Here is a 56824-nt window from a genome sequence, read left to right as displayed (position 1 = left end):
CACGTACCCTGAGCAGAGGAATTCGTCCCCGCCTGGGGTAAATGCGGTCCAGGAGCCGATCCAGCGCAGATCTCCGGAGCGGGCAACCCCAGCCCGGATAGCGAAAGGACCGGAGGTGACCGACCGCCCTGTCGACAGCGCCGCGTCGGGCGCCGAGCTGCCACGACCGGTTGCCGACGACTTCCAGCCCGACATCCCCGCCGACCGCGAATCCCCGCCGCCGACGCCCCGCAAGGCCGACCAGCGCAACGGTGACGTCGCGCCCGAATCGCGGCGCGGGCCCGCCCCGTTCGAACCGCCCCGGGAGCGCGGCGGTGACCCGCCAGCGGACGACGTCCACCTGGTTCCCGGCGCCCGCATCGCCGGCGGGCGGTATCGCCTGCTGGTGTTCCACGGCGGCGCCCCGCCGCTGCAGTTCTGGCAGGCGCTGGACACCGCGCTGGACCGGCAGGTGGCGCTGACCTTCGTCGACCCCGACGGGGCGCTGCCCGAGGAGGTGCTGCAGGAAATCCTGTCCCGCACCCTGCGGCTCAGCCGCATCGACAAGCCGGGCATCGCCCGGGTGCTCGACGTGGTCCACAGCGGCCACGGCGGCCTGGTGGTGTCCGAGTGGGTGCGGGGCGGCTCGTTGCAGGAGGTGGCGGACACCGCGCCGTCGCCCGTCGGCGCCGTCCGGGCCATGCAGTCGTTGGCGGCGGCCGCCGACGCGGCCCACCGGGCCGGCGTCGCGTTGTCGATCGATCACCCGAGCCGGGTGCGCGTCAGCATCGAGGGCGACGTCGTCCTCGCGTACCCCGCGACCATGCCCGACGCCAACCCCCAGGGCGACATCCGCGGCATCGGTGCCGCGCTCTACGCGCTGCTGGTCAACCGGTGGCCGCTGACGGAGTCCAGCGTGCGAAGCGGGCTCGCCCCGGCCGAACGCGATTCGACCGGTCAACCGGTGGAACCGATGGTCATCGACCGCGAAATCCCCTTCCAGATTTCGGCCGTCGCGGTCCGGGCGGTTCAAGAGGACGGCGGGATACGCAGCGCCTCAACGCTTTTGAACTTGCTGCAGCAAGCGACCGCGGTGGCCGACCGGACCGAGGTGCTGGGCCCGATCGACGATTCGCCCGTGCCGGCCACCGCCCGCGAGTCCGCGGGGCACGACGAGGCGGCGTTCGCGCGCCGGCGTCGCAACCTGCTGATCGGCATGGGCGCCGGCCTCGCCGTCATCATCGTGGCGCTACTGGTGTTGGCATCCGTGGTCAGCAAGATCTTCGGCAACGTCGGCGGCGGCCTCAACAAGGACGAGCTCGGGCTGAACGGCCCGTCGTCGTCCGTCTCGTCGTCGACCGGTAGTTCCGCGGCCGCCGGTAGCGTCGTCAAGCCGACCAAGGCGACGGTCTACTCCCCCGACGGTGACGCCGACAACGCGGACACGGCCGGGCAGGCGATCGACGGTGATCCCTCGACCGCCTGGGCTACCGAGGTCTACACCGACGCGGTTCCGTTCCCCAGCTTCAAGCAGGGCGAAGGCCTCATGCTGCAGCTGCCGAACCCCACGGTGGTCGGGCAGGTCAGCATCGACACGCCCAGCAGCGGGACGAAGGTCGAGATCCGCTCGTCGGCCACGGCGTCGCCGTCGTCGCTGAAAGACACCACCGTGTTGGCGCCGGCCTTCACGCTCAAGCCGGGTCACAACGTCATCCCGGTCCGGGCCGGCGCACCGACGTCGAACCTGCTGGTGTGGATCTCGACGCTGGGCACGACCAACGGCAAGAGCCAGGCCGGATTCTCGGAGATCACGGTCCAGGCCGCCTCCTGACGGCGCTTCAACATATCCGCGCGGTGGTGAAGTGCCCGCCCGCAGGCGATTGGTTACTGTCCGGCCGTGGGCTCCCGGCGAGACATCCAGCGCGAACGCAGTGACGCCGAGCTGCTGGCAGCACACGTCGCCGGCGACCGCCACGCCTTCGGCGAGCTGTTCCTTCGCCATCGACGACAGCTGCACCGGCTGGCCCGGCTCACCACGCGCACGGCCGAGGACGCCGAGGACGCGCTGCAGGACGCGATGCTCTCGGCGCACCGCGGCGCCGGCGCGTTCCGGCATGACGCCGCGGTGGGCAGCTGGCTGCATCGCATCGTCGTCAACGCCTGCCTGGACCGGCTGCGCCGCATCAAGGCGCACCCGACCGCCCCGCTGGAGGACGTCTACGCGGTGGCGGATCGGACGGCCCAGGTCGAGACCGCGATGGTGGTGCAACGCGCCCTGATGCGGCTTCCGGTCGAGCAGCGGGCGGCGGTGGTGGCCGTCGACATGCAGGGCTACTCCGTGGCCGACACCGCCGCGCTGCTGGGCGTCGCCGAGGGCACCGTCAAGAGTCGCTGCGCGCGGGCCCGGGTGCGCCTCGCGGAACTCCTCGGCTATCTGAACGCCGCGCCCGACCCGCCGATGGCCGTCAAGCGGCGCATGACGGACACTGGGGCGGATGAGTGAAGCCGACGACCAGGCCGACGAGCCGCCCCTGACGGTCGAGCTTCTCGCCGATCTGCAGGCCGGCCTGCTCGATGACGAGTCCGCGGCGCGCGTGCGGCAGCGGGTCCGCGATGACCCGGAGGCGGAGCAGATCCTGCGCGCCCTGAACCGCGTGCGCTGTGACGTCGCCACGCTGGGGGCGGACCCGGCGCCCGACGTCCCGCCGGAGGTCACCGCCCGGATCGCGGCGGCGCTGGATTCGGCAGACGCCGGCCCGGCCGGCCACTCGGCCCGGCCGCGGATCGGTCCCGCGCGGGTGGCCGCCGGGGTGGTCGGCGTCGGCGCGATGCTCGCCGCGGTCGGTGTGGGCACCGCGGCTCTGATCAACGCGCCCGAGCCGGCCCCCAGCACGCCGGTCACCGCCGAGCACATCACGGTGTCGACGCCGCCGATGACGATCCCGCTGTCGCAGGACGAAATCCTCGGCCTGCTCGGGCAGAGCCCCGATTACGGCCCGCTCGCGGACCCGGCGCGGCGCGCCTCCTGCCTCACCGGCCTGGGCTACCCGGCGTCCACCCAGGTGCTGGGCGCGCGGCGGGTCGACATCAACGCCCGCCCCGGGATCGTGCTGGTGGTGCCGGGCGACACACCCCACAGCCTCGCGGTCTACGCGGTCGCGTTGAACTGCAGCGCCGCCGATACCGGCTTGTTGGCCAGCACCCAGGTCCCCCGCCCCTAGTGTGGTCCCATGGGTTGTCCGACTCGCCCGGGAACAGCCATGCCTACGCTGGCGTTTGTACGAATCCAGGGACGATCGTTTGAAAGGGATCTATGACCGCCGACACTGTGCACGACGTGATCATCATTGGTTCGGGTCCTGCCGGATACACCGCGGCGTTGTACGCGGCGCGGGCGCAGCTGGCGCCGGTGGTCTTCGAGGGCACGTCGTTCGGTGGCGCGTTGATGACGACCACCGAGGTGGAGAACTTCCCGGGTTTTCGTGACGGCATCACCGGTCCGGAGCTGATGGATCAGATGCGCGAGCAGGCGCTGCGCTTCGGCGCCGACCTGCGGATGGAAGACGTCGAATCGGTCTCGTTGGACGGGCCGGTCAAATCGGTCACCACCGCCGAGGGCGAAACCGTCCGGGCGCGGGCGGTCATCCTGGCCATGGGCGCGGCGGCGCGGTATCTGGGGGTGCCCGGTGAGCAGGAGCTGCTGGGGCGCGGGGTGAGTTCGTGCGCGACCTGCGACGGGTTCTTCTTCAAAGATCAAGACATTGCCGTGATCGGCGGTGGGGACTCGGCGATGGAGGAAGCCACTTTCTTGACCCGCTTCGCGCGCAGCGTCACCCTGGTGCACCGCCGCGACGAGTTCCGCGCGTCGCGCATCATGCTCGAACGCGCCCGGGCCAACGAGAAGATCACCATCGTGACCAATAAGGCCGTGCTGGGCGTCGAAGGGGACCAGACGGTGACGGGTTTGCGGATGCGCGACACGGTCACCGGCGAGGAATCCACCCTGCCCGTCACGGGAGTGTTCGTGGCCATCGGCCACGACCCGCGCTCGGAACTGGTGCGCGACGTCCTTGACACCGACCCCGAGGGCTACGTGCTGGTGCAGGGCCGCACCACGGCCACGTCGATCGAGGGGGTGTTCGCCGCCGGGGATCTGGTGGATCGCACCTACCGCCAAGCCATCACGGCCGCCGGCAGCGGCTGCGCGGCGGCCATCGACGCCGAACGCTGGCTGGCCGACCACGTGGATTCCAGCTCGGCCGCGCAAAACGACGCCACCGAATTTCCGGGCAGTACCGAGATGATTGGAGCACCTCAATGACCGACGCCGAAAAGGCCGGAGCCACAATCGAAGTCTCTGACGCATCCTTTTCCACGGAGGTGCTGTCCAGCAATAAGCCTGTGCTGGTTGACTTTTGGGCGACGTGGTGCGGGCCGTGCAAGATGGTCGCGCCGGTGCTCGAAGAGATTGCCAGTGAGCGCGGCGAGCAACTCACCGTCGCCAAGCTCGACGTGGACGCCAACCCGGTAACCGCGCGGGACTTCCAGGTCGTCTCGATCCCCACCATGATCCTGTTCAAAGACGGCCAACCGGTGAAACGGATCGTGGGCGCCAAGGGCAAGGCGGCCCTGCTGCGCGAGCTCTCCGACGCAGTCCCCAACCTCAGCTGATTTCGTTCCAAATTCGCCACACCACGCCCCGCGTTCAGCCTGGGGTTTTCCCGAATGGGCGAAGCGTCTGCGACAATATCCGGTAGCTGTCGCCCAGATGCGAGCCTGTCAGTGTGTCCCGGAGGGCCTTTGGTATGTCGAGTCCGCGCCGTGAATACGGCGATGCGCTGCGCTGTGGTGACCGCAGCGCGGCTGTGACCGAAATCCGGGCTACGCTGGCGGCGTTAGGGCTGCTGGACAGCCCCGAGGAAGACCTCACCACCGGCCGCCACGTTTCCCTCGAGGTCTTCGACGCCGAACTCGACCAGGCGGTGCGGGCCTTCCAGCAGCACCGCGGCCTGTTGGTCGACGGCATTGTTGGCGAGGCCACCTACCGCGCCCTGAAGGAGGCGTCCTACCGGCTGGGCGCGCGCACGCTGTATCACCAGTTCGGCGCCCCGCTGTATGGGGACGACGTGGCCACCCTGCAGGCGCGCCTGCAGGACCTCGGGTTCTACACCGGCCTGGTCGACGGGCACTTCGGCCTGCAGACGCACAACGCGCTGATGTCCTACCAGCGTGAGTACGGGTTGGCCGCGGACGGTATCTGCGGTCCAGAAACGTTGCGCTCCTTGTACTTTCTCAGCTCCCGCGTCACCGGTGGCTCACCGCACGCGATCCGCGAGGAGGAGCTGGTCCGCCGGTCGGGACCCAAGTTGTCGGGCAAGCGGATCATCATCGATCCGGGCCGCGGCGGCACCGACCGCGGCGAGCTGATGCAGGGCCCATCGGGTCCGGTCAGCGAAGCGGATGTGTTGTGGGACTTGGCAAGCCGGCTCGAGGGGCGGATGACCGCCATCGGCATGGAGACCTTCCTGTCGCGGCCGGCGAACCGCAGCCCGTCGGATGCCGAACGCGCCGCCACGGCCAACAACGTCGGGGCGGATCTGATGATCAGCTTGCGCTGCGAGAACCAGCCCAGCCCGTCGGCCAACGGCGTGGCGTCCTTTCATTTCGGAAACTCGCACGGCTCGGTATCCACGATCGGACGCAATCTCGCGGACTTCATCCAGCGAGAAGTGGTGGCCCGCACCGGGTTACGGGATTGCCGGACGCATGGCCGGACGTGGGATCTGTTGCGTCTGACCCGGATGCCGACAGTGCAGGTCGACGTCGGCTACATCACCAATCCCCAGGACCGCGCGATGCTGGTCTCCACCCAAACGCGCGACGCGATTGCCGAAGGCATCCTCGCCGCGGTGAAGCGGCTCTACCTGCTGGGCAAGAACGACCGGCCCACGGGCACGTTCACCTTCGCCGAACTGCTGGCCCACGAACTCTCCGTGGACCGGGCCAGCCGGCTCGGCGGCTCCTAACCGATCTCGCCGCCCCGCAACGCATTTCCTGCCGCAGACCCCGCCCCGACCGGCTCCTGCAGTTGCGCGTTTTCCAGCAGGCGCTCCAGGGCCGCCTCGACCTCGGCCTTCCACCCCAGGCCTTTGTCCAATTCGAGCCGCAGTCGCGGAAAGTACGGATGGGGCGCCACCACAACGAATCCCGCGTCCTGTAGGAATTCGGCGTCGAGCACGCAGTGGTCCACCGAGCAGTCACCGACGGCCTCCAGCACCGGCCGCACATCCGGGCTCGCCTTCGACGGGTCCTGCAATTCCGAAGCCGCCGGCGTGCGACCGAAGGCCTCCAGGGCCCGGACTCCACGCCGGACCAGCTCGTCGATCACCCGGGCGAGCAGTCCGTGCGGCAGGTCGTCGGTGGCCTGCCCGGGCTCGATGCCCATCGACGTGAGCAGCACCGCGTCCGCGGACACCGGCGCGGTGGGAAACCGCTGCGCGCGCGGCACCGCGCGCGGCGGTGCGTAAAACACGTAGCCCAGGCACGGCGGCTCGCTCTGGCTTCTCTCGTCCGCGACCGCGGTCGCGACCTGGCCGCAGGACCCCCACTCCAGCATGACCATCGACAACCAGGCTTCCTTTTCGAACTCCGGGTCCGCGAGGTGGTCCTGGTTACCGAGGGTCGCCGGGTCGACTTCCCAATAGACGCAGCGGCGCGCGTGCTTGGGAAGCTGCTCGAAGGCCTCGAGGCGCAACGGTGTGATTCGAGCGGACACTAGCCTCCTGGCTCCTGTGCGGTACTGCAGCCTTTTGCACCGGCAACCCCTCCAGGATAGGAGAGTATGTCGTTATCGGGCCAGATTTGTCGTCGAGGCGCCGATCACGGTGGCGGACCGCCGCACCCGTTACGCCCGCGGCCGGTTCGTTACCGAAAATCGTTGAAACGCATGCGCTTTCGTAATCAGGCTCGGTTGTTGCGCGTTCGTGACCGCCCCGGTGTCACAGTGACGTAATTACAGGGTATGGCGGGTCAGGCCTTGGCGGCGGTCATCATGTCGATGATCCGCTGCAAATCGTCCACCGAGCCGAATTCGACCACGATCTTCCCCTTGCGCTTGCCCAGGCTGACCGTCACCCGGGTATCGAAGGCGTTCGACAGCCGGTCGGCGACCTCCTGCAGGCCGGGCATCTGGATCGGCTTGCGCCGCTGGGGGGCCGGGGCGGTGGCGCCGGCCCGATTGGCCAGTGTCACCGCCTCTTCGGTGGCCCGCACCGACAGGCCCTCGGCGACGATCCGGCTGGCGAGTTCCTCTTGGGCCTCGGGCCCGGCTTCCAGGGACAGCAGGGCGCGCGCATGACCGGCGGACAGCACCCCCGCGGCCACCCGCCGCTGGACCGGGATCGGCAGCTTGAGCAAGCGGATCATGTTGGTGATCAGCGGGCGAGACCGCCCGATGCGCGAGGCGAGTTCATCGTGGGTGACGCCGAACTCGTCGAGCAGCTGCTGGTATGCCGCCGCCTCTTCCAACGGGTTCAGCTGCACCCGGTGGATGTTCTCCAGGAGGGCGTCGCGCAGCAGGTTGTCGTCGCCGGTCTCGCGGACGATGGTGGGGATCGTGGCCAGTCCCGCCTCCTGGGCGGCCCGCCAGCGCCGCTCCCCCATGACGATCTGATACCGCGGGCCCGTCTTGGCGCCTGGGACGGCTCGCACCACGATCGGCTGCAGCAGCCCGAACTCGCGGATGGAGTGCACCAGTTCGGACAGCGCCTCGTCGTCGAACACCTGGCGCGGCTGGCGGGGGTTGGGCTCGATGTCGGCCGGGGCGATCTCGCGATACACCGCGCCCGCCGGGGCGAGGTCCGGTCCCGGTCCGCCGATCAAGACGTCCGCGGCCGCATCCCCCATCCGCGGGCCGAGCGTCGCGGGACCCGAGTCACCCTCGGCGGGACCGGTCGGGATCAGCGAAGCCAGGCCCCGGCCGAGGCCGCCCTTCTTGCGTAGTGGCTGCGTCATGGTCGTCCCTTCACGAATGGTGGTCAGTCACGCTCAGCGAGTTCACGACTCGCGTCGAGATAGCTCATCGCCCCGCGCGAGCCGGGGTCGTAATCGATGATGGTCATGCTGTAGCCGGGCGCCTCGGATACTTTCACGCTGCGCGGGATCACCGTCCGCAGCACCTTCGCCCCGAAGTACCGGCGCACCTCTTCGGCCACCTGGTCGGCGAGCTTGGTCCGGCCGTCGTACATCGTGAGCACCACGGTGGACACATCGAGCCGCGGGTTGAGGTGCGCCTTCACCATCTCGATGTTGCGCATCAGCTGTGACACACCCTCGAGCGCGTAGTACTCGCACTGGATCGGGATCATCACTTCCGGCGCGGCGACGAGCGCGTTGATGGTCAACAATCCCAGCGACGGCGGGCAGTCCACGAAGACGTAGTCGAAGTCCAGGTCGTCCAGGTCGGCCAGGGCGGTCCGCAACCGGTTCTCGCGCGCAACCATGCTCACCAATTCGATCTCCGCGCCCGCCAGATCGATCGTGGCCGGGACGCAGAACAGGCGCTCGTTGTGCGGGCTGCGCCGCAGCGCGTCCTTGACCTTGACCTCGCCGATGAGCACCTCGTACGACGACGGCGTGCCGGACTGCCGGTCGGTGATGCCGAGCGCCGTGCTGGCGTTGCCCTGCGGGTCGAGGTCGATGACCAACGTCTTGAGGCCCTGCAGCGCGAGGGCGGCGGCGAGATTCACCGCGGTGGTGGTCTTGCCCACCCCGCCCTTCTGATTGGCGACGGTGAGCACTCGACGGTGGCTCGGCCGGCGCAGCGGTGGATACGTGGTGTGCAGGACCCGCATCGCCCGTTCGGCGGCGGCGCCGATCGGGGTGTCGTATTCGTCCGCTGTTTCACGTGAAACATTTGCGGTGGGATCGCCCATGGGGGCAGGCGCTGGGGGCGCCGGGGTGTGGGTGACGCTCGGCGGCGCTCCGGCGACCGTCGGCGATTCTCCCGGATTGCTCATCGGTTTCCGGCCTTCCCGATCCGTGTCGGCTGATGGCGCGGCGGCCTTCCGCGCCGGGCTATAACTACGGTTGCGGGGGGACGCAAATAGGTCGCGCCACATGTCACCACCCTGGCATCAACGGCGCCCGATGCAGCCATCACACGCCGATACTGTTCAACTTCGTCGCGGCCGCGCTCCCCCTTGATCGCGAGCATCCGGCCGCCCGGCCGCAGCAGCGGCATGCTCCACTTCGCCAACCTGTCCAACGCCGCAACCGCTCGTGACACCGCCGCATCCCTTTCCCCGAACTGATGACGAACCCACAGTTCCTCGGCACGGCCGCGGACCACCTCGACGGCCAACCCTAGTTGGTCGACGACCTCGCTGAGAAATTCGCTGCGGCGCAGCAGCGGCTCGAGCAGCACCACGTCGAGGTCCGGCCGCGCGAGCGCCAGCGGGATGCCGGGCAGGCCGGCGCCGCTGCCGATGTCGATGACCCGTTCGCCGGGCTCGAGGAGCTCGGCCGCGGCGGCGCTGTTGAGGATATGCCGCTCCCAGATCCGCTCCACCTCGCGCGGGCCGAGCAGGCCCCGTTCGACTCCGGGGCCGGCCAGCATTTCCGCGTAGCGCCGCGCGAGGTCAATGCGCGGACCGAAAATCGCTGCGGCGGCCTCTGGGGCGGCGCCGGGCCCGTGCGGGGCAGAGCTGTCCGCCGCGGGTTCGACCGGGCCGACATGTTTCACGTGAAACATCCTCTGCTTTGCCTGACGCGCGACGGGCCTTGGCGTCGGAACTACACGCCTGTAACTCGCTAGTCGTAGAGGACGACGACGCGGCGCGCGGGCTCCACGCCCTCGCTCTCGCTGTGCACCCCGGGCACCGCGGCGACGGCGTCGTGCACGATCTTGCGCTCGAACGGCGTCATCGGGGATAGCTCCTCGCGCTCGCCGGACTCCAACACCCGCCGCGCCACCTTGTCGCCCAGGGCCGCCAGCTCCTCGCGGCGGCGGCGGCGCCAACTGGCGATGTCGAGCATCAACCGGCTACGCACTCCGGTCTTCTGATGCACCGCGAGCCGGGTGAGCTCTTGCAGCGCGTCGAGCACCTCGCCGCCACGACCCACCAACTTGTTCAGGTCGTCGCTGCCGTCGATGCTCACCACGGCGCGGTTGCCCTCGACGTCCAGGTCGATGTCGCCGTCGAAGTCCAACAGGTCGAGCAGCTCCTCCAGGTAGTCGCCGGCGATCTCACCCTCGGCGACCAATCGCTCTTCCTGGTCGTCGACTTCGTCCGCGCCCGCCTCCGCGCCATTCTCGGATGACGGCTGCTCGTCGAGTTCGGTGTCCACGTCGTGCTCGGTCGTGGTGTCTGCGTCGGTCATGTCTTTCTCTCCCTCATCCGCGGGTCCCTGCCATCGGGTGGTCCTCCCGGCCCGCCCGGTATGGCTCTGTCAGCGTTTGCGTTTCTTGGGTCGCGCGCCCGGCCGCGGCGTGCGGTTGGGCGTGCCACCGTTTTGTCCACTGGGATTCGGCTTGGTCGCCTCGGGCTTCGCCGCGGCGTCCGCGCCGTCGGCGGCATCGGGGCCGGACTCCCCCACCCCGGCGGTTGGCGACCCATCGCCGCTTGGCTGGCCCGCCTTCGCATTGCGCTTGGGTTTGGCCCCCGGTGCCGGCGCGTTGGCCGCTCGGCGCTGCAGCGCTTCCTGTTTCTTGGCCTCGTCCTCTTTTTCGATCATGCCGAACACGTAGTGCTGCTGACCGAACGTCCAGATGTTGTTGGCGAACCAGTACAGGATGATCGCGAGTGGCAGGAAGGGTCCGCCGACGACCACGCCGAGCGGAAACACATACAGCGCAAGCTTGTTCATCATCGCGGTCTGCGGATTGGCCGCGGCCTCCGGGCTCTGGCGGGCCACCGATGCGCGGCTGTTGAAGTAGGTCGCGATGCCGGCCAGGATCATTACCGGCGCGCCGACGGCGATGACGGCCGGCCGGCTGAAGTGGGTGAAGGCGTCCAACCCGGTCCGCTGCGTCATGAACGCGCCGATCGGTGCGCCGAACAGATTGGCGTCCAAGAAGTGTCCGACGTCCGTCGGGGTGAAGACGTAGTTACCGGTCATGCGGTTCTGGATCACCGACAGGTGCGGCTGACCGAAGCCGCCCGTGGTGCGGTTGAACGACCGCAACACGTGATACAGGCCGATGAACACCGGGATCTGCGCCAGCATCGGCAGGCAGCCGAGGATGGGGTTGAACCCGTGCTCGCGTTGCAGCTTCTGCATCTCGAGCGCCATCCGCTGGCGGTCCTTGCCGTACTTCTTTTGCAGCGCCTTGATTTGCGGTTGCAGTTCCTGCATCTGACGGGTGGTGCGGATCTGCCGCACGAACGGCTTGTACAGCAGGGCGCGCAGGGTGAAGACCAGGAACATCACCGATAGCGCCCAAGCGAAAAAGTTCGACGGCCCCAGCATCGCGGCGAACAACTTGTACCAAGCCCACATGATCCACGACACCGGGTAGTAGACGAAGTCGAGGCTAAAGAAATCAAACAAGAGTTCCACTCTCCCCTCGCGCCGCCGGGCGGGCCCACGCGTCGCTGGCTTCTTCGAAGTTCATCTGGCAACCCGGACGTTCCGGTATCGGATCCCATCCGCCCCGATGCCAGGGTCCGCACTTGGCAAGCCTGACCGCGGCCAACCAACTCCCCCGCATCAATCCGTACTCGGTCAACGCGTCGACCGCATACTGGCTGCAGGTCGGGACGAACCGGCACGTCGCCGGCCGCAGCGGCGAGACCATGTGCCGGTACAGCTGGATGAGCGAGATCAAACCCCGCGCGGCCGCGGTGCCCACGGTGCGCAGGACGGCCCGCGGGGTCACCGGTGCGCTCCCGCGGTCTCGAGGGCCCGCCGCACCCCGCGGCGCAGCTCCTGTTCCAGCCGCGCCGAGGATGCGGTCCGGCTGCCCGGCAGCGCCCGGATGACCAAGTGCTCGGAGTCGTGCAGTTCGCTCAGGACGGAACGCGCGACGTGCCGCAGCCGGCGGGCAACCCGGTGGCGCTCCACCGCCGAGCCCACGGACTTGCCCACGATCAATCCCACGCGGGGAGCCGTCGCCGCGTCACGATCGGCCGCGCGCCGGAGATGCACCACCACGTCGGGCTGCGCCGCGCGGATTCCGTGCTTCACCGTCGCGTCGAACTCCGTTGACCGCCTCATGCGGTTGCGTGCGGGAAGCACCGCCGAAGAACCCGACGTTACGATCAGGCAGATAGCGCGCGGCGCCCCTTACGGCGCCGGCTCGACACAATCGAGCGTCCGGCGCGGGTACGCATCCGCAACCGGAAGCCATGCACGCGGGCTCGGCGCCGGTTGTTCGGCTGGAATGTCCGCTTGCCCTTGGCCACGACGGTCTCCTCGTTGTGTCTCGCATTTCCATCCGGCCGGCCAGACGTCTCGCTCGTCTGCGGGTCGGTCGGAGGTAATCTTGCTGCTGGCCGGCGCGGTCCCCAGGCAGACCTGGGTCGCAGCCGCATCGCCGACTTTCGGGCGACTGTTTGAGGGTACTGACCGCGCTTCGCCTGGTCAAACCTGGCCTGCCACAACGCAGCCGCTCGATCCCGGCGCAAAACCTCGGCCTCACCGACCGGCCCGCACGGGGTTGCGCGCCGGCGTCGAGCCGAACGAGGCCCACCGAACCCTAAACAACCCGATTGGAATGCAGCAGAACGGTTGGCAGCCGCACGGAAAACTGTTAGCTTCTGCCAGTGTCGTTTTAGACTGCAACGGCGCTCGACAAACAAGCGAGGATGGTGGGTCGACTAGCTGCCTAGACAGCCTTTGAAAAGGTTCTCTTCCAGCACGGAGATCGCGAGCCGTCGCCGGTAGGTTGTGGCTCGCATACGCTCATCCTGTCCACACCTGTGTATAACTATGTGGACAGTTGCTTTGTCGGCAGGCGTGGTTGTACTTCGACCCGGGATGCTCGAGAACCAGGGGGATGCGTCGTTGACCGATGACCCCGGTTCAGGTTTCACGACCGTGTGGAACGCGGTCGTCTCGGAACTCAACGGAGAATCCACCCCGGACGGCGTCGCCGCCAACCGCACCACGCTGATCACCCCCCTCACCCCGCAGCAGCGGGCCTGGCTGAATTTGGTCCAGCCCCTGACCATCGTGGAGGGCTTCGCCCTGCTGTCGGTGCCGAGCAGTTTCGTCCAGAACGAGATCGAACGTCATCTGCGCGCCCCGATCACCGACGCACTCAGCCGCCGCCTCGGCCAACAGATTCAGCTCGGGGTGCGCATCGCGCCGCCCGACGATGACGACGAGGCCGTGATCGCGCAGGCCGAACCGTTTGCCCAACCCGAGGCACCGGACGACGAGGCCGTCGACATCGAGGAAGCCGACGAAAACGGCGAAGCCCCCGACGGTGCGCCGCAGAGCTGGCCCAACTACTTCACCGAGCGCCCGCATCCGGCCGACCCCGCCGTCGCCGGCGGGACGAGCCTGAACCGCCGCTACACCTTCGACACATTCGTCATCGGGGCGTCCAATCGCTTCGCACACGCGGCGGCCCTGGCGATCGCGGAAGCGCCGGCGCGCGCCTACAACCCGTTGTTCATCTGGGGCGAGTCCGGTCTGGGCAAGACCCACCTGTTGCACGCCGCCGGCAATTACGCGCAGCGACTGTTCCCCGGGATGCGGGTCAAGTACGTGTCCACCGAGGAATTCACCAACGACTTCATCAACTCACTGCGCGACGACCGCAAGGTCGCCTTCAAGCGCAGCTACCGCGACGTCGACGTGCTGCTGGTCGACGACATCCAGTTCATCGAGGGCAAGGAAGGTATCCAGGAGGAGTTCTTCCACACCTTCAACACGCTGCACAACGCGAACAAGCAGATCGTGATCTCCTCGGACCGGCCGCCCAAGCAGCTCGCCACCCTCGAAGACCGCTTGCGCACCCGATTCGAGTGGGGCCTGATCACCGACGTCCAGCCCCCGGAGTTGGAGACCCGCATCGCGATTCTGCGCAAGAAGGCGCAAATGGAGCGCCTTGCGGTGCCCGACGACGTACTGGAACTCATCGCCAGCAGCATCGAGCGCAACATCCGCGAACTCGAGGGCGCCCTCATCCGGGTCACCGCGTTCGCCTCGTTGAACAAGACGCCGATCGACAAGGCCCTGGCCGAGATCGTGCTGCGCGACCTCATCGCCGACGCCAGCACCATGCAGATCAGCGCGGCGACCATCATGGCCGCTACCGCCGAATACTTCGACACCACCGTGGAAGAACTGCGCGGCCCAGGCAAGACGCGCGCGCTGGCACAGTCACGGCAGATCGCGATGTATCTCTGCCGCGAGCTCACCGACCTGTCGTTGCCCAAAATCGGGCAGGCGTTCGGCCGCGACCACACCACCGTGATGTACGCCCAGCGCAAGATTTTGTCCGAGATGGCCGAGCGGCGTGAGGTCTTCGATCACGTCAAGGAGCTCACCACTCGCATCCGCCAGCGCTCCAAGCGCTGATTCGGCGCCCCGCCGCGCAACTTTTTTCAAAAAACTTCCCGCACGCCTGTCACACCCGCCACACCCGCCGGTTGTGCGCAGGACTGTGCAAAACGCAATCAAACACCGGTGTACTAAGCCGGGCGCCGTGCACAGCCGCCCTTGCTCCCCAACGGCCCCACACGAGCCACACACTTATGCACCTCATGCTCCACAGGCCGATCCCCGCCCTAGCTGCGGCGCGCTGTCGCTATCCCCAGAATGCACAGGCCTTATTACTAGTACTGAGATCTATTCGTCGTTTCTTCTTTGAAATACAGCGCTGGGGACGCCCCGTTGAACACGCGCCGCGGGGCCGTCGGGAACCCGGCTTGTCGGCCTTGGCGATTAGCTTTCAAGATGGCCTCCGACGATCTACGGTTGTTCTTCGACTGCCGTTGCGGTCGTCGTTGGCATCACATGTCAGTGACGTTCGTGGCGGAGCCCCAAGCTAGCGGGGGGAGGCTAGCCACTGGACTTGAAACGCTGGGTAGTTGAAGGGACGCTATGGACGCGGCGACGACAAGAGCTGGCCTCAGCGACTTGAAATTTCGTTTGGTACGGGAGTCTTTCGCCGACGCGGTGTCGTGGGTGGCGAAGAATCTGCCGGCCCGGCCGGCGGTGCCGGTGCTGTCGGGGGTGTTGTTGTCCGGTTCGGACGAGGGCCTGACGATCTCCGGATTCGACTACGAGGTGTCGGCCGAAGCGCAAGTCGCAGCCGAAATCGCTTCTCCGGGAAGCGTTCTCGTGTCAGGGCGGTTGTTGTCGGACATCACCCGGGCGCTGCCCAACAAACCCGTCGACTTCTACGTCGACGGGAATCGGGTCGCGCTGAACTGCGGGAGTGCGAGGTTCTCGCTGCCGACGATGGCGGTGGAGGATTACCCGACGCTGCCGGCCCTGCCGGAAGAGACCGGCACCCTGCCGGCCGAGGTGTTCGCCGAGGCCATCAGCCAGGTGGCCATCGCCGCGGGCCGGGACGACACCTTGCCGATGTTGACCGGGATCCGGGTCGAGATCTCGGGCGACAAGGTGGTTTTGGCCGCCACCGACCGGTTCCGGTTGGCGGTGCGTGAACTGACCTGGTCGCCATCGTCGCCCGACATCGAGGCCGCCGTGCTGGTGCCGGCGAAGACGTTGGCCGAGGCGGCGCGCGCCGGCGCCGATGGTTCCGAGGTTCGGCTGTCGCTGGGCGCGGGCAGCGGGGTCGGCAAGGACGGCCTGCTCGGCATCAGCGGGAACGGCAAGCGCAGTACGACGCGGCTGCTCGATGCGGAGTTCCCGAAGTTCCGCCAGTTGCTGCCCGCCGAGCACACGGCGGTGGCGACCATCAACGTGGCCGAGCTGACCGAGGCGATCAAGCTGGTGGCGTTGGTGGCCGACCGGGGCGCGCAGGTGCGGATGGAATTCTCCGAGGGTTCGCTGCGGCTGTCCGCGGGCGCCGACGATGTTGGCCGCGCCGAAGAGGACCTGGCCGTGGACTTCGTCGGCGAACCGTTGACGATCGCGTTCAACCCGACCTACCTGACCGACGGACTGGCCGCGGTCCACTCGGAGCGGGTGTCCTTCGGATTCACCACCCCGGGCAAGCCGGCATTGCTGCGGCCGGCCTCGGCCGATGACAGCTCCCCCACCGGCAACGGGCCCTTCGCGGCCCTGCCGACGGATTACGTCTACCTGTTGATGCCAGTTCGGTTGCCCGGATAGGTGTACGTCCGGCATTTGGGACTACGCGATTTCCGGTCCTGGGCGCACGCCGACCTTGAACTGGAGCCGGGCCGGACGGTGTTCGTCGGTCAGAACGGTTTCGGGAAAACGAATCTCGTTGAGGCACTTTGGTTTTCGACGACGTTGGGATCGCACCGGGTAGGCACTGACGCCCCGTTGATCCGGGCCGGCGCGGATCGTGCGGTGGTGTCGACGATCGTGGTCAACGAGGGCAGGGAGCTCGCGCTCGACCTGGAAATCGCGGCGGGACGGGCGAACAAGGCGCGGCTGAACCGGTCACCGGTGCGCAGCACGCGCGAGGTAATCGGGGTCTTGCGCGCCGTGCTCTTTGCTCCGGAGGACCTGGCCCTGGTGCGCGGGGATCCGGCGGATCGTCGCCGCTACCTCGATGATTTGGCGACGGTGCGGCGGCCGGCGGTGGCCGCGGTGCGCGCGGATTACGAGAAGGTGCTACGCCAGCGCACCGCATTGTTGAAGTCCGCCGCCGGCGTCCGCTACCGCGGCGACCGCAGCGCGCTCGACACCCTCGACGTCTGGGACAGCCGGCTGGCCGAACACGGCGCGCAGCTGATGGCGGCGCGCATCGACCTGGTCAACCAACTGGCCCCGGAGGTGGAGAAGGCGTACCAACTGCTGGCCCCGGCGTCACGGCCGGCCTCGATCGCCTACCGCAGCAGCCTCGGGGCGCAGGGGGCGGCCGATGGCGGCGGGAGCGACCGGGAGTTCCTCGAGGCGGCGCTGTTGGCCGCGTTGGCGCAGCGTCGCGATGCCGAACTGGACCGCGGCATGTGTCTGGTGGGGCCGCATCGCGACGATCTCGAATTATGGCTGGGCGATCAGCCCGCGAAAGGCTTTGCCAGCCACGGGGAATCGTGGTCGTTCGCGGTGGCGCTGCGCCTGGCCTCGTACGAGTTGTTGCGGGCCGACGGCACCGAACCCGTGTTGTTGCTCGACGACGTGTTCGCCGAACTGGACACGGCCCGGCGCCGGGCGCTGGCGACGGTGGCGGAATCGGCGGAGCAGGTCTTGGTCACCGCCGCCGTGCTGGAAGACATCCCGGCGGGCTGGGACGCCAGGCAGATCCATGTCGAATTGCGCGACGACGACCAGGGCCGGGTATCGGCGGTGCGGCCGTGACCGACGCCGACGACAACGAACAAGGGTCCGCCGCTAACGATCCGGGCCTGCTGCGCGGCATCGACTTGGTCCGGCGCACGCTCGAGGAAGCGCGCGCGGCGGCCCGCGCCCAAGGGAAGGACGCCGGCCGGGGGCGTGCGATGCCGCCGTCCACCCGGCGGGTCGCCGGGCAGCGGCGCAGCTGGTCGGGGCCGGGACCCGACGCCCGCGATCCGCAACCGCTGGGCCGGTTGGCGCGGGACCTGGCCAAGAAGCGCGGGTGGTCGGCGCAAGTCGCCGAGGGCACCGTGATCGGAAACTGGCCGGCGGTGGTGGGCCAGCAGATCGCCGACCACGCGACGCCAACCGCGTTGAGTGACGGGGTGCTCAGCGTGACGGCCGAATCCACCGCCTGGGCCACCCAGCTGCGGATGATCCAGTCGCAATTGTTGGCCAAGATCGCCGCGGCCGTCGGCAACGGGGTGGTGACGTCGCTGAAAATCGCCGGGCCGGCTGCCCCGTCGTGGCGCAAGGGGCCACGCCACATCGCCGGCCGGGGTCCGCGCGATACTTACGGCTAGGGTCTCGACCGGCACCGATTATCCCCAACCGGGCCTTCATCAACAGGCCGCTCAAAGCCGCTAGGACGACGTGAAGTGGCTTGACGCACGTCGGGACGCGGCCGGAATAAAGAAATCGTCCGCACGGCGCAGTTAGCTGGGTAGAAACGCGCCCAGAGAATCGGTGCGGGCGGGTCATCACGGTAGACTGGCGGGATGCGGCTGATGCGGTGACTGGAACCGCCCGCATGAAACCCCAAGGAGAGCATTCCGACCGTGGCTGCCCAGAAGAAGAAGGCGCAAGACGAATACGGCGCGTCAGCGATCACCGTGCTCGAAGGGCTCGAGGCCGTCCGCAAACGCCCCGGCATGTACATCGGGTCCACCGGTGAGCGCGGTCTGCACCACCTCATCTGGGAGGTGGTCGACAACTCGGTGGACGAGGCGATGGCCGGTTACGCCACCAAGGTCGATGTGCGGCTCCTCGATGACGGCAGCGTGGAGGTCACCGACGACGGGCGGGGCATCCCGGTGGCCATGCACGCCACCGGCGCGCCCACCGTCGACGTGGTGATGACCCAGCTGCACGCCGGCGGCAAGTTCGGCGGCGAGAACAGCGGCTACACCGTCAGCGGTGGGCTGCACGGCGTCGGTGTGTCGGTGGTCAACGCGCTGTCCACCCGTCTGGAAGTCAACATCAAACGCGACGGGCACGAGTGGTTCCAGTACTACGACCGTGCCGTGCCCGGCACCCTCAAGCAGGGCGAGGCCACCAAGAAGACCGGCACCACCATCCGGTTCTGGGCCGATCCCGAGATCTTCGAAACTCTCGAATACGACTTCGAGACCGTCGCGCGCCGGCTCCAGGAGATGGCCTTCCTGAACAAGGGCCTCACCATCAACCTCACCGACGAACGCGTCGAGCAGGACGAGGTCGTCGATGAGGTGGTCAGCGACACCGCCGAGGCACCCAAGTCCGCCGAGGAAAAGGCCGCGGAATCGACTGCGCCGCATAAGGTCAAGCACCGCACGTTCCATTACCCCGGCGGGTTGGTCGACTTCGTCAAGCACATCAACCGCACGAAGAGCCCGATCCAGCAGAGCGTCATCGACTTCGACGGCAAGGGCACCGGCCATGAGGTCGAAATCGCGATGCAGTGGAACGGCGGCTACTCGGAGTCGGTGCACACCTTCGCCAACACCATCAACACGCACGAGGGCGGCACCCACGAAGAGGGCTTCCGCAGCGCGCTGACATCGGTGGTGAACAAGTACGCCAAAGACAAGAAGCTGCTGAAGGACAAGGACCCCAACCTCACCGGCGATGACATCCGGGAAGGGCTGGCGGCGGTCATCTCGGTCAAGGTCAGCGAGCCGCAGTTCGAGGGCCAGACCAAGACCAAGCTGGGCAACACCGAGGTCAAGTCGTTCGTGCAGAAAGTGTGCAACGAACAGCTGACGCACTGGTTCGAGGCCAACCCCTCGGAGGCGAAAACCGTTGTGAACAAGGCGGTGTCGTCGGCGCAGGCGCGGATCGCGGCGCGCAAGGCGCGCGAACTGGTGCGCCGCAAGAGCGCCACGGACCTCGGCGGCCTGCCCGGCAAGCTCGCCGACTGCCGCTCCACCGACCCGCGTAAGTCGGAACTGTATGTGGTGGAAGGTGATTCGGCCGGCGGCTCGGCGAAGAGCGGTCGCGACTCGATGTTCCAGGCGATCCTGCCGTTGCGCGGCAAGATCATCAATGTCGAGAAGGCCCGCATCGACCGGGTGCTGAAGAACACCGAAGTCCAGGCGATCATCACCGCGCTGGGAACCGGCATCCACGACGAGTTCGACATCACCAAGCTGCGCTACCACAAGATCGTCCTGATGGCCGACGCTGACGTGGACGGCCAGCACATCTCGACCCTGCTGCTGACGCTGCTGTTCCGGTTCATGCGGCCGCTGATCGAGCACGGGCATGTCTTCCTGGCCCAACCGCCGCTGTACAAGCTGAAGTGGCAGCGCAGCGACCCGGAGTTCGCATACTCCGACCGCGAACGCGACGGCCTGCTCGAGGCGGGGCTCAAGGCCGGCAAGAAGATCAACAAAGAGGACGGCATCCAGCGGTACAAGGGTCTGGGTGAGATGGACGCGAAGGAATTGTGGGAGACCACGATGGACCCGTCGGTGCGTGTACTGCGTCAAGTCACGCTGGACGACGCCGCGGCGGCCGACGAACTGTTCTCCATCCTGATGGGCGAAGACGTCGATGCCCGCCGCAGCTTCATCACCCGCAACGCCAAAGACGTTCGCTTCCTGGATGTCTGACGCAGTCAGGCACGCCAACCCGAAAAAGGGGAATAGATGACTGACACCACGCTGCCCCCCGGCGACGAGGCCGGCGACCGCATCGAACCGGTTGACATTCAGCAGGAGATGCAGCGCAGCTACATCGACTACGCGATGAGCGTGATCGTCGGGCGCGCACTGCCCGAGGTGCGCGACGGCCTCAAGCCGGTGCACCGCCGCGTGCTCTACGCGATGTACGACTCGGGCTTCCGCCCGGATCGCAGCCACGCAAAGTCGGCGCGGTCGGTCGCCGAAACGATGGGTAACTACCACCCCCACGGTGACGCGTCGATCTACGACACCTTGGTGCGCATGGCGCAGCCGTGGTCGCTGCGCTACCCCCTGGTCGACGGCCAGGGCAACTTCGGCTCTCCGGGCAACGATCCACCAGCGGCGATGCGCTACTGCCTGACGGGTGATGCGTTGGTGCGCTTGCCGTTTGGGCAATCCGTACGGATCGGCGATGTCGTTCCGGCCGCCCGGCCCAACTCGGACAACGCTGTCGAACTCAAGGTATTAGACCGCCACGGCAACCCTGTTGCGGTGGATCGCCTGTTTCATTCGGGCGAGCACCAGACCTACACCGTGCGCACCGCCGAGGGCTATCAAGTCACCGGCACGTCGAACCACCCGTTGCTGTGCCTGGTCGACGTCGGTGGAGTACCGACGCTGCTGTGGAAACTGATCGAAGAAATGCGGCCCGACGACCATGTCGTGTTGCAGCGCACCCCTTCGATGGAGTTCGGGCCCGCCGACTGGCACGACGTGATGGAAGCGCTCCTGCTGGGCGCCTTCATCAGCGAGGGATTCGTATCCGAAACACGCGCGGGGTTCAACAACTGCGATCGCGACTATTTCAACATGGTGGTCGCCTCATACGACGCCGTCGTGGGTGGTCCGCGCTATGCCTACTCCCGCACGATCGCCTCGGGATCGACATTGCACGAACTGGACGTGCAGAACTTGACGGCGATCCAGAAGACGCGACTCGCGGTTCTATGCGGACAACGGCCTGCCGACAAGCATGTGCCGCAATGGCTTTGGCAATCACCGGCCGCCGTGAAGCGGGCGTTCCTCCAAGCCCTCTTTGAGGGCGACGGCTCTTGCTCCGCTTTGCCGCGCAATACCATTCAGATCTCTTACTCCGCACGCAGCGAGCAGCTGGCGGTGGACGTCCAGCAGATGTTGCTGGAGTTCGGGGTCGTTTCAAAGCGGTACCGATTTGCGGTCGGCGAGTACAAGGTCGTTGTAACCGACCGTGCCCAAGCCGAACTGTTCGCTACCCGGATCGGTTTCGGTGGTGCCAAGCAAGCCAAGCTGACGCGAATTCTTGCCGCGATGCCCGCGTGCGCCGGCAGGGATGCCGACCACGTTCCGGGGCTGGCCGCATTCATCCGCAAGCATGCGGGCGGCAGGTGGATCGACCGCGACTGGCTGAACCGCCACAACATCGACCGCATCCAACGCTGGCGCGATCGCGGCGCTGAAATCCTTGCGCACATTGCAGATCCGGATGTACGTGCGATCGCGACCGACCTCACCGACGGCCGGTTCTATTACGCGCGGGTCGCGTCGGTGACGGAGGCGGGGGTACAGCCGGTATACAGCCTGCGCGTTGATACCGACGACCACGCATTCCTCTCCAACGGCTTCGTCAGTCACAACACCGAAGCGCGCCTTACGCCGTTGGCCATGGAGATGCTGCGCGAAATCGACGAGGAGACAGTCGATTTCATCCCCAACTACGACGGCCGGGTGCAAGAGCCTACGGTGCTGCCCAGCCGGTTCCCCAACCTGCTCGCCAACGGCTCGGGCGGCATCGCGGTCGGCATGGCGACCAACATCCCGCCGCACAATCTGCGGGAGCTCGCCGAGGCCGTGTTCTGGTGCCTGGAAAACCACGAGGCCGACGAGGAGGCCACCCTGGCGGCGTGCATGGAGCGCGTCAAGGGGCCCGACTTCCCCACCGCCGGCTTGATCGTCGGCAGCCAGGGCATCTCCGACGCCTACAAGACCGGCCGCGGGTCCATCCGGATGCGTGGCGTCGTGGAGGTCGAAGAGGCAAGGGGCCGAACCTCTTTGGTGATCACCGAGTTGCCGTACCAGGTGAACCACGACAACTTCATCACCTCGATCGCCGAGCAGGTTCGCGACGGCCGGCTGGCCGGCATCTCCAATGTGGAGGACCAGGGCAGCGACCGCGTCGGCGTGCGCATCGTCGTCGAGATCAAGCGCGACGCCGTGGCCAAGGTGGTGCTGAACAACCTCTACAAGCACACCCAGCTGCAGACCAGCTTCGGCGCGAACATGTTGGCCATCGTCGACGGGGTGCCGCGCACGCTGCGGCTGGACCAGATGATCCGCCACTACGTGGCGCACCAACTCGACGTGATCGTGCGGCGCACCACCTATCGGTTGCGCAAGGCCAACGAACGCGCCCACATCCTGCGCGGCCTGGTCAAGGCCCTCGACGCGCTGGACGAGGTGATCGCCCTGATTCGCGCGTCGGAGACGGTCGACATCGCAAGGGCCGGCCTGATCGAACTGCTCGACATCGACGAGATCCAGGCCCAGGCGATCCTGGACATGCAGTTGCGTCGCCTGGCGGCCCTGGAGCGCCAGCGCATCATCGACGACCTCGCCAAGATCGAGGCCGAGATCGCCGACCTGGAAGACATCTTGGCCAAGCCCGAGCGGCAGCGCGGCATCGTGCGCGACGAGCTCGCCGAGATCGTCGAGAAGCACGGCGACGACCGCCGCACGCGAATCGTCGCGGCCGACGGCGAGGTCAGCGACGAGGACCTGATCGCCCGCGAGGACGTCGTCGTCACCATCACCGAGACCGGCTACGCCAAACGCACCAAGACCGACCTGTACCGCAGCCAGAAACGCGGCGGCAAGGGCGTGCAGGGCGCCGGCCTCAAGCAGGACGACATCGTCAAGCACTTCTTCGTCAGCTCGACCCACGACTGGATCCTGTTCTTCACCACCCAGGGCCGGGTCTATCGCGCGAAGGCCTACGAACTGCCCGAGGCGTCCCGGACCGCGCGCGGCCAGCACGTCGCCAACCTGCTGGCCTTCCAGCCCGAGGAGCGCATCGCCCAGGTCATCCAGATCCGCAGCTACGAGGACGCCCCGTACCTGGTGCTGGCCACCCGCAACGGCCTGGTCAAGAAGACCAAGCTGACCGACTTCGACTCCAACCGCTCCGGCGGGATCGTGGCGATCAACCTGCGCGACAACGACGAGCTCGTCGGCGCGGTGCTGTGCTCGTCGGATGAGGACCTGCTGCTGGTGTCGGCCAACGGCCAGTCCATCCGGTTCTCGGCGACCGACGAGGCGCTGCGCCCGATGGGGCGCGCCACCTCCGGCGTGCAGGGCATGCGGTTCAACGCCGACGATTACCTGTTGTCGCTCAACGTGGTTCGCGAAGGCACGTACCTGTTGGTGGCGACCTCCGGCGGTTACGCCAAGCGGACCGCGATCGAGGAGTATCCGGTGCAGGGCCGCGGCGGCAAGGGTGTGCTGACGGTGATGTACGACCGGCGGCGCGGCAGGTTGGTGGGCGCGTTGATCGTCGACGACGACAGCGAGCTCTACGCCATCACCTCCGGCGGCGGAGTGATCCGCACCGATGCGAGACAGGTCCGCAAGGCGGGACGGCAGACCAAGGGCGTTCGCCTGATGAACCTGGGCGAGGACAACACCCTGCTGGCCATCGCGCGCAACGCGGAGGAGAACGCGGACGAGGTCGTCGAGGAAGCGGAGGGCGCCGCGGACGCGGACGGCTAGCCGGTGTCAATCCGGGCGGCCCCTCGAACGGCCGGGCAATTAGACTCGGCCCGACCAGACAATGTAAGGAGTCGGGGTGAGCTCACCGAACGAGCCGGGTGTCCCCAATCAGGGCGACGGCCCTAACGGGGATGGTTCGGCCGAGCGCGCCGGTATACACCGCGCGGCGCCGCCCGCACAGGGCGGCCGTGCCCCGGACGCCGGGGATTCGCCGCCGCGACCGCGCGGCGGACCCCGTCCCCCGCAGCGCCCGGCCGAGCCGGGCCAACCGACCGGAGTCGAGGCCCGGCTGAACCGCTTCATATCCGGCACCGCCGCACCCGGCGCGCCGCAGGCCAAGACCGCGCCGCACGAGGCCGACGCCCCGCACCCCCGTGGCGACGGCCCGCCCGCGGAGGCGTACGCCAGCGAATTGCCGGACCTGTCTGGGCCGATTCCGCGGGCGTCGCAGCGCAAGACCCCGCCCGAGCGCTCGCCGGAGGCGTCGAGCCTGCTGGGGGGCGGCCGGTCGTCGGGCGCGGAGAATCGGGAGGCCCGCGAGGGCCGGGAAAGCCGCACCCAGGTATCCCGGCGCCCGCGCGGCCCGGTGCGGGCCAGCATGCAGATCCGCCGCATCGACCCGTGGAGCACGCTGAAGGTGTCGCTGCTGCTCTCGGTCGCGTTGTTCTTCGTGTGGATGATCGCCGTGGCGTTCCTGTATTTGGTGCTCGGCGGAATGGGCGTGTGGTCCAAGCTCAACAGCAACGTGGGCGACCTGCTCAATAACACCAGCGGCAGCAGCGGCGAGCTCGTTTCCAGCGGCACCATCTTCGGCGGCGCCGTGCTGATCGGCTTGGTCAACATCGTGCTGTTGACCGCGATGGCCACCATCGCCGCGTTCGTCTACAACCTGACCACCGATCTGATCGGCGGCATCGAAGTGACGCTGGCGGACCGCGACTAGCGTTTTTGGGGGTGGGGCGGCGATTGCGGTAATCTCGTCGCTCGGCCGTACTGCGCGTACGGGCCTATAGCTCAGGCGGTTAGAGCGCTTCGCTGATAACGAAGAGGTCGGAGGTTCGAGTCCTCCTAGGCCCACAACCATGTGCCCGTCCAGACGTTGCGTAAGACTCGCCCTGCCAATCACACTGATCGCTGTGGTGGCGGCGGCGGTGGCGCGGTCCCGGCGCGGGGTTGAGGTCTGGCACGTGGCGGTGGACGACCCGTCCGGTCAGCCACCCAGTCACGGCGAGGGGCCTTAGCTCAGTTGGTAGAGCACCGCCTTTGCAAGGCGGGTGTCAGGGGTTCGATTCCCCTAGGCTCCACAAATCACGGGCGCGGCTGAACGTCGACGCTTGGCGGCCGCGACTGCGGATCCTGAGGCTTCGCCCGCACCGACCGCCGCACGATGCTGAACGCCACGGCGCCGCCGGCAAGCACCACCACCGCTGCCCCCGCGAACACCCACGGGCGCCGGGTTCGGCGCTGCGCCCGCCGCGCGTCCTGCAGCGCCTGAGGCAAGTTGGACACCACCTCCTGCGCGGCCGCGAGCTCCTGGGCGAGCGTCTCCTGGGCCGCGGCGAGCTCTTTGGCCAGGCGCCCCTCTTGATACTTGCGGCGAATCTGCGACGCGCCCGACTGCGCCGACTGGACACCCAGGCCGACGACCCCCCGGGTCACGTCCACCGGTCCCAGTGTCGAGTAGGTCAGGCCGCGGGCAAGTCGCTCCCGCGGGGTCAGCCGAGATTCCGCCTTCGCGCTCATCTGCCGCCTTTCTGTGCGTCCTGAACAGACTGCCAGCATAGGGACGCCGGCGGAACCGTTATGCGCGCGGCGCGTTTTCGGCGCCCGCGCGGGTTGGGTGGCACCGGCTGCGGGCGGACCCACGCGTAGTGGCAGACTCTCATGCCGTGACCAACAGCCCCTTTCAGACCGCTACCGCCACACTCCACACCAACCGCGGCGACATCAAAGTCGCCCTGTTCGGCAACCACGCCCCCAAGACCGTCGCCAACTTCGTCGGCCTGGCGCAGGGCACCAAGGAGTACTCGACCCAGAACGCATCGGGCGGGTCCTCCGGCCCGTTCTACGACGGCGCGGTCTTTCACCGGGTGATCCAGGGCTTCATGATCCAGGGCGGCGACCCGACCGGAACCGGTCGCGGCGGCCCGGGCTACAAGTTCGCCGACGAGTTCCACCCCGAACTGCAATTCGACAAGCCATACCTGCTGGCGATGGCGAACGCCGGCCCGGGCACCAACGGTTCCCAGTTCTTCATCACGGTGGGCAAGACTCCTCACCTGAACCGGCGGCACACCATCTTCGGTGAAGTCACGGACCCCGAGTCGCAGCAAGTTGTCGACGCGATCGCGACGACGTCGACCGACAGCAACGACCGCCCCACCGAGCCGGTCGTCATCGAGTCGATCACGATCTCGTAGGCCCGGCCGGCCCCGTCATCCCGGCGGACGCGCGCCCGCGTAACCGGCGTCCGTCAGCGCGTCGAGCACCTCCAGCGGGTCGGTCCCGAGGTCCCAACGGGAGAAGAGCACCAAACCGCCGTCGGCCGTCTCGACCTCGAGCAGCCGGACTTTGCGTCCGTAGCGGCGGAACTCGGTGATCCGGATGATCTTGATGTCGGATGGCTGCAATACCTGCGTCCGGAACCATCCCCGGAGCAGCAAGCCGTCGGCCGCAATTGCCAGCTTCGGACGCGCGCGCCACGTGCCGCCCGCAAACAAGATCAGACCCACCGCGGCAATCCCCGTCAAAACGCGCCCCGGCGGGTCTGTGACTGCGGTCACACTGGCGATAGCCATCAAAACGCCCGCGACCCCACAACCAGCGATTCCCGTCGTGCGGGGCTCCCATTGTGTTTGCTGCATCCGCCGCTCAGGCCCTCCCACCATGGCCGATGGAGTTATCCACAGACGCTATCAACAGTGGGGATAAATCACACGCGTGTGATTGGGGGGCTGGAATGTTGCTGGCGCAGTAACGAAGCATCCCAAAAATGAATTCATTCCGCCCCGGGCCGCGCTCAGTGCCAGCGCATCGTCAGCAACAAACCGGTGATCATGAAAGCGAAGGCGATCGCGTAGTTCCACGGGCCCAGTTGCGCCATCCAATTCAGGGCGGTCGGCGCCTGGCTGCCGACGGCCGCGAGTTGAAACACCATCAACCAGACCAGCCCGATCAACATCAGCCCGACGAACAAGGCGACGAACCACACGCTGGACGGCCCGACCTTCACCTTCACCGGCGTGCGGCTCACGGAGCTGACGGTGAAGTCGTTCTTCTTACGGACCTTGGACTTCGGCATGATGACCTCGACAAGACGGTGAGCGGGACGGGGTGCGACGATAAAGACCGAAGCTGCACACGCAGCTTGGCTACGAGACTAACTCACCTGGCCCGGCGACCTGGAAATTGGAGAGCCGATGAGCGACGGACGCCGGTCACCATGGCGCTTCGGCGTACCGGTGGTCTGTCTGCTCGCCGGGTTGCTCCTCGCCGCCACGCACGGGGTGTCCGGCGGCGCCGAAATCCGGCGCAGCGATGCCCCGCGGCTGGTCGATCTGGTCCGTGAGGCCCAGGCGTCGGTGAATCATCTCAACGCTCAGCGCGACGCCCTGGCCGGCAAGATCGACGCCGCGCACGGACGGTCCTCGGATCGCGCGTTGGCGGCGATGCTGCGGCGCTCCGCCGAGCTGGCCGCCGAGGCGGGCATGAACCCCGTGCACGGCCCGGGCCTGACGGTCACCCTGGAGGACGCCCCCCGCGACGCCAACGGCCGCTTCCCCCGCGACGCCTCCCCCGACGACCTGGTGGTGCACCAGCAAGACATCGAGGCCGTGCTCAACGCCCTGTGGAGCGCGGGTGCCGAGGCGATCCAGATGCAGGACCAGCGCATCATCGCCACCTCGGTGCCGCGCTGCGTCGGCAATACCCTGCTGCTCAACGGGCGCACCTACAGCCCGCCGTACACGATCACCGCGGTCGGCAACGCGGCCGCCATGCAGGCCGCCCTGGCCGCCGCTCCCCTGGTCGTCTTGTACCGCCAGTACGTGGTCCGATTCGGGCTCGGCTACCGCGAAGAGGTCAAGTCCGAGGTCCAGATCGTCGGTCACACCGAGCCGGACCGGCTGCACTTCGCGCAGCCCATGGGAACCATCGGCTACTGATTTCCGGCGGGCGGTAACCTGGCACGGTGCGGATCCTGGTCGTCGACAACTACGACAGCTTCGTGTTCAACCTGGTGCAGTACCTGGGCCAGCTGGGCGTCGAGGCCGAGGTGTGGCGCAACGACGACGCCCGACTCTCCGACCAGGCGGCCGTCGCCAAGCGGTTCGACGGCGTGCTGCTCAGCCCCGGGCCGGGCACCCCGGAACGAGCTGGCGCGTCGATCGGTTTGGTGGGCGCGTGTGCCGCCGAGCGCACCCCGCTGCTCGGGGTTTGCCTGGGGCACCAGGCCATCGGCGTCGCCTTCGGCGCCACGGTCGACCGCGCCCCCGAGCTGCTACACGGCAAGACCAGCAGCGTCTTCCACACCAACACCGGTGTGCTGCAAGGCCTTCCAGACCCCTTCACGGCGACCCGATATCACTCGCTGACCATCCTGCCGGAGTCACTGCCCCCGGTGCTCGAAGTGACGGCCCGCACCCGCGGCGGCGTCATCATGGGCGTGCGGCACACCGAGTTGCCGATTCACGGAGTGCAGTTCCACCCGGAGTCCATCCTGACCGAGGGCGGGCATCGGATGCTGGCGAACTGGCTGACCTACTGCGGCTGGACCCGCGACGACACGCTGGTCCGCCGGCTCGAGAACGAGGTGCGCGCGGCGGTGCAGCCCTACGTCCCGGCCGAACCGGAAGCTACTGGCCGAACTTCAGCGTGATGACCCCGTCGCGGTTGCAGCCGGTGCCGGCGGGCGGGTTCTGATAGACCACTTTGTGGGACTGGGAGCCACCCGCGTCCACGTCGGGGCCCTTGTCGAGCACCCCGGTCCAGCCCAGCGCCCGTAGCCGCGGCTCGGCGTCCGTCCAGAACATGCCGCTCAGGTCGGGCATCACGAACTGGTTGCCCTTGGACACCTGCAACTCGATCACCGAGTCCACCGGAACCGTTTGGCCCTTGGGCGGATTGGTGCCGATCACCTCACCGGCCGGCCGGGTGCTGTCCACCTGCGCCTGGGTGATCTTGGTGAACCCGTACACGGTCAAGTTCTTCTGCGCGACGTCGACGGTCTGACCCCCGACGTCGGGCACCTGCTTGGTCTCCGGGCCCGAGCCGACGATGACCGCGATGACGTTCGTGATCGCGGAGGTCTGGTTGGCCGGCGGGTTGGTGCCGATCACCTTGCCCAGCAGCTCCGGGCTGGACGGCGAGTTCGTCTGTTTGAACTTGCTGAACCCGGCCGCCTTGAGCTTGCTCACCGCGTCGGAGTAGCTCAGTGACGAGACGTCGGGCACCTCGCGCTGTTCGGGACCGGTCGAGACGTTGATCGTGATCTCGTCGCCCGCGCTAACTGAGGCGTTGGCGCCGGGGTCGGTGTTGATGACGTGATCGGGCGGGATCGTGGAATCGGGCTTCTGCAGGGTGCGCGTCTTGAAGCCCCGATTCTGCAGCGTCGCAATGGCATCCGCGGACACCTGGCCCCGCATGTCGGGCACCTGGACGTCGCGGGTGGTGCCGCCGAAGGTGTTGAAGGCGATGACCACGACGATCGTCAGCACCGCCAGCGCGGCGACGGCCACGATCCAGCGGCCGACCGACCCGCCCTCGCGGTCGTCGATGTGGCGCAGGGGTTGGCGGGGCAGCGGATCGGTGCGCGGCCCGGGCTGGTTTCCCGGGGCGGCGAGCATCCCGCTCCGGTCGGCGTCGGTGAGCACTTTGGGCGCCTCGGGCGGTTCGCCGTTGTGCACCCGCACCAGATCGGCGCGCATTTCGGCCGCGGTCTGGTAGCGATTGTCCGGGTTTTTGGCCAGCGCCTTGAGCACGACGGCGTCGAGGTCGGCGGAGATGCCTTCATGGCGCTGGGACGGCGGAATGGGGTCCTCGCGCACATGCTGGTAGGCGACGGCGACGGGCGAGTCTCCGGTGAAAGGCGGTTCGCCCGTGAGGATTTCGTAGAGCACGCAACCGAGCGAGTAGACGTCCGACCGGGCGTCGACGGTGTCGCCGCGGGCCTGCTCGGGAGACAAGTACTGGGCCGTGCCGATCACGGCCGCGGTCTGGGTGACGCTGTTGCCGCTGTCGGCGATCGCGCGCGCGATGCCGAAGTCCATCACTTTGACCGCATTGGTGCTGCTGATCATGATGTTCGCCGGCTTGACATCGCGGTGGATGATGCCGTTCTGATGACTGAAGTTCAGGGCCTGACACGCGTCGGCGATGATCTCGATGGCCCGCCGCGGCGGCAGCGGCCCGTCGGTGTGCACGATGTCGCGCAGCGTGACGCCGTCGACGTACTCCATGACGATGTACGGCAGTGGTCCCGTCGGTGTCTCAGCCTCACCGGTGTCGTACACCGCGACGATGGAGGGGTGATTGAGCGCGGCGGCGTTCTGCGCCTCGCGGCGGAACCGCAGATAGAAGCTGGGGTCGCGGGCCAGGTCGGCGCGCAGCACCTTCACCGCGACGTCGCGGTGCAAGCGGACGTCGCGGGCCAGGTGAACCTCGGACATGCCCCCGAAGCCGAGGATTTCGCCCAGTTCATAGCGGTCAGAAAGGTGTTGAGGGGTGGTCATCGTGGTATCTCGTGTCGGGCCGGTGACGCGCCGGACGTCGGTGGTTCGCCCCACCCGCGCCCGGCCGGCCCTCGCTGCAGTCCAGAATTACCTATCGTCGGTCGATCCGTCCAATTAAGCCGCAGCCCGGGTGCGTAACCGGTTGGGGTGTTGCTCGCCGGCGGCGCCGGCGGGCTTCCGGTGTCGGTGACCGTCGGGGGCGGCGGCTGCTGCGGGTTATCCCCGCGGGAATTTATGACGATGAGCACCGCGATGATGATCGCCAGGGCCCCCAGCACTCCGGCGGCCCACAACAACGCGCGCTGACCCGACGAGAAGGTGCGCCGGGCCGGGGGTGGGCGATGTCCCCCGGTGGCGGGCCGGGATCGGCGCGGCGCCGCGGCCCGGGTGCCGGAGACGGCGGCCGCCCTGGTCGTCGGGCTGGACGGAATGGCCGCCGGTGAGGCCCGCCCGGGGGGCGGCGACTGGCTGGGCCGCGGCGGGCGCCGGCCGGCCCGCACCGCCGCAACGGCGTCGGCGAAGGGCCCGCCGCTGCGGTACCGCATCGCGGGGTTCTTGACGAGCGTGATCTCGATGAGCTCGCGGACGTTGGGCGGCAGCTCCGCGGGCAGCGGCGGCGGCGGCTCCTTGATGTGCTTCATCGCCACCGTCAGGGCCCCGTCACCGGCGAACGGCCGCTTGCCCGAGACCACCTCGTAGCCGACGACGCCCAGCGAGTAGACGTCGCTGGCGGGGGTGGCGTCGTGTCCCAGGGCCTGTTCGGGGGCGATGTACTGGGCGGTGCCCATCACCATGCCGGTCTGGGTTACCGGCGCGGCGTCGACGGCCTTGGCGATGCCGAAGTCGGTGATCTTCACCTGGCCGGTCGGCGTGATCAGAATGTTTCCCGGCTTGACGTCGCGGTGTACCAAACCGGCGGCGTGGGCGATTTGCAGGGCCCGGCCGGTCTGTTCGAGCATGTCGAGCGCGTGCCGCAGCGACAGCCGACCCGTGCGCTTGAGCACCGAGTTCAGCGGCTCACCGTTGACCAGTTCCATCACCAGGTAGGCGGTGCGGCCCTCCCCGTCCAGCTGGCTTTCGCCGTAGTCGTGGACCTGGGCGATGCCGGGATGGTTGAGCATCGCGGTGGTGCGCGCCTCGGCGCGGAACCGCTCGATGAACTCCGGGTCCTGGGAGAACTCCTGTTTGAGCACCTTGACCGCGACGCGGCGGCCCAGCCGGCTGTCCACCGCCTCCCACACCTGGCCCATGCCGCCGGTGGCGATCAGGCGCTGCAGGCGGTATCTGCCAGACAGCGTCACACCAACTCGCGGGCTCATGGTCCTCCCTGTAGCGCGGCTTGGATCACAGCCCGTCCGATGGGCGCGGCGAGTGCACCTCCCGTCGCGGACAGGCGGTCGCCGCCATTCTCCACCAACACTGCCACGGCGACTCTCGGCGTCTGCGCGGGCGCGAAGGCGATGTACCACGCGTGCGGCGGCGTGTTGCGCGGATCGGAGCCATGCTCTGCCGTACCAGTCTTGGATGCGATCTGCACGCCGGGAATGGCCCCTTTCTGCTGTGCGACCTTCTCGGCGCCGACCATCAGCTCTGTCAGCTTAGCGGCGACCTGGGGTGACACCGCGCGGCGCTGCTGATAGGGAGCGGTGGTGCTGATGTTGGCCAGGTCGGGTCCCTTGAGGCTGTCGATCAGGTAGGGCTGCATCGTGACGCCGCCGTTGGCGATGGTCGCGGCGATCTGGGCGTTCTCCAACGGCGTCAGGGCCACGTCCTTCTGCCCGATGCTGGTCATGCCAAGCGCGGCTGCGTCCGGGATGATCCCGACGGTGGATTCGGCGACCTGCAGCGGGATGACGCTCGGGGTGGTGTCCAGGCCGAAGGACTGCGCCGTGCTGCGCAGCGCATCCGAGCCGGTGTGCATGCCGAGCTGGACGAACGCGGTGTTGCACGACAGGGCGAACGCCTGCTTGAGCGTCACCGTGGGCTCGCTGCCGCACGGCTGGCCGCCGTAGTTCTCCAGCGTTGCGGTGCTGTCGGGCAACGGAATTGAGGCCGCCGCGGTCAGCTGCTCGGCGTCGGTCGCACCGGCCTGCAGCGCCGCGGCGGTGGTGATCACCTTGAACGTGGAACCGGGCGGGTAGGTCTCGGAGATGGCGCGGTTGGTCAGCGGATTGTCGGGGTCGTCACGTAACCGCTGCCATGCCTGCGCCTGCACTTCGGGGTCGTGCGACGCCAGCAGGTTGGGGTCATAGGACGGCGACGACACCATCGCCAGGATCTTGCCGGTGGACGGCTCGAGGGCCACGATCGCGCCCTTACACGGTGTGCCGCCACAGCCCTGCTGCATGGCGTCCCACCCGGCCTGCTGCACCCGCGGCCGGATGGTGGTGTCGACGTTGCCGCCGCGCGGGTCGCGGCCGGTGAAGAAGTCGGCCAGACGGCGGCCGAACAACCGCTCGTCGGATCCGTTCAGCAGCGGGTCCTCGGCGCGCTCCAGACCGGTGCTGGAATAGCGCAGCGAGTAGAAACCGGTGACCGGCGCGTACACCGCCGGGTTCGGGTAGACCCGCAGGAAGCGGAAGCGGCTGTCGGTGGCCACGGAGTAGGCCAGCAACTGGCCGCCGGCGATGATCTGGCCGCGCTGGCGCGAATACTCGTCGAGCAGCACGCGCTGATTTCGCGGGTCGGCGCGCAGCGAGTCCGCGGCGAACACCTGCGTCATCGTGGCGTTGAGCAGCAGCAGCACGATCAGCGCCATGACGGTGACCGAGATGCGGCGCAGAGAGGTGTTCATACCTTCTCGATTACCTCGGTCTTGGCCGCCGCGATCGGCGAATTGGTGCGCTCGCGCCCGCGTAAGGGATGCCGGGCGCTGTTGGAGATGCGGGCGAGGATGGCCAGCAGAATGTAGTTCGCCAGCAGCGACGATCCGCCGTAGGACATCCACGGCGTGGTGAGCCCGGTCAGCGGAATCAGCTGCGTGACACCGCCGACCACGATGAACAGCTGGATGGCCAGCGTGGAGGCCAGCCCCGCGGCCAGCAACTTGCCGAAGCTGTCCCGGGTCGCGATCGCGGTGCGCATGCCGCGGACGATGACGATGGTGTAGAGCATCAGAATGCTGGCGAGGCCGACGAGCCCCAGCTCCTCACCGAACGCCGCGATGATGAAGTCGGTTGACGCGGCCGGCACGGTATCGGGTTGGCCGTTGCCCAGTCCGGTGCCGAAGATGCCGCCGGTGGCGAAACTGAACAGCGATTGCACGATCTGATAACCGCTGCCGTCGGGGTCGGAAAACGGGTCCCACCACATCTGCACCCGTACCCGGACGTGAGCGAAGACGAAATACGCGATGACGCTGCCCACCGCAAACAACACCAGGCCGATCATCACCCAGCTGAACCGTTGCGTCGCAAGGTAAACCACCACCAAGAACGACGCGTACAGCAGCAGCGAGGTGCCGAGGTCCTTTTCGAAGGCCATCACCCCGACCGAGATCACCCAGGCGGCCAGCAGGGGTGCGAGGTCGCGCGGGCGCGGCAGGGTCAGCCCCATGAAGTGCTTGCCGACGCTGTTGAACAGTCCGCGCTTGGCGATCAGCACGGCGGAGAAGAAGATCAGCAGCAGGATCTTGGAGAACTCGGCGGGCTGAAACGAGAAGCCGGACACGCGAATCCAGATTTTCGCGCCGTTCTGTTCGGACATCGACGCCGGCAGCAAGGCGGGAATGATCAACAGCACCAAGCCCGCGATGCCGCAGATGTAGCCGTACCGCGCCAGCTGCCGGTGGTCTTTGAGAAACGTGACGACGAGGGCGAACGTGACGACGCCGACCAGGGTCCACATCATCTGCTGGGTGGCGCTGGAGTGATGGCGGCCGCTGAGCTGGCTGCTGACCAGGTCGAGTCGATGGATCATCACCAGGCCGAGTCCGTTGAGCAGCGCCACGATTGGTAGCAGCAGCGGGTCGGTGTAGGGGGCGAACCGCCTGATGGCCATGTGCGCCGACCCGAACACGAGCAAGAAAACCAGGCCGTAACTAATTGCATTCCAACGAAATTCGCGGTCCTGGTTGGCCTCGACGATCAGCAACGCGGCCACGGTGATCGCTGCGGCGAAGCACAGCAGCAGCAGCTCGGCGTTGCGGCGGGTGGGCAGCGGGGGCGTGACCGCGACGGGCGGCTGCAGTTGGGTCGTCATGCCACCGTCCGGCAGTCAACGCCCGGTTGAGGTGGAGGCGCTGGAAGCGCAGTGACCGTCTGCGAAGTGGTGGTGGGGCCCGCCGGCGACGAGGTCGCGGGGCCGCCCGTGGCGCTGGTCGGGGCTGGGGCGCTGGGCCCGGAGGGAGCGGTGGTTTGTGGCGTGGTGGCTGCTGACGACGTCGCGACACTCGGTTCGGGAGTGGGGTTCCCGGGTGTCGGGGAACCCGGCGGCGACGTGGCACGCGGTGGCGGACAGGTGGGCAGCAGGTATTCGGTCAGCAATTGCCGCAGCTGTGACTCGGCCTGGTCGAGGCTGCCTCCCGGCAGCCCGGTTTCGACCTGCACCTGCCCGGGACGGCGCAGATCCCGCAGCGTCATCGCTTGACAGTTCGAGTGGCCGGATTGGCCGTAACTGATCAGGGACAGTTCGTTGCGGGCGCTCAGGCAGCCCACCAGATAGGGCTGCTGCAGGGGTATGCCCAACAAGGACCCCTGGATTCCGCGGACGATCGACACCTTGCCGTCGAATTCGGCGACGTAATAGTTGCGCTGGATGACCCACCACCCGATGGCCAATCCGGAGAGGACGAACAACACCGCCAGCGTCACGACGAAAAACATCCGCCGCCGTGGCCACCGTGGACGAGTGGGTGTTTCCGGTTGCGGCGCAACACGTTTGGCCGTCTCGTCGCGGGGCCGGATCGCCGATGCACGGCCCGCCGAGGTGTTGGGCAACGTCATTTGATCGTCGTCGCCCGACACCGCGCCGGCGAGGATCGGCTGGGTCTGGCCGTAGTCGTAGTCGACGACATCGGCGACCACCACGGTCACGTTGTCAGGTCCGCCGCCGCGCAGCGCCAATTCGATGAGGCGGTAGGCGGCTTCGGCCACGTCGGGGATCTGCAGTGCCTCGAGGATGGTTTCGTCGCTGACCGGGTCGCTGAGACCGTCGGAGCAGAGCAGGTAGCGGTCGCCGGCCCGCGCCTCGCGCATGGTCAACGTGGGCTCGACCTCGTGGCCGGTCAGCGCGCGCATGATCAGCGACCGCTGCGGGTGGCTGTGTGCCTCTTCGCGGGTGATGCGGCCCTCGTCGACCAGGGTCTGGACGAAGGTGTCGTCCTTGGTGATCTGCGTCAGCTCGCCGTCGCGCAGCAGGTAACCGCGTGAATCGCCGATGTGCACCAAGCCAATTCGGTCGCCCGCGAACAGGATTGCGGTGAGCGTGGTGCCCATGCCCTCGAGTTCGGGCTCCGCCTCCACCTGCGCCGCGATGGCCGCATTGCCGGAGCGCACCGCCGCGTCGAGCTTGGCCAGCAGGTCGCCGCCGGGTTCGTCGTCGTCGAGGTGGGCCAGTGCGGCGATCACCAACTGGGAGGCCACTTCACCGGCGGCGTGACCACCCATGCCGTCGGCCAGGGCGAGCAGTCGCGCACCGGCGTACACGGAGTCTTCGTTATTGGCGCGTACCAAGCCGCGATCGCTGCGCGCGGCATACCGCAGGACCAGCGTCACGGGCGCAACTCGATCGCCGTTTTGCCGATCCGAATCGGCGTCCCTATCGGAACTCGTACCGCAGTCGTCACCTTTGCCCTGTCAAGGTAAGTGCCGTTGGTCGATCCTAGATCCTCGACGTACCATTCCGAACCGCGCTGAGACAGCCTGGCGTGCCGCGTCGAGGCGTAATCGTCGGTGAGCACGAGCGTCGAATCGTCAGCCCGGCCGATCAGCACCGGCTGCCCGCTGAGCGTGATGCGGGCCCCGGCCAATGCCCCCTCGGTCACCACGAGGTAGCGCGCGGCATGCCGGCGTTGCCGTGAAGGCAGCAGCGTGCTGCGCAACGCCAGGCCGCGACGCACCATGACGGCGCCGGTGGGCGCATAGATATCGGTCCGCAAGATCCGCAACACGGACCAGATGAATACCCACAACAACATTAAAAAACCGGCACGCGTCAGCTGCAGTACGAGTCCCTGCATCTGGCGTCCTTTCCGTCCTGGCCCCGGAATCCCGGCGTCCCCCCTGCGCCCGTGACCCCGAGCACATCGGCAACGTCACGATACTTGGACGGCGGTCGACGCGGGGCGAAGCACGGCAGCGTTGAGCCCCGCGGTTAGTGGATCCGGACGATGATCTCCGAGTGGCCCAGACGGATCACGTCGCCGTCCGCCAGCTGCCACTCCTGCACCGGTGCGTTGTTGACGGTGGTGCCGTTGGTCGAGTTCAGGTCCGAGAGGAGCGCCACCTGCCCGTCCCAGCGGATCTCGAGGTGCCGTCGTGAGACACCGGTGTCCGGCAACCGGAACTGGGCGTCTTGTCCGCGGCCCACGATGTTGGAGCCCTCGCGCAGCTGATAGGTGCGCCCGCTGCCGTCGTCGAGCTGGAGGGTGACGGCGGTTCCGGCCGCGCCGTAGCCACCGCCGCCGTAGGCGCCGTAGCCCCCGGCCGGCTGGCCGTAGTCGGCGGGCTGGCCGTAGTCGGCGGGCTGGCCGTACTCGCTCGGCTGCGCATACTCGGCCTGCTGGCCGTAGTCGTAGTCGCGATGAGCGGTCTCGGGGTAGCCGCCGGCCTGACCCTGGTATCCGCCGGCCGGGACGTTCTCGGAGTACTGCGTGTAATCCCCGCCGTACTCCTGCCGGCCGTAGCCGCCGCCCTGCTGGTAGCCCTGGTCGTAGCCACCGCCTTGTTCGTAGCCGCCACCCTGCTCATACCCGCCGCCCTGCTCGGGGTAGGCCGGGCGTTGCTCCGGCGGAGCGTAGCCGCCCTCGTCGGGGCGGGCCGGTCCGCGGCCGTACTCGCCGTAGCCGCCGTAGCCCTGCTGGCCGCCGCCGGGCTGGCCGCCAGCCGGTTGACCGCCGCCGGGCGGCCCGTAGTCGCCGCCCTGCCGGTAGCCCGGGTCGTAGCCTTGGCCGCCGTAGCCGCCGGGGGCGGGGGGACGCTGCTCATACTGCGGCGGGTAGCCGCCCTGGCCCTGCTCGGGGTAGCCGCCCGGCCCCTGGTACCCGCGCTGCTCGGGGTAGCCGCCGGGAGCCTGGTAGCCGCGCTGCTCGGGGTAGCCGCCGGGGGCCTGGTAGCCGCCTTGCTCCGGGTAGCCGCCCTGCTCTGGGTGGCGGGGCGGCGGGTAGCCCTGCTGCGGCGGATAACCGCTCTGCTCGGGCGGGTACCCGCCGCGCGGGTCAGGGCCCCCCTGCGGTTCCGCGCCGCCTTCTTGCGGCCGCGGGTAGCGGTCGTCGTAGTACTCATCGCTGGGCCGACCCGGCCCCTGAGCCCCGCGGTAGCTCGAATCGTCAGTCATTGGTGCTACTCCTCGTTCTGCGCCGAACGCACTATTTGATTGTGGCCGGACGGGATCGTTGACCATCGGGCGGGGCTGCACATCGGGGTTGACAGCACCACGGGCGCGGTACTGGCCGGTACGCAGGTTCGACGACTGCTCGAACCGGACGACCACCTCACCATACGTTTGCCACCCCTGTTCCTGGATGTAGTCGGCCAAGTACCTAGCGAAAGCGCCCGACGTGAGATCAGGGTCGGCGCCCACCTTCTCGAAGTCGTGCCTACCGAGGGTAATGATGTATTCGTTGGGGGCCAAAAGGCGATTGCCGTGCAGCGTCTCGACGCCGTCGCGCGCCTCGCGGCGCAGGAGGGCTTCGACCTCCTGCGGAACGATCGACCCGCCGAAGACCCGGGCGAACGCGTTGTCGACGGTGGCCTCGAGCTTCCGCTCGATCCGCGCCGCCAGCCCCCGTTGGCTACTCATGCCTGGGCGCCCGCCCGCACTTGCCGCGGCATGTCGTCGGCGCGCGGCAAACGATTCGCGCGGTGAGCCTTCACTCCTGCATGGTATCGGGACAGCGCACCGCCGCGGCACCGTCGAAACTCTGAGAACTGCGTCGGCCCTGTTCAGAGGCCTTGTCTCGCACCGGAGTCCAACGCCGTGCGGCTTGCGGTCCCGACGAGGCGGTTGGGGAATGCGGCTATTAGAGTGGTATGGTCCATCGGTTGTTTTTCCGGGCGAGTGGCGGAATGGCAGACGCGCTGGCTTCAGGTGCCAGTGTCCTTCGGGACGTGGGGGTTCAAGTCCCCCTTCGCCCACATTTGAATATCGGCGCCGAGGTCGCGGACTCGAGGAGTTCGCGGCCTCAGTGTTTTCCGGGGTGTCGTGCGGGGGCTCAGCGCGGCGTGCCGTCCTCCTCGCCTTCCTCATCCCAGTGGGCCCATTCCGGCAGCGGGGTATGGGGCATCGCGCCGTGGGCGGAGGCCTCGTAGCCCGGTTGGGGGCCGCGCGGCTTCCAACGCGGATCCAATCGGTTCGCGCGCGAGCGCCGAACCGCGCGGACGACGAGAGCGGCGGTGCCGCCGACGATGAAGGCAATCAGCACGACCTTGAGAACCAGCAACAGCACGGCCATGGGTCGGGGCTCCTCGGGCTCGGGTGAATTGACGTGGGCAACCGCATCAGTAGCGTAATTGCCAGCTCAGGAGGGGTGGCAATGTTCATCGCGGAGCGTGACGCCGCGCAGCTATGGGTGATGCGATGCAGTTGCGCTACATAAGCGTTGCGGCGCTGATCGCCGAGGCCGGCGGTGATCCCTGGGCGATCAACAAGAGCTTGCAAGCCGGCAGACCCTGGCAGATCTCCTCTCTGGCAGAAGCCTTCCACCGCGCGGGGCGATGCACTTCCGAGGCCCAGCACGCCTTCGAGCAAGCCCGCAGCCGCTTCGACGCTGCGTGGAACCGCCAGGGCGGTGGTGGCAATCCGATCAACGACTCCCTCGATGTGCTACGGGTGACCCAGTCGCTCGGCGACCAGTCCTGGCAGCTGCCCAAGATCGGCGTCGACCTGGAAAACATCGCCGCTTCCTTGGCCGAGGCGCAGAAAGCCGCCGCGGCAGAGATCGCGACACTCGAGGCGCAGTTGCAAACACTCGACGACTTGATCGGGCAAGCCGTCGCAATGGAGCAGAACGTCCACCTCAGCGCGGAGGACAAGCACACCCTCGATGTCCTGATCCACAATTGCGAGAGGGATGCCATCGATGACACCAAAGCCGCTCTGGGACAACTCAATTCGATACGGAACGGCTACTCCGATGGTTTACAGAGTTCGCTGAGGAACCTACGAACGGAGGGATACGATCCCGCTCGCCTGCACGATTCCGACGCCGACGGTTCGCCCAAGCCCACGGATGCCCAGTTGCAGGCGCTCGCCGACCTGCGCCGGATCACCGACCAAGCGGTGGTGGATCAGATGGGCAAGGTGCGCGCCGCGCAGGATGCCCTCAACAAGGCGATGGCCGACCTTTACACGCATGGCCCGGGGTCGCCCGAGGGCGAGGCCGCCAGCGCGAAGCTGCCCAAGCTGAAAACGGACCTGGCGCATGCGCTCGACGACCTGGGCAAGATACCCGACTACAAGGACGTCGACCCGGCATCGATCACGATCACTCCCGACGGCCGTTTCATGTTCACCCACATCGTCGACGGGCAGCCCGTACAGGTCTACGGGCAGCTCAAGGACGGCGCTGGCGAATTCTTCGACCAGGCCATGGGCACCTCGTACAGCTTCAGCGGCGGCAAGTTGACCGGCATGCGCACGCTTGATCCCGGGAAGGTGGAAGCCACCTCCGAACCGCTGTGGACGGTCATCAGCTCCGTGGTCGGTGGTTACGGGCTTAAGGCGGGCGGCGAGGTCGCTTGGCAAGGGCTCAAGACGTTGTTTACTCGCGAAGGCATAGCGGGCTTGACCGGCGACAATTTCTTCGCCCGCGCCACGGCCGCGGCGGAGGAACGTGCGGCAGCCGCCGGAGAGGAACTGACCACGCATGGGCCGCCAACTCCGGGCGTGAGCGGGGAACCGGTGCCGGGCACCACGCCCACCGGTCCCGCGCCCGTCGTCGAGCACGCCCCGCACCCGGGTGGCGGCGGTGAGCTTCCGCCCGATGCCGGACCCGTAGCGCCGCATGTGCCGGTGGCGCCGGACGGTCCACCGCCGCCGGTGGTGATCGACCCGGCCCACCCGGAGTTCACCCTCCACAACCCCCTCGACTACATGACGCCGGAGTTGCGAGCGTTGTCTGAGCAACACTTGACCGGGAGCGGTGAAACCGTGCTTGGCCCGTTCAACCCTGCGGACGGGGGCCCTTCCTATATCGAGGTCGCGCAGCAGCACGGAGCCAGCTACTTCGACCTGGGCCAGACATGGAACTCCTTGACCGACACCGAGCGGCTGGCAGCCAATCAGCACGTACTCGACGTGGCTATCGCGAACGGCGATAAGATCACCTTATCGGTGCCGTTTTATCGCGTTGGCCCCAATACTTTCACCGCTGCCGAGCTGCGGTATCTCGAGGCGCACGGATATCAGCGAGCAGGTGACAACATACTTCTACCGCCAATTAAAGGAGGTCGATAACTAGTGACGACCCTATTGCAGTTCTACTTGCAATATATGAGCTTCCTATACTTGGACCCCCGTTACCACATCACCGACTCAACAACGTCCGGGAACGCGTCCATCAATGCGTCGTTGTCTGTGACGGGTCCACTGCTCAAATGGCTCATCGCTAATGATCGCGGTCAGATTGAGTTCACGGTCGCTCCCACTAGGCTGGCCGCAGTACGCGACAACTGGTTCCGCGCATCGCTTATCCGCCAGTACCTTGACAACTACGATGAGACAAACAGCGTCTCACCTCAGGCAATGGCGGAGTGGATTCGGGACAACCTCAAGCGCATCGAGGAGCTCTTCGATGATGCGAGGGCCGAGCGATCGTGTGAAGAACTCCTTAACCTCGCGAAATTGCTCGCAAACAAATATTTCGGGCCCCCGCAACGCTAGTCGTAGGCGTGCGAACAGCAGGAAGCTTCATCAACAAGTGCGGATGCGAAGAAAACGAAGCCCCGCGGACTTCTCTCGCCTGACGGAGCGATGGCACCGCTTCTCCAAATGGATTGGAGGTGACCCGGTATCCGTTTCAACGAACTGTCCGGATTGTACCGTCTTATTCTCTACCGCTGACTATTCGGTCCATCTTCGCCGTGGCAGGAGGTGGTGGGTAGTGGATACCGTCGACGACCGCGGCCATAGGCGCAATGACGCAGCAAAATTTTCCACCTTCGAGCTGGCCGAAAAGTACTTGATATGGGACTGGACACATACCGCCTACACTCCTATCGGCAGGCCGAGCCTTTGGCCAACGCTATACAAAAGAGGCTTCAACCCAGATGTAAAGTCGGTCCCGTTGTCACTGGGGTTCACAGAGTTACGGTCCGAGAACGGTCGGGTGATTTTGATGACGCCGGATTCACAAATTTTCAGCCACCTCATGTTGAAATCGGTGGCCGAAATTGACCGGATCATTACAACCGGGATTGAGTAGCCAGGTCGCCGTCAAGCCGTGTTGCCGCGCATCAGAGCAATCGATGGCGCGCTCGCTCCCTATGACTGCACCCACCGCACGACATCCGGCGTAACGGCGTCGGTGATGTCGTCGTACTCCGGGTGCTTCTTGAGCACCGTGGCGATCATCGAGCACACGGGGACGATGCGTTTTCCTTCGCCCCGCGCTTCGTTCAGCGCCTCCTCGACGAGGATCGTCGCCAGGCCACGTCCGCCGTACGCGGGGTCGATCTCGGTGTGAAAGAAGACGCGCTGGTCGCCGCGGTCGGCGAAATCGGCGAGGCCAACCTGCTTGCCCTCCACGGCGATCGTGTACCGACCCTCCTCGAGCCTCACGGTCGCTTCTGCCCCGGTCTTATCGGTGGCCATCTGTACCTTCCTTTCCTTGCGGTGCGGGTCGAGGCCGCAGCCGAGTTGTCGGCAACGGCGGGGCGGGCAATCGGCTCAGCGAACCCCGATAGCCCTGGACGGCGCCGAAGCGCTCGTCGCCGTCCTCCCAGAGTTGGCGGTAACGCGCGATGTCGTCGTGGCTTCGCCCGACGAAGTTCCACCACATCACCAGCTCCTCGCTGAACGGCGGGCCGCCGAGCAGCAGAGCACGCGCAGGCCCGTCGCCGTCGTTCGACAGCTGCAGCGCGGAGCGACCAGGGTTCAGGTACGCGAGGGAAGCAACCGTCAGGGCGGTCTCGTCGACCCGGACGGCGCCCAGGTCGCACAGCACGCCATGCTCGAAAGCCGGGTCGATGTCGACGTCGACGCGAGACCCGGCGTCGAGGTCGATCTGGGCACCCAGCAGCGGGGTGAAGGCATGCACCGGCGACGAGCTGCCGGCCAGATCACCGAGGAATACGCGAACGGTGGCGCCCGGAAGGGATACGGGCTTCGGAACGTAGTGATCGAAGCCGCGGCCGGTGTCGCGATCGGAATCGGGCAGCGCGACCCACAGCTGGACACCGTGCAGGTCAGTCGGCGACGGGACCGATACCTCGGAGTGGCAAATGCCGGCGCCGGCGGTCATGAGGTTCAGCTCGCCGGGCCGCACCGCGGCGCGCACGCCGCCGCTGTCGTTGTGCTCCACTTCCCCACTGAACAACCAACTCACCGTTTGTAGTCCGGTGTGCGGATGCGGCGGGACATCCATGCGCGCCGATGTCGGCCCGTAGTGGTCGATGAAGCACCACGCCCCGATCAACGAGCGCTGACGTTGCGGAAGCGTGCGCTGCACCCGCATCGCCCTGGGCCCGCCCAAGGGAACCTCGCGGGGGCGCAGGACCTCCACGCCCGCGCTGGGTGAAGCAGCGCAAGCGACTTCGACCGGCGCCGGCTCAAGGTTGCTCATCGTTCTCCCCGACCGTACCCAGATCCGGTTACTTGCGGGGCGGGCGGAGCACCTTCATCGCGAGCCGCATGACGGGCTCGGGCACCCGGTCCTGCATCGACAGGGCGGTGTCGGCGGCACGGGAGCGCAGCGGGGTGCCGCGACCGAAGACCCGGTTCAGCGGGCCGCCGGACGGTTCGAGGACCACATGCAGGGGCGGCGTGCCGACAGCCGCCCCCAGGGCGTTGGCGATCACCATCCGCTGGATCTCGCTGGTGCCCTCGAAGATGGTGTACAGCTTGGCATCCCGATACCACTTCTCCACCGGATGATCGGTGATATAGCCCCAGCCGCCCATGGTTTGGATGGCGCGTTCGGTGGCCTTGACGGCAACCTCGCTGGCCGCCATCTTCGACATCGAGCCTTCCCCGCGCTCGAACGGAATGTTGTTGGCGGCCATCCACGACGCCCGCCAGGTCAGCAGCCGCGCCGCGTCGATCTGGGTGGCCAGCTCCGCCAGCGGGAAGGCGATGCCCTGGTTGTCGATGATCGGCGCGCCGAAGGCCTCCCGCTCGGTGGCGTACGCCGTCGCGTACTCCAACGCGGCGCGCGCGATCCCGATGGCCTGCGCGGCGACCATCGGCCGGGTCTGTTCGAACGTCCCCAATGTCGCGGAGCCGGACCGCTTGCCGCCGGCCACCACTTCGCGAGCTTTGGCGAGTTTGTGCTCCAATTTCTCTTCTCCGCCAAGCAGATTGGCGCCCGGGACGCGAACGCCCTCGAAAAGCAACTCGGCGGTGTGGGACGCGCGGCAGCCCAGCTTGTCCAGCTTGCGCACCAACTTCAGCCCCGGCGTGCCACCGGGCACCACGAACAGCGCCTGACCGCGATGGCCAAGCTCCTCGTCGACGACCGCATTGACCACGTGCACGTTGGCGATCCCGCCGTTGCCGATCCACATCTTGTGGCCGTCGATGATCCAGTCGTCACCGTCGCGACGCGCGGTGGTGCGCAGATTCCGCACGTCGCTGCCGCCCTCGGGTTCGGAGATCGCCAGCGCCGCAAGCTTGAGATCGCCTGGGGTTCCGAAACATTCGGGTGCCCACTCCAACATCTGCTCAGGAGACGCGGCCTGACCGATCGCCGAAAGCGCCAAGGCCGGCATCACGATCGCCAACCCGATCCCGGCACAGCCCCAGAACAGCTCCTCCATGAACATCGGCAAGGACAGTCCGGTCGGATCGCCGATCAGGTCGCGGTAGAACAAGGGACTGTAGAAGCCGCGCTGGGCCGCCTCCTCCAACACCGGCCACGGAAACTCTTGCCGCTGGTCGTAGTGCAGCGCCACGGGGCGAATCACTTCTTCGGCGAACTCATGGGCCCGCCGGGCGAGGTCGTGTTGCGCCGCCGTCGGGGTCAGGTCGAACGTCATAGATCCCGCCTTCGGGTCGACAGACACGGTCGTGCCGAAGCTCTACCCCGTTGGCTGGGTCAGCAAACTGCCCCTAAGCGGGTCGGGATGTCAGGCGGCCGAGCGGGGCCCGACCTGGGCGAGCGGCAGGTGCAGCACCACCGCGGCCACGGCAACGGCCTCGTGTTCGTGGTTGGCGAGCAGGGCGGCATTCTCCGGGAGCTGGCGGGAGTTGATTTCGCCGGACGCGATGCGGCGCAGCACCTCGTGGGCCTGGGCCAGTTGTTCCCGCTTGCGGTACTGCCCACCGGGCAGTTTGACCCCGGCCCAGACGCCATACTCCTCGCGGTGCGCGATGGCGTGCTGGGCGCACCGGCGCTGCTGGGCCAGCGGGCAGCGGCGCAGGCACTGGATGCGCGCCTCGACGGCCGACCGCTCATACGCACGGGCCTTCGCCGCACCGTCGCCGCCGTCGTCGTCGGGGTAGCCGAACCAAAGTTCTGGGTTGGCAGCGCACGGGTGTCCCATGTCGGTCTCCTTGTCGAACTTGAAACGTAGACAGAAGCGTATACAGAAGGACGGGTTGAGCGCAAGAGAAACGTGACAGAAACGTATATCAACAGCGATACGGGATGGGCTGTGTAGTATCCGGCCTTATGGCCGGAGCGTGCGATGAGCCGTGAATCGGCCGGCGCGGCGATCCGCGCCCTGCGGGAGTCGCGCGACTGGTCGTTGGCCGACCTCGCCGCCGCGACCGGCGTCAGCATCATGGGGCTAAGCTTCCTGGAACGCGGGGCCCGCAAGCCCCATAAAAGCACAGTTCAGAAGGTTGAGAACGGCCTGGGTCTGCCGCCGGGCACCTATTCGCGGCTGTTGGTGGCGGCCGATCCCGACGCGGAACTGGCCCGGCTGATGGCCGCGCAACCGCCCCCGGCCGCCCCCGCCCGGCGCACCGGGCCGGTGGTTGTGGACCGTCACAGCGACACCGAAGTGCTGGAAGGTTACGCCGAAGCTCAGCTCGAAGCCCTCAAATCCGTCATCGATCGGTTGCCGGCGACAACATCAAACGAATATGAGACGTATATTCTGTCTGTGATCGCTCAGTGCGTGAAGGCAGAGATGCTGGCCGCCGGCTCCTGGCGGGTGGCGGTGAACGCCGGGTCGGACTCCACGGACCGGCTCATGGAGCACCTCCAAGCCCTGGAGGCGACGCGCACAGCTCTGTTGAAACGGATGCCGACCAGCCTGAGCGCGCGGTTCGACCGGGCTTGCGGGCAATCGTCATTGCCGGAGACCATCATCGCCGCGCTCGTCGGCGTCGACGTCGAAGAGATCTGGGACATCCGCAACCGGGGGGTCATCCCGCCGGGAGCGCTCCCCCGCGTGCGTGCCTTCACCGATGCAGTGGAGGCCGGAAACGTGGTGGCCCAATGAGCTACAGCGAAGTCGAGGTGCTGAGCCGTGCGCATGAGATGTTCGCCGGCAGCGCCCGGCAACCGTCGCTGGATGCGGGCACCGGGCACTACCGCAACTTGTTGCGGACGGCGCACGGGCAGACCGACGGCTTCACACATCGCGGCTATCGGCTGGCCGCGGACCACAGCAGGCAACGGCTCGCGGCGGCCGCCGCCACGGACGCCGCCGCGGCGGGCGTCATCGCCGGCGCCGACCGGGACCGGGCCCAGGCCCGCGAACTGACCGGACGCGTCGTCGACGAAGCCCGTGCCGATGCCACCGTCTCCCCGACGACGCCGATGGCCCAACGCGAGGCCTTGCGCCGCCGCGCCGCACGACTGCGGGCGCAACGCGCGCACGTCGTGGCGGCCCGGTTGCGCGCACGACGGCGCGCGGCGCAACTTCGAGCGCTGCGCTATCAGCTCTTGCACCAGGGCGCCGGCGGCAACCAACGCGCCGCCATCGCGGTGCGGGCGGCATTGTCACGCCTGGGCCGCCCCTATGTCTGGGGTGCGACGGGCCCCGACCAGTTCGACTGTTCGGGATTGGTGCAATGGAGCTACGCGCAGGCGGGAATCCACTTGGACCGCACCACTTATCAGCAGATCAACGACGGAATCCCGGTCCCCCGTTCGCAGGTCCGTCCTGGTGACCTCGTCTTCCCGCACGCCGGACACGTGCAGCTGGCCATCGGCAACGGCCTGGTAATCGAAGCGCCCTATTCGGGTGCTTCGGTCCGGATCAGCCGGCTGGGCCCCAACGTTGCGATTCGCCGACCGCTATGACGAACAGGGTGAGCAGATGACGGAACCAGCCGGACCTTCACTAGCCGCCATGCAGGCACGGCAGTCGGCGCTGGCCGGCCAGCACGGCACCGCCGCCGACGCCGACCGGGTATTGGCCGACGTGCTCACCAGCGCTCACGCCGCAATGCGCGAGGGCGCCAGGAGGCTGGACGCTATCGCCGAACAGATCGACCACGCCACCGTGCACCAGGCCAACCTCGCCATCGATACGCCCATGGGCGCGCGGGAGTTTCAGAGGTTTCTGCTGGCCAAACAACGCGAGATCACCGCGGTCGTCGACGGTGCACGCGAGCTCAGCCGAGCGAAAAAGGCTGTGCTGGAAGGGCTTCGGGACCAATACGTTACCGACACCGGCTAGGCAAGGTGCGGTCGCGATGTCATCCACAAACCCCCGGCTCAGTGAATTGTCCGCGCGACGGGCTCTGGGTACTGTCGCCGGGCATGGAGGGGCCGCAGCGCATCCCGCAAGGAATTGCGGTATCAGCAGCGCCGGCTGTCTAGCTGATGTCGGCGCACGAGGAGCTACTGGCCGCGGTGAAAGATGCCCGAGATCGCACCGGTGACCCGAACGCTTGGCAGGCGGCCCTGTCGCCCGGTGAGCTGGCCGCTGTGATCACCCCGACCACGCGTCCCGAACAGCTCCAGGCGATAGCGGGCAAGATTCGCCAACAATATGCGGCTGCGCCCGCGCGCGAGCAGGGCGAGGCGGCGGAAGCCATCGCGCGCGCCGAAGCCACGCTCGCACACCAGAATTCGGCGAGTTCGCAGCTGGACCTGCAAGTCATCACCGCGATTTTGAACGCCCACCTCAACGCCGTCGAGGGCAGCCAAGCGCTGGCCCAGTTGCAGCACGACACCGAAGCCGCGGTCCGGACGAGGTCGGACCTGGACACGCCGGCCGGCGCGCGCGATTTCCAGCGCTTCCTGATCGGCAAGCTTCGCGACATCCGTGCGGTGGTCCTCAACGCCAGCCTGGACGACACGTCTAAGTCGGCGCTGATGGCCGCGTGGACATCGCTCTACGACGCATCCAAGAGTCAGTCGAGCGGTCCCGACGAACAGCGGCCGGCCCAGCCCACGGGTGCTTCCGCGGACGAGCCGGCGGACGACCCGGAATGGGATCCGCTGTTGGATTCGTTGCTAGCCGACGATCCGGGTGTGGCGAGCGATGAGATCCCCTCGGTGGGCGTGCCGGACGCCGCGACCGCCCCGGTGGCGCCGATGACCCCTGCGCTGCCACCGATGCCCAACTTCGCACCGGGCCTGCCGAGCCTTGGCGGAGCCCCGAGCGGACTGCCCCTGGCCGGCCTGCAGGGCGACACAACGGATCCCGCGCTGCAAGGCCTCGACGACGAAGAACTCGAGGACGTCGCGAGCCACGCGGATCCGAAGACGGACGCGTCGTCCGATGAACCTGGCGATGAACAGGATGCGGCGGCGGTCGATCCCGACGCGCCACCGGTCGGCCCCACCACGGTGACTTTGCCCGACGGTGAAACGGTGACGGCCGCCAGTCCCCAGCTGGCAGCGGCGATCAAAGCCGCCGTCGGCGGAGCGGCGATACCAGATGCGTTCCAGCAGCAGGGAATAACGATCCCGCCACCCGGCACCGCGGTGACCAACCCGGTCGACGCGGCGCATGTGAGTCCGGCCGACATCGGGATGTTCATCGACCGGCATGCGCTGGCTCTTGGTCCCGGCAAGGCCCTTCTCGACGGCCAAATTCAAGACATCGCCACCGTGAGCGGGCCAACCTTTCTAGGCTGGGAGCATCCGCCGGCGGCGGCCGCAGCCGTGACCGCGCCGGCGAAGCCCGACACACCGACACCCACGCGGCCGGCGAGTTCGTCGACCACCTGACAATAGTGATCTCGCCGGTTCGGCCGGCGGCCGTGAACAGGAGATAGCGGATGGCAGATTCGATCCATGTGGTGCCGGCGCACTTGCGTCAAGCCGCTGCGCGGCACCAGGAAACCTCCGATTACTTGCGCACGGTCCCGGCGTCGCACGAGGCGATCCAGGAAAGCCTGGACTCCCTGGGACCGATCTTCGGTGAACTTCGCGACGCCGGCCGGGAACTGCTCGAGCTCCGACGCCTGTGTTACGAGCAACAGGCCGCCGACCACGCCGACCTGGCGGACAAACTGGCGGCGTCGGCGACGATGTGGGAGCAGCACGAGCAGGATGCTGCCCGCAACCTCGGCGGCATCGCTGACCGCGGTCGATGACGGACGCTAATCCCGCTTTTGACACCGTTCACCCGAGTGGGCACATCCTCGTCCGCTCCTGCCGCGGCGGGTACATGCACAGCGTCGCGCTGAGCGAAGAGGCGATGGAGACCGACGCCGAGACGCTGGCCCGCGGCATCTTGCTCACCGCGGATGTGTCGTGCCTCAAGGCGTTGCTGGAGATTCGCGACGAAATCGTGGCGGCCGGGCACACCCCGTCAGCCGAGGTTCCGAGTCCGCGAGACCTCGACGTGGCGATCGAGAAGCTACTGGCGCATAAACTGCGCCGTCGCAACAAGGCGATCTGACCGGCTGCGACGTCCTACAGCAACCAGGTTTTGGCCGCTTCGGGATCCGGGGCGATATCGGTGGGCGGCTCTACGGGATTGGGGCCGAACAACTCTCGTGCGCGGGCGAGCAGGGCCCGCACTTCGTCGAGTTGCTGCTGCAACGCAGATTCAGCCATATCCACACGCTACCCAGGCCGTTACAGCTGCACAATTCACTGACCGAATAACCCGTTCATCAGATGCCGGTACGCTTAGCCGGTGGCGATCTTCGGTCGGATGACGGCGCGCCAGCGCCTCCGGAGAGCTACCCGGGAATCACTGGCGATGCCGGCTTTCAGCTCTCCCATCGATTGCACCCCGTGGGTGATCGGTGGCCTTTGGCCTGCCGAGCTATCGACGATTACCGCCGAAAACGCCACGGTTGCAGACTATCTCAAGACGGACCTGCAGCGGATCGTCGATGGCGCAAACGAGCAGCTGAAGATGATCAAGCGCGCCGGATTGGCTGACCTGCCGCGGCAGGCGGAAGAGGCCCGAGTGATCGACGAGGCGCGTGCCCGCGCCGTGCGGCGAGTCGAATCGACCATCCGCCAGCTGCACGCGGTGCCAGCAGGGGCGACCGCCGGGTATGCGCGCCTACAGTTCGCCGAGCCGCCGGCACCGGATATGGACCGGACCCAAGTCATTCCCGCGGTTACGGAGGCGGGGCCGCCCGACGCGAGCCGGGGTCGTCCTCGTTGGCGGGTCGTCGAGAAACCGGCACCCGTCGCGGCGGAAGGCGGCGCCGACGAGCCCGAGGCCGTGCCCCAGGACGCGGCTCCCGAGTACCCCGACATGGAGGAGACGCAGGTCATCCCGAGTGTCGCGGAGGTCGAGCGCGCCGGCGAAACCCCGAGCGAGAGCGCAACTGAGCCGGCTGGGGAGTCCGTCGCCAACGGTCGTCGCCACATCTTCGAGCAGCAAGACGACGCCGAAAGTGCTCCGGAGCCACCGACCGCGGACGCCACCGCGCTGGAGGAGACGCAGGTCATACCCGCGATCACGGATGTCGAGCCCGCGGTCGATGAGGCCGAACCCGCCGCGATCGCCGAGGAGGACACTCCCGCGGGCGCGATGGAGGAGACGCAGGTCATCCCCGTGATAACCGACGTCGAGTCCGTGGTCGACGAGCCGGCTTGGGAGCCCATCGCGAACGGTCGCCATCACGCCGAACCCGATGAGCCGGCCACTGGCCAGGATGAGGCCCAACCTCCGGAACCGGTCGCCGATGTCGCAGCGGCGGCCGCGCTGGAGGAGACGCAGGTCATCCCCGCGATAACCGACGTCGAGCCCGTCGTCGACGAGCCCGCCGACAGCGGTCGCCACCACGCCGTCGTCGACGAGCCGGCCGGCCAGGACGAGCCGGCCGGCCAGGACGAGCCGGCGCCCCACGAGCCCATCCCCCGCCCTGCCCCGCAAAAGGCTGCGCCCGCAACGGGTTTCGACATCAACCGGCTGAATCGCCTGCTCGAGTTCGTGGTCCGCCAGGAGCCGCGGTTGAATTGGGCGGTCGGCGAGCGCGCCGACGGCACGACGGTCTTGGTCACCGACCTCGCCCACGGCTGGATACCTGCGGGCATCAACCTCCCGGCGGGCGTGCGGTTGTTGGAACCCGGGCGACGCACGGGCAGGGTCGCCGCATTGCTCGGTGACGCGGTGCACGTCGTCACCTATGCTCCCGGTGATTCGCTACGCCGCTCGGCCGACTTCACCGCGACGAAATCCTCGTTGGAACCGCGTGAGCTGCCCGCCATCCCGGATCTGGCCAGAGTGCTGAGCCAGACCACACGTCGGTTCGAGGGCCTCCCCCGGATCGTGCAACGGCTGGCGGACACGGCCGCCGCGGACGCCGTTGTGATCGATCAGGAGGTCGACGTCCTGCGGGTGCACCTTGATACGGCGCGCTATCAGCTCCTGGTTCAGTCCCCGTCCGTGAATCCGGCCCTGCTGCTCAAGTGTCTGTTGATGGCCGCCACCGAAGGCATCGCGAGCGCAGACCCGGTGTCGGCGAACTATCACCTCGCCTGGTATCAGAAACTCGCCACCGAACCGGCGGGCGCATAGCGCGGCCGGACGGCGCGCGATTATGAATTGACGCTGGTTGGAGGGGGCGAGGATACTGTGACCGTGTCGGATTCGGGCGGTCGCGCGAATCTCAGCGATAAGGATCTCGTCGAATCAGTTCTTCGTGAACTCAGCGAGGCGGCCGACAAGTGGGAAGCCCTCGTCGCCCAGGCCGAGGCCGTCACCTACAGCGTCGATCTCGGTGACGTTCATGCGGTGGCGAATGCCGACGGGCGGTTGCTCAAGCTGACCCTGCACCCGGGTGTGATGGCCGCGTACGCCCACGGCGAACTGGCCGACCGGCTGAACCTCGCGATCTCGGCGCTGCGCGAAGAGGCCGAGGCCGAGAACCGCGCGACTTACGGCGGCCCGCTGCACTAACCGCGCACGCGCGCTCATCGCCCGGCGCTCAGGTCAAATGGCGCCGGCTCTCTTCGCGCGCACGCGCGCTCATCGCCCGGCGCCCGGGTCAAATGGCGCCGGCTCTCTTCGCGCGCACGCGCGCTCATCGCCCGACGCTCAGGTCAAATGGCGCCGGCTCTCTTCGCGCGCACGCGCGCTCATCGCCCGGCGCCCGGCGGACCCGCGAAGGCCTGCGCGATCTCCAACCAGCGCTGCGCGTCGGACCCCTGTGCGGTGATGTCCAGGCCGCTCAGCGGGCGGCGTTGGGTGACCAAGTAGCAAAAGTCCTCGGCGGAGCCGCTCACCCGCTGCGCCGCGTCGGGCGATCCCCAGCTCCAGGTGTCACCGCCCGGTGCGCGCAGTTCGACCAGGAACGGCTCGGCCGGCGGGGCGAGATTGTTGACGACGAACGCGTAGTCGCGGGTGCGCACACCGAGGTGTGCGATCGACCGCAGCCGATCGGTGGCCGCTCGTTTGACCCCCAGCGCATCGGCGACGTCCAGGCCGTGCGCCCAGGTCTCCATCAGCCGCGCGGTCGCCATCGACGCCGCGCTCATCGGGGGTCCGAACCACGGAAGTTTGCGCCCGGCGGGGACCGCCAGCAGCTGCTCGTGCAACCGGCCGCGGGTGGCCCGCCAGTCTGCGAGCAGTTCGGCCGGCGCCGAGGCCGCCACTTCTTCGGCGCCCGCGTCGACGAAGCCCGTTGGGTCGGCGGCAGCGGCCTCGAGGGTTTCGGCGAACGCCGCTTCGTCGGTGACGGAGGTCAGCGCGACCCGATCGGTCCACAGCAGGTGCCCGATCTGGTGGGCGATCGTCCAGCCCGGCGCTGGAGTGGGCTCGGACCAGCGGTCGGCGGGCAGCGGCGCAACCAGGTCGTCCAGCTCGTCGCTTTCGGCTCGTAGGTCAGCCACGATGGGCTCGGGACCCGCCATCATTGCCTCCGATCGTCGGTTGTCTCCGCCGGGTGGGAATTATCCGCTCGTTCGCCGCGACGGCCGAGGACGCCGTGCATGACCAGGCCGACCAGGTAAATCCCCGAGCCGACCAGCACAAAAGCGGGTGCACGCCCGTCGTCGGGAATCAGCGCCGCAGCCACCGTGATCGAAACGATGAACGCGACCCAGAACAGCGCGTCCTGCACGGCGAACACGTGCCCGCGAAGGGCGTCATCGACGTCCATCTGCATCGCCGAGTCGGCGCACAGCTTGACCATTTGCCCGGTCACCCCGAGAAGGAAACCGCATGCCACCATGATCGGCAGTAGCAATCCCGCGCCGGCGACCTCGATGATCGCCGACGTCGCGAGGGCACCGTTGACCGTGGCGTAGCGCCCCCAGCGGCGGACCGCGGGTGGAGTCAACAGGTTGGACAGGAACGCGCCCAGGCCGGCGGCGCCGAAGAACACCAGCGCCGTCCCCAATCCCCCGGCCTCGGGGTTCGTGAGGTGGTGAACCAGCAACAGGACGAGCAGCGAATTGATGCCGATCACCATGCGGTGGGCGGCCAGGCCAGACAGGGTGGCGGCAACCGTCGGCCGCTGCGCCACCGTCCGCGCGCCGTGCAACCAGCCGGTGATCACGGCGTAGAAGACCGGTCCGTGGATGGCCCTCTTGGTGTCGTCGGGGCCCAGCACGCGCGAGCCGAACCGCAACGACAGCAGCAGGGCGGTTGCGATGGGGACACCGGTGAGAAAGATGATCGCCGAGGCGCCCTTGTCTCCCGCGCCGAACACGAACCGGGGCACGAGCATGAAGTTGGCGCCGATGAAGGCGGCGATGGCTCCCGACGCGTTGGCCAGGGCGTTCATCGTGACGACCTGTTCGCGCGGCACGACGTGCGGCAACGAGGCCGCGAGCCCGGACCCGACGAAGCGGGCCAAACCGTTGGCGAACAGCGCGCCCAACAACAGCGGCAGGTCGCCCGCCCTGACCGCCAGGATCGTGCCGATCGCGGCGATCAGGATGAGCCGGCCGGCGTTGGCGCCGACGATCACCAGCCGCCGGTCCCACCTGTCCATCAGCGCGCCGGCGAACGGACCCAACAGCGAGTAGGGCAGGAACAGCACGGTGAACGCCCGCGCGATGGCCATCGGATCGGCGGCCCGGTCGGGGTTGAACAGCAACGCCCCGGCCAGGCCCGCTTGGAACAACCCATCCCCGAACTGGCTCGCCATGCGCACCTGCAGCAGTCGCGAGAAGTCTGGCAAACCGCGCACCGACCGCCATATTTCGACGGGTGCGCTTGAGTGCATCCGGGATTGGATCACCAAACCGACTTCCACAATTGGGGCTAGCAAGCTCGCCGCGGTCCGAGCCGCCTAACAACAGTACAAATATTTGCGGCCCGCGCTCGATTCCGCCGGGCGGCCCGCGCCGGATGCGATGATGGTGAGGTGCCGCCGCCCGAGGATCCAGAGGACTATGTCGCGCCGGCCGCACAGCGGGTGCGCGCGGGTACGTTGCTGCTTGCCAACACCGATCTTTTCGAACCGACGTTTCGGCGCAGCGTCATCTACATCGTCGAGCACAACGACGGTGGCACGTTGGGGGTCGTCCTCAACCGCGCCAGCGAGACCGCGGTGTACAACGTGCTGCCGCAGTGGACCAAACTCGCGGCCAAGCCGAAGACGATGTTCATCGGCGGCCCGGTGAAGCGTGATGCGGCGCTCTGCCTGGCCGCGTTGCGGGTCGGCGCCGATCCCCAGGGCGTTCCGGGGTTGCGGCATGTCGACGGCCGGGTGGTCATGGTCGACCTGGATGCCGACCCCGACTCGATCGCGCCGCTGGTGGAGGGCGTGCGGATCTTCGCGGGTTACTCCGGCTGGACCATCGGCCAACTCGAAGGCGAAATCGAGCGCGACGACTGGATTGTCTTGTCGGGCTTGCCATCTGACGTCCTCGTCGGGGCGAGGTCCGACCTGTGGGGCCAGGTGCTGCGCCGCCAGCCGCTGCCGCTGTCGCTACTGGCGACCCATCCGATCGACCTCAGCCGCAACTGACGCCCCCCACGCCGGGGCCTTACTTTCTCAGTGGCAGGACTGCGTGCAGCCGGCGCAGGTTCCCGCGCACGCCGGGGCCGCGGCCTCCTGCTGCAGCGCGAAGCGCGCGCTCTGCCACGACCCGGCGGCCAGCGTTCCGAAGGCGCCGACGACACAGACGATCAACACCACGAGCGCGGTGTGCGGGGAGGCCGCCAGGGCCACCACACCGCCGGCGGCCAGCATGATCGCGGCCGCCAGCTGCGCCGGAGCCATGGACCGCAGCGCCAGCGCGGTGGGGTCGACATTCTGGGTGCGCGCCAGCGACCAGGTTCCGAACCCGGCGGAGGCCACCGCCGCACACATGCACAGGACGCCCGCAATCAGCATGGCCTCACAATACGAGCCCGGGCACCCGTCCGCTCAGTGGGCTCCAGCGGAGCCGCCGCAGCGCCTAGTGCTGCAGAAACGAGAAATTGGGGAGTGGGGGTAGGCCCGGCACCAGGGTCAACAGGTTCGGCGTGGGCTGCCGGCTGGGCATGGGCGCCGCGGGCAAGCCGACTGGCGCCGTCGCCGAGGTCTGCCGAAGCGGAGCCACGGCCGGGGCTTGCGGGACCGGGGCCGCGGCAGGCACCTGGGCGACCGGTGCCGCCGGCACCTGGGCGACCGGTGCGGCCGCCGGCACCTGGGGGACCGGAGCCGCGGCAGGGACCTGGGCGACCGGCGCCGGCGCCGGGGCGAGGCCGACCGGCGACGCCCCAGGGCTCTGGACCGGCGCCGGAACCGGGGCTCCCGGAACCGTCACGCGGAAGCCGTTGATGATCGCGTCGGTGGCGGGCGCGTCGGCGACGGCCACCGCACGATCGGTGGTCACCGCGAGCGACACCAGGTACTTCTCCTGCCCCGAGGTGGCGATGACGTGCCGCCGCGAGGTGTTCAGCGTCATGTCACCGTCGCGGTACGTACCTTCTACGACCGACGACGGAAAGCCACCGAAATCGGCCATCGAGGCGTTGGTCGGCTGCCACGCCAGGAGCTTCTGGCTGTCGACGTAGCCGTGGCTGATGGCCTCCCGGGGATCGAACGCGCCGACCAGTTTGTACACCACCACCTGCGCATTCGAGGTGTAGATGCTGCTGCCTTGCCGGTCGGCGATCACCGCGAACGCGTCGGGCACGTTGGGGTCGGGCACCTGGGTCCAACGGGCCGGCACCGGCAAGGTGATGTCGAGCGCCTTGAGGCCTTCGGGTTTTTGCGCCTCGAGCTTGACGCCCTTGGACTGCAGATAGTCCCGGATGGTTCCGGAGGTGGCGGGCGCGGGGGTCACCGGCGCGGTGGGCCCGGCCGCGGCGGGTGCGGGCGCACCGGGGGTGGTCGGCGCCGCAGAACGTCACCGCCGTCCCCGGGCAGGCGCCGGTCAACAGGTTCGTCGCCGCCCCGCCGGCCTCGAAC

The 56824-nt window shown here is 67.8% G+C and carries 56 protein-coding genes, 3 tRNA genes and 1 pseudogene (1 of these 60 cut by a window edge); 31 read left to right on the top strand and 29 right to left on the bottom strand.

Translation table 11 applies throughout. The features are described from left to right. From murJ to A5680_RS04980, 6 genes are all read left to right on the top strand, one after another. Positions 1-1810 carry the 3' portion of a murein biosynthesis integral membrane protein MurJ gene (gene murJ, locus A5680_RS05005; protein WP_067816786.1) on the top strand. It extends 1799 nt beyond the left edge of the window, so only the last 1810 of its 3609 coding nucleotides appear in the window; the start codon falls outside the window, past its left edge; it ends in the stop codon at positions 1808-1810. 66 nt (positions 1811-1876) lie between these two features. Next, complete coding sequence (gene sigM / locus A5680_RS05000) at positions 1877-2482, top strand: RNA polymerase sigma factor SigM (RefSeq protein WP_055401425.1); 606 nt, start codon at positions 1877-1879, stop codon at positions 2480-2482. Further along, complete coding sequence (locus tag A5680_RS04995) at positions 2475-3200, top strand: hypothetical protein (protein ID WP_067816783.1); 726 nt, start codon at positions 2475-2477, stop codon at positions 3198-3200. Before sigM ends, A5680_RS04995 begins: the two co-directional genes overlap by 8 nt. Positions 3201-3292: 92 nt before the next feature. Further along, a complete protein-coding gene (gene trxB / locus A5680_RS04990; RefSeq protein ID WP_067816780.1) occupies positions 3293-4300 on the top strand; it encodes a thioredoxin-disulfide reductase in 1008 nt (335 codons plus the stop codon). Continuing rightward, on the top strand, positions 4297-4650 hold the full coding sequence (trxA, locus tag A5680_RS04985) for a thioredoxin (RefSeq protein WP_067816776.1): 354 nt from the start codon (positions 4297-4299) through the stop codon (positions 4648-4650). Before trxB ends, trxA begins: the two co-directional genes overlap by 4 nt. Before the next feature lie 134 nt (positions 4651-4784). Then, on the top strand, positions 4785-6005 hold the full coding sequence (locus A5680_RS04980; protein WP_055401417.1) for an N-acetylmuramoyl-L-alanine amidase: 1221 nt from the start codon (positions 4785-4787) through the stop codon (positions 6003-6005). Here A5680_RS04980 and A5680_RS04975 read toward each other — a convergent pair. The 9 genes from A5680_RS04975 to rpmH all read right to left on the bottom strand — a co-directional run bounded on the left by A5680_RS04975 (position 6002) and on the right by rpmH (position 12383). Next, positions 6002-6754 (bottom strand): hypothetical protein, encoded by a 753-nt coding sequence (locus tag A5680_RS04975; RefSeq protein WP_055401415.1) that lies wholly within the window; start codon positions 6752-6754, stop codon positions 6002-6004. The two genes, A5680_RS04980 and A5680_RS04975, sit on opposite strands and share 4 nt — an antisense overlap. Before the next feature lie 254 nt (positions 6755-7008). Further along, positions 7009-7992 (bottom strand): ParB/RepB/Spo0J family partition protein, encoded by a 984-nt coding sequence (locus tag A5680_RS04970; protein ID WP_067816773.1) that lies wholly within the window; start codon positions 7990-7992, stop codon positions 7009-7011. Positions 7993-8015: 23 nt separating this feature from the next. Continuing rightward, positions 8016-8912, bottom strand: a complete 897-nt coding sequence (locus A5680_RS04965) for a ParA family protein (RefSeq protein WP_156675011.1) — start codon at positions 8910-8912, stop codon at positions 8016-8018. 80 nt (positions 8913-8992) lie between these two features. Further along, positions 8993-9730 carry a 16S rRNA (guanine(527)-N(7))-methyltransferase RsmG gene (rsmG, locus tag A5680_RS04960; RefSeq protein WP_067816770.1) on the bottom strand — a complete coding sequence of 246 codons (738 nt, stop codon included), beginning with the start codon at positions 9728-9730 and terminating at the stop codon, positions 8993-8995. A gap of 59 nt (positions 9731-9789) precedes the next feature. Then, positions 9790-10359, bottom strand: coding sequence for a R3H domain-containing nucleic acid-binding protein (locus tag A5680_RS04955; RefSeq protein ID WP_067816767.1), 570 nt, complete (start codon positions 10357-10359; stop codon positions 9790-9792). Between the two features lie 69 nt (positions 10360-10428). Next, complete coding sequence (gene yidC / locus A5680_RS04950) at positions 10429-11538, bottom strand: membrane protein insertase YidC (protein WP_082459776.1); 1110 nt, start codon at positions 11536-11538, stop codon at positions 10429-10431. Beyond that, positions 11522-11857, bottom strand: a complete 336-nt coding sequence (yidD, locus tag A5680_RS25020; protein ID WP_082459775.1) for a membrane protein insertion efficiency factor YidD — start codon at positions 11855-11857, stop codon at positions 11522-11524. Before yidD ends, yidC begins: the two co-directional genes overlap by 17 nt. Beyond that, on the bottom strand, positions 11854-12216 hold the full coding sequence (gene rnpA / locus A5680_RS04945; protein ID WP_055401407.1) for a ribonuclease P protein component: 363 nt from the start codon (positions 12214-12216) through the stop codon (positions 11854-11856). Before rnpA ends, yidD begins: the two co-directional genes overlap by 4 nt. Positions 12217-12239: 23 nt before the next feature. After that, positions 12240-12383 carry a 50S ribosomal protein L34 gene (rpmH, locus tag A5680_RS25015; protein ID WP_073880743.1) on the bottom strand — a complete coding sequence of 48 codons (144 nt, stop codon included), beginning with the start codon at positions 12381-12383 and terminating at the stop codon, positions 12240-12242. 601 nt (positions 12384-12984) lie between these two features. On the opposite strand from rpmH, the gene dnaA reads away from it, so the two are divergent. The 9 genes from dnaA to A5680_RS04900 all read left to right on the top strand — a co-directional run bounded on the left by dnaA (position 12985) and on the right by A5680_RS04900 (position 25357). Next, on the top strand, positions 12985-14508 hold the full coding sequence (gene dnaA / locus A5680_RS04940; protein WP_055401468.1) for a chromosomal replication initiator protein DnaA: 1524 nt from the start codon (positions 12985-12987) through the stop codon (positions 14506-14508). Between the two features lie 525 nt (positions 14509-15033). After that, on the top strand, positions 15034-16233 hold the full coding sequence (gene dnaN, locus A5680_RS04935) for a DNA polymerase III subunit beta (RefSeq protein WP_067816764.1): 1200 nt from the start codon (positions 15034-15036) through the stop codon (positions 16231-16233). Next, positions 16234-17391: a DNA replication/repair protein RecF gene (recF, locus tag A5680_RS04930; protein WP_067816761.1), complete on the top strand. Its 1158-nt coding sequence runs from the start codon at positions 16234-16236 to the stop codon at positions 17389-17391. Continuing rightward, entirely contained in the window at positions 17388-17951 is a 564-nt protein-coding gene (locus A5680_RS04925) for a DUF721 family protein (protein WP_067816758.1), read from the top strand. The genes recF and A5680_RS04925 overlap by 4 nt, the downstream gene beginning before the upstream one ends. Before the next feature lie 255 nt (positions 17952-18206). Then, a complete protein-coding gene (gyrB, locus tag A5680_RS04920) occupies positions 18207-20240 on the top strand; it encodes a DNA topoisomerase (ATP-hydrolyzing) subunit B (RefSeq protein WP_055401399.1) in 2034 nt (677 codons plus the stop codon). Between the two features lie 36 nt (positions 20241-20276). Further along, the gene (gyrA, locus tag A5680_RS04915; protein ID WP_067816755.1) at positions 20277-24053 is read left to right on the top strand and encodes an intein-containing DNA gyrase subunit A; all 3777 of its coding nucleotides are present in this window, start codon (positions 20277-20279) and stop codon (positions 24051-24053) included. Positions 24054-24129: 76 nt separating this feature from the next. Continuing rightward, a complete protein-coding gene (locus A5680_RS04910; protein WP_067816753.1) occupies positions 24130-24996 on the top strand; it encodes a DUF3566 domain-containing protein in 867 nt (288 codons plus the stop codon). A gap of 60 nt (positions 24997-25056) precedes the next feature. Then, positions 25057-25130: transfer RNA gene (locus A5680_RS04905), tRNA-Ile, on the top strand. 154 nt (positions 25131-25284) lie between these two features. After that, positions 25285-25357, top strand: a tRNA-Ala gene (locus tag A5680_RS04900). 4 nt (positions 25358-25361) lie between these two features. Here the strand turns inward: A5680_RS04900 and cwsA are convergent. After that, the gene (gene cwsA / locus A5680_RS04895) at positions 25362-25796 is read right to left on the bottom strand and encodes a cell wall synthesis protein CwsA (RefSeq protein ID WP_055404549.1); all 435 of its coding nucleotides are present in this window, start codon (positions 25794-25796) and stop codon (positions 25362-25364) included. Positions 25797-25924: 128 nt separating this feature from the next. Between cwsA and A5680_RS04890 the strand changes: the two genes are divergently transcribed. Further along, a complete protein-coding gene (locus A5680_RS04890; protein ID WP_055404550.1) occupies positions 25925-26473 on the top strand; it encodes a peptidylprolyl isomerase in 549 nt (182 codons plus the stop codon). 15 nt (positions 26474-26488) lie between these two features. Here A5680_RS04890 and A5680_RS04885 read toward each other — a convergent pair whose 3' ends face one another. Beyond that, the gene (locus tag A5680_RS04885) at positions 26489-26917 is read right to left on the bottom strand and encodes a PH domain-containing protein (protein ID WP_067816750.1); all 429 of its coding nucleotides are present in this window, start codon (positions 26915-26917) and stop codon (positions 26489-26491) included. A gap of 155 nt (positions 26918-27072) precedes the next feature. Next, positions 27073-27354 carry a cell division protein CrgA gene (crgA, locus tag A5680_RS04880; RefSeq protein WP_055404552.1) on the bottom strand — a complete coding sequence of 94 codons (282 nt, stop codon included), beginning with the start codon at positions 27352-27354 and terminating at the stop codon, positions 27073-27075. Between the two features lie 118 nt (positions 27355-27472). Between crgA and A5680_RS04875 the strand changes: the two genes are divergently transcribed. Both A5680_RS04875 and A5680_RS04870 read left to right on the top strand, forming a co-directional pair. Next, positions 27473-28216, top strand: coding sequence for a DUF881 domain-containing protein (locus A5680_RS04875; protein WP_067816747.1), 744 nt, complete (start codon positions 27473-27475; stop codon positions 28214-28216). 26 nt (positions 28217-28242) lie between these two features. Then, on the top strand, positions 28243-28929 hold the full coding sequence (locus A5680_RS04870; protein ID WP_067816745.1) for an aminodeoxychorismate/anthranilate synthase component II: 687 nt from the start codon (positions 28243-28245) through the stop codon (positions 28927-28929). Here A5680_RS04870 and pknB read toward each other — a convergent pair. The 7 genes from pknB to A5680_RS04835 all read right to left on the bottom strand — a co-directional run bounded on the left by pknB (position 28907) and on the right by A5680_RS04835 (position 38740). Continuing rightward, on the bottom strand, positions 28907-30781 hold the full coding sequence (gene pknB / locus A5680_RS04865) for a Stk1 family PASTA domain-containing Ser/Thr kinase (RefSeq protein WP_055404555.1): 1875 nt from the start codon (positions 30779-30781) through the stop codon (positions 28907-28909). The two genes, A5680_RS04870 and pknB, sit on opposite strands and share 23 nt — an antisense overlap. After that, a complete protein-coding gene (locus A5680_RS04860; protein WP_055404556.1) occupies positions 30778-32100 on the bottom strand; it encodes a serine/threonine-protein kinase in 1323 nt (440 codons plus the stop codon). Before A5680_RS04860 ends, pknB begins: the two co-directional genes overlap by 4 nt. Next, positions 32097-33575: a D,D-transpeptidase PbpA gene (pbpA, locus tag A5680_RS04855; protein WP_055404557.1), complete on the bottom strand. Its 1479-nt coding sequence runs from the start codon at positions 33573-33575 to the stop codon at positions 32097-32099. Before pbpA ends, A5680_RS04860 begins: the two co-directional genes overlap by 4 nt. Beyond that, positions 33572-34981, bottom strand: a complete 1410-nt coding sequence (locus A5680_RS04850) for an FtsW/RodA/SpoVE family cell cycle protein (RefSeq protein ID WP_055404558.1) — start codon at positions 34979-34981, stop codon at positions 33572-33574. Before A5680_RS04850 ends, pbpA begins: the two co-directional genes overlap by 4 nt. After that, a complete protein-coding gene (locus A5680_RS04845; protein ID WP_067816742.1) occupies positions 34978-36495 on the bottom strand; it encodes a protein phosphatase 2C domain-containing protein in 1518 nt (505 codons plus the stop codon). Before A5680_RS04845 ends, A5680_RS04850 begins: the two co-directional genes overlap by 4 nt. Next, a complete protein-coding gene (locus tag A5680_RS04840; protein ID WP_046183038.1) occupies positions 36492-36959 on the bottom strand; it encodes an FHA domain-containing protein in 468 nt (155 codons plus the stop codon). The genes A5680_RS04845 and A5680_RS04840 overlap by 4 nt, the downstream gene beginning before the upstream one ends. 134 nt (positions 36960-37093) lie before the next feature. Continuing rightward, a complete protein-coding gene (locus A5680_RS04835) occupies positions 37094-38740 on the bottom strand; it encodes a DUF3662 and FHA domain-containing protein (RefSeq protein WP_067816739.1) in 1647 nt (548 codons plus the stop codon). Positions 38741-38992: 252 nt separating this feature from the next. On the opposite strand from A5680_RS04835, the gene A5680_RS04830 reads away from it, so the two are divergent. Next, positions 38993-39075 (top strand) — tRNA-Leu (locus A5680_RS04830). 77 nt (positions 39076-39152) lie between these two features. Here A5680_RS04830 and A5680_RS04825 read toward each other — a convergent pair. After that, positions 39153-39392 carry a hypothetical protein gene (locus A5680_RS04825; protein WP_067816736.1) on the bottom strand — a complete coding sequence of 80 codons (240 nt, stop codon included), beginning with the start codon at positions 39390-39392 and terminating at the stop codon, positions 39153-39155. A gap of 125 nt (positions 39393-39517) precedes the next feature. Here A5680_RS04825 and A5680_RS04820 point away from each other — a divergent pair, with 125 nt between their 5' ends. The 3 genes from A5680_RS04820 to A5680_RS25595 all read left to right on the top strand — a co-directional run bounded on the left by A5680_RS04820 (position 39518) and on the right by A5680_RS25595 (position 42362). Continuing rightward, complete coding sequence (locus A5680_RS04820; RefSeq protein WP_067816942.1) at positions 39518-41395, top strand: hypothetical protein; 1878 nt, start codon at positions 39518-39520, stop codon at positions 41393-41395. 3 nt (positions 41396-41398) lie between these two features. Then, positions 41399-41821: a hypothetical protein gene (locus tag A5680_RS04815; RefSeq protein WP_067816732.1), complete on the top strand. Its 423-nt coding sequence runs from the start codon at positions 41399-41401 to the stop codon at positions 41819-41821. Between the two features lie 220 nt (positions 41822-42041). Then, positions 42042-42362, top strand: a complete 321-nt coding sequence (locus A5680_RS25595; RefSeq protein ID WP_156675009.1) for a hypothetical protein — start codon at positions 42042-42044, stop codon at positions 42360-42362. A gap of 59 nt (positions 42363-42421) precedes the next feature. Here A5680_RS25595 and A5680_RS04810 read toward each other — a convergent pair whose 3' ends face one another. From A5680_RS04810 to A5680_RS04795, 4 genes are all read right to left on the bottom strand, one after another. Further along, complete coding sequence (locus A5680_RS04810; RefSeq protein ID WP_067816729.1) at positions 42422-42751, bottom strand: GNAT family N-acetyltransferase; 330 nt, start codon at positions 42749-42751, stop codon at positions 42422-42424. Then, positions 42738-43721: a pirin family protein gene (locus A5680_RS04805; protein ID WP_067816726.1), complete on the bottom strand. Its 984-nt coding sequence runs from the start codon at positions 43719-43721 to the stop codon at positions 42738-42740. Before A5680_RS04805 ends, A5680_RS04810 begins: the two co-directional genes overlap by 14 nt. 28 nt (positions 43722-43749) lie before the next feature. Continuing rightward, positions 43750-45132, bottom strand: a complete 1383-nt coding sequence (locus A5680_RS04800; protein WP_067816723.1) for an acyl-CoA dehydrogenase family protein — start codon at positions 45130-45132, stop codon at positions 43750-43752. Positions 45133-45222: 90 nt separating this feature from the next. After that, positions 45223-45639, bottom strand: a complete 417-nt coding sequence (locus A5680_RS04795; protein ID WP_067816720.1) for a WhiB family transcriptional regulator — start codon at positions 45637-45639, stop codon at positions 45223-45225. A gap of 144 nt (positions 45640-45783) precedes the next feature. On the opposite strand from A5680_RS04795, the gene A5680_RS04790 reads away from it, so the two are divergent. The 6 genes from A5680_RS04790 (at position 45784) to A5680_RS04765 (ending at position 49908) form a co-directional block, all read left to right on the top strand. Further along, positions 45784-46545 carry a helix-turn-helix domain-containing protein gene (locus A5680_RS04790; protein WP_055399518.1) on the top strand — a complete coding sequence of 254 codons (762 nt, stop codon included), beginning with the start codon at positions 45784-45786 and terminating at the stop codon, positions 46543-46545. After that, entirely contained in the window at positions 46542-47351 is an 810-nt protein-coding gene (locus A5680_RS04785) for a C40 family peptidase (protein WP_067816715.1), read from the top strand. Before A5680_RS04790 ends, A5680_RS04785 begins: the two co-directional genes overlap by 4 nt. A gap of 16 nt (positions 47352-47367) precedes the next feature. Then, entirely contained in the window at positions 47368-47730 is a 363-nt protein-coding gene (locus tag A5680_RS04780) for a DUF4226 domain-containing protein (protein WP_067816939.1), read from the top strand. A 146-nt stretch (positions 47731-47876) separates the two neighbouring features. Next, positions 47877-49232: a DUF4226 domain-containing protein gene (locus A5680_RS04775; RefSeq protein WP_067816712.1), complete on the top strand. Its 1356-nt coding sequence runs from the start codon at positions 47877-47879 to the stop codon at positions 49230-49232. 50 nt (positions 49233-49282) lie between these two features. Continuing rightward, a complete protein-coding gene (locus tag A5680_RS04770; RefSeq protein ID WP_055399524.1) occupies positions 49283-49600 on the top strand; it encodes an ESX-1 secretion-associated protein in 318 nt (105 codons plus the stop codon). Further along, the gene (locus A5680_RS04765; protein ID WP_055399526.1) at positions 49597-49908 is read left to right on the top strand and encodes a DUF2694 family protein; all 312 of its coding nucleotides are present in this window, start codon (positions 49597-49599) and stop codon (positions 49906-49908) included. The genes A5680_RS04770 and A5680_RS04765 overlap by 4 nt, the downstream gene beginning before the upstream one ends. Positions 49909-49922: 14 nt before the next feature. Here A5680_RS04765 and A5680_RS25970 read toward each other — a convergent pair whose 3' ends face one another. Beyond that, complete coding sequence (locus tag A5680_RS25970) at positions 49923-50066, bottom strand: hypothetical protein (protein ID WP_167374087.1); 144 nt, start codon at positions 50064-50066, stop codon at positions 49923-49925. Positions 50067-50148: 82 nt separating this feature from the next. Here A5680_RS25970 and A5680_RS04760 point away from each other — a divergent pair, with 82 nt between their 5' ends. After that, positions 50149-51993: a DUF5632 domain-containing protein gene (locus A5680_RS04760; protein ID WP_231977562.1), complete on the top strand. Its 1845-nt coding sequence runs from the start codon at positions 50149-50151 to the stop codon at positions 51991-51993. A gap of 57 nt (positions 51994-52050) precedes the next feature. Beyond that, positions 52051-52374, top strand: a complete 324-nt coding sequence (locus A5680_RS04755; protein WP_197499727.1) for a DUF2710 family protein — start codon at positions 52051-52053, stop codon at positions 52372-52374. 179 nt (positions 52375-52553) lie between these two features. On the opposite strand, the gene A5680_RS04750 is transcribed toward A5680_RS04755, so the two are convergent. Beyond that, positions 52554-53327, bottom strand: a complete 774-nt coding sequence (locus A5680_RS04750; RefSeq protein ID WP_067816931.1) for a TIGR03084 family metal-binding protein — start codon at positions 53325-53327, stop codon at positions 52554-52556. Next, entirely contained in the window at positions 53327-54646 is a 1320-nt protein-coding gene (locus tag A5680_RS04745) for an MFS transporter (protein ID WP_067816707.1), read from the bottom strand. Before A5680_RS04745 ends, A5680_RS04750 begins: the two co-directional genes overlap by 1 nt. Positions 54647-54787: 141 nt before the next feature. On the opposite strand from A5680_RS04745, the gene A5680_RS04740 reads away from it, so the two are divergent. Further along, the gene (locus A5680_RS04740; protein ID WP_055399530.1) at positions 54788-55393 is read left to right on the top strand and encodes a YqgE/AlgH family protein; all 606 of its coding nucleotides are present in this window, start codon (positions 54788-54790) and stop codon (positions 55391-55393) included. A 27-nt stretch (positions 55394-55420) separates the two neighbouring features. On the opposite strand, the gene A5680_RS04735 is transcribed toward A5680_RS04740, so the two are convergent. Together A5680_RS04735 and A5680_RS04730 are read right to left on the bottom strand one after the other, a co-directional pair. Beyond that, positions 55421-55762, bottom strand: coding sequence for a hypothetical protein (locus A5680_RS04735; RefSeq protein ID WP_067816705.1), 342 nt, complete (start codon positions 55760-55762; stop codon positions 55421-55423). 64 nt (positions 55763-55826) lie between these two features. Then, positions 55827-56756: pseudogene (locus A5680_RS04730) on the bottom strand (LpqN/LpqT family lipoprotein); the annotation flags it as partial. Positions 56757-56824: the final 68 nt, after the last annotated feature.

The sequence above is a fragment of the Mycobacterium sp. E2989 genome, from assembly GCF_001667595.1.
In the GTDB taxonomy this organism is placed as follows: domain Bacteria; phylum Actinomycetota; class Actinomycetes; order Mycobacteriales; family Mycobacteriaceae; genus Mycobacterium.
Note: the sequence above shows the minus strand (reverse complement) of the source record. Positions and strands in the feature narration are given on the sequence as shown.

Excerpts from the sequence above, each read along its gene's own strand:
- A5680_RS04980 (WP_055401417.1), top strand. The coding sequence starts at position 4,785 with ATGTCGAGTCCGCGCCGTGAATACGGCGATGCGCTGCGCTGTGGTGAC.
- A5680_RS04800 (WP_067816723.1), bottom strand. The coding sequence starts at position 45,132 with ATGACGTTCGACCTGACCCCGACGGCGGCGCAACACGACCTCGCCCGG.
- A5680_RS04785 (WP_067816715.1), top strand. The coding sequence starts at position 46,542 with ATGAGCTACAGCGAAGTCGAGGTGCTGAGCCGTGCGCATGAGATGTTC.
- A5680_RS04790 (WP_055399518.1), top strand. The coding sequence starts at position 45,784 with ATGAGCCGTGAATCGGCCGGCGCGGCGATCCGCGCCCTGCGGGAGTCG.
- rsmG (WP_067816770.1), bottom strand. The coding sequence starts at position 9,730 with ATGTTTCACGTGAAACATGTCGGCCCGGTCGAACCCGCGGCGGACAGC.
- cwsA (WP_055404549.1), bottom strand. The coding sequence starts at position 25,796 with ATGAGCGCGAAGGCGGAATCTCGGCTGACCCCGCGGGAGCGACTTGCC.
- A5680_RS04765 (WP_055399526.1), top strand. The coding sequence starts at position 49,597 with ATGACGGACGCTAATCCCGCTTTTGACACCGTTCACCCGAGTGGGCAC.
- A5680_RS04825 (WP_067816736.1), bottom strand. The coding sequence starts at position 39,392 with ATGGCCGTGCTGTTGCTGGTTCTCAAGGTCGTGCTGATTGCCTTCATC.
- A5680_RS04810 (WP_067816729.1), bottom strand. The coding sequence starts at position 42,751 with ATGGCCACCGATAAGACCGGGGCAGAAGCGACCGTGAGGCTCGAGGAG.
- A5680_RS04745 (WP_067816707.1), bottom strand. The coding sequence starts at position 54,646 with ATGCACTCAAGCGCACCCGTCGAAATATGGCGGTCGGTGCGCGGTTTG.
- A5680_RS04875 (WP_067816747.1), top strand. The coding sequence starts at position 27,473 with ATGAGCGACGGACGCCGGTCACCATGGCGCTTCGGCGTACCGGTGGTC.
- A5680_RS04995 (WP_067816783.1), top strand. The coding sequence starts at position 2,475 with ATGAGTGAAGCCGACGACCAGGCCGACGAGCCGCCCCTGACGGTCGAG.
- trxA (WP_067816776.1), top strand. The coding sequence starts at position 4,297 with ATGACCGACGCCGAAAAGGCCGGAGCCACAATCGAAGTCTCTGACGCA.
- gyrA (WP_067816755.1), top strand. The coding sequence starts at position 20,277 with ATGACTGACACCACGCTGCCCCCCGGCGACGAGGCCGGCGACCGCATC.
- A5680_RS04820 (WP_067816942.1), top strand. The coding sequence starts at position 39,518 with ATGCAGTTGCGCTACATAAGCGTTGCGGCGCTGATCGCCGAGGCCGGC.
- A5680_RS04970 (WP_067816773.1), bottom strand. The coding sequence starts at position 7,992 with ATGACGCAGCCACTACGCAAGAAGGGCGGCCTCGGCCGGGGCCTGGCT.
- A5680_RS04850 (WP_055404558.1), bottom strand. The coding sequence starts at position 34,981 with ATGACGACCCAACTGCAGCCGCCCGTCGCGGTCACGCCCCCGCTGCCC.
- pknB (WP_055404555.1), bottom strand. The coding sequence starts at position 30,781 with ATGACCACCCCTCAACACCTTTCTGACCGCTATGAACTGGGCGAAATC.
- A5680_RS04775 (WP_067816712.1), top strand. The coding sequence starts at position 47,877 with ATGTCGGCGCACGAGGAGCTACTGGCCGCGGTGAAAGATGCCCGAGAT.
- pbpA (WP_055404557.1), bottom strand. The coding sequence starts at position 33,575 with ATGAACACCTCTCTGCGCCGCATCTCGGTCACCGTCATGGCGCTGATC.
- A5680_RS04860 (WP_055404556.1), bottom strand. The coding sequence starts at position 32,100 with ATGAGCCCGCGAGTTGGTGTGACGCTGTCTGGCAGATACCGCCTGCAG.
- crgA (WP_055404552.1), bottom strand. The coding sequence starts at position 27,354 with ATGCCGAAGTCCAAGGTCCGTAAGAAGAACGACTTCACCGTCAGCTCC.
- A5680_RS04795 (WP_067816720.1), bottom strand. The coding sequence starts at position 45,639 with ATGGGACACCCGTGCGCTGCCAACCCAGAACTTTGGTTCGGCTACCCC.
- trxB (WP_067816780.1), top strand. The coding sequence starts at position 3,293 with ATGACCGCCGACACTGTGCACGACGTGATCATCATTGGTTCGGGTCCT.
- A5680_RS04885 (WP_067816750.1), bottom strand. The coding sequence starts at position 26,917 with ATGCAGCAAACACAATGGGAGCCCCGCACGACGGGAATCGCTGGTTGT.
- A5680_RS04955 (WP_067816767.1), bottom strand. The coding sequence starts at position 10,359 with ATGACCGACGCAGACACCACGACCGAGCACGACGTGGACACCGAACTC.
- A5680_RS04770 (WP_055399524.1), top strand. The coding sequence starts at position 49,283 with ATGGCAGATTCGATCCATGTGGTGCCGGCGCACTTGCGTCAAGCCGCT.
- A5680_RS04750 (WP_067816931.1), bottom strand. The coding sequence starts at position 53,327 with ATGGCGGGTCCCGAGCCCATCGTGGCTGACCTACGAGCCGAAAGCGAC.
- A5680_RS04735 (WP_067816705.1), bottom strand. The coding sequence starts at position 55,762 with ATGCTGATTGCGGGCGTCCTGTGCATGTGTGCGGCGGTGGCCTCCGCC.
- A5680_RS04805 (WP_067816726.1), bottom strand. The coding sequence starts at position 43,721 with ATGAGCAACCTTGAGCCGGCGCCGGTCGAAGTCGCTTGCGCTGCTTCA.
- dnaN (WP_067816764.1), top strand. The coding sequence starts at position 15,034 with ATGGACGCGGCGACGACAAGAGCTGGCCTCAGCGACTTGAAATTTCGT.
- A5680_RS25970 (WP_167374087.1), bottom strand. The coding sequence starts at position 50,066 with ATGGCTGAATCTGCGTTGCAGCAGCAACTCGACGAAGTGCGGGCCCTG.
- A5680_RS04965 (WP_156675011.1), bottom strand. The coding sequence starts at position 8,912 with ATGGGCGATCCCACCGCAAATGTTTCACGTGAAACAGCGGACGAATAC.
- A5680_RS04835 (WP_067816739.1), bottom strand. The coding sequence starts at position 38,740 with ATGAGTAGCCAACGGGGGCTGGCGGCGCGGATCGAGCGGAAGCTCGAG.
- A5680_RS04780 (WP_067816939.1), top strand. The coding sequence starts at position 47,368 with ATGACGGAACCAGCCGGACCTTCACTAGCCGCCATGCAGGCACGGCAG.
- A5680_RS04840 (WP_046183038.1), bottom strand. The coding sequence starts at position 36,959 with ATGCAGGGACTCGTACTGCAGCTGACGCGTGCCGGTTTTTTAATGTTG.